The sequence below is a fragment of the Opitutus sp. ER46 genome, assembly GCF_003054705.1.
GTDB lineage: Bacteria > Verrucomicrobiota > Verrucomicrobiia > Opitutales > Opitutaceae > ER46.
This window is the reverse complement of record NZ_QAYX01000025.1, coordinates 1-57,671: the sequence shown is the minus strand read 5'-3', so window position 1 is coordinate 57,671 and position 57,671 is coordinate 1. Positions and strand designations below refer to the sequence as shown.

The window sequence follows — 57,671 nt, the reverse complement described above, 5'->3', positions numbered from 1 at the left end:
GAGGCACAGAAAGAAACAGCACCCGCTCAGGACGTCCTTTCGTTCCGCGATCCAGGCGACCGACTCGACCCGCAGCGGATGCCAGGCAAACAGCGCCGCCACCAGCGCGCTTCTCCAGTACGCGCCGGTGAGCCGTCGCAGCACGAGAAAGGCCAGCGCGGCATTCAGCGCATGCAGCAGCACGCTCGTCGCGTGGTGGCCGGCCGCGTTGCGCCCGAACAGCGTCACGTCGAGCTGGTGCGAGAGCACCGTGAGCGGGTGCCAGTTTGATACCACCTCGGCCGTCAGCGCCCATCGGACGCTCTCCGGCGTCAGCCCTGCGAGCACGTGCTCGTTGCCGGTCACGTAAAGATTGTCGTCGTAATTGACGAACCCGTTGCCGCAGGCGCGCGCGAAGAGCAGCGCCGTCAGCAGCGCGAGCCCAAGCGCCATCAGGGCGCTGGCGCGCCGGCGTAAGGGGACCGCCGGGGGACGGGACGTTCGTGCCTTGGCCATGGAGAACCAGCGAAAAAACCGAGAAGCCGGCACGAGACAAGCCGGCGTCGCCGCCCGCCGGCCCGCCCTATTTCTTTTCCGGCTGCGGCGTGGGCGCCGGTGGGGGGAAACGTACTTCCGGCAGTTCGCCCCGCGGCGCTTCCGCCGTCGCCGGCTTCGCCGGTGGGGTGCCGTTCGCAGGGGTGCTGGGCGCAGTGCCGTTGGCCGGGGCCGCCGGCGGCGTCGGTTCAGAATCGCCGGCCAGCGAACGCAGGAAATTCGTCGGCCCGCGCACAAAGGTCCAATCCGGCTTCTCGAGCGTACCCGTCAGCTTCACCTCGAAGATCATCGAGAATGGCGTGAGCACCACGCCCACCACGCTCTTCAGCACGTTGTCGCTTTCCTGGAACGGATAAACCTTGGCCCGGAAATCGAGTTGCTGCCGGTCGAAGGCGTACTCGCCATGCGCGTCGATGCCAGAGTTCGCGCCCCGGAACTTCACATCGGGGAACAGCAGCTTGGCCCCGTTCAGCTTCATCGTCGCGTGGCCGGTCGTGAAACGCAGGGCGGTGAACTTGAGCAGTTCCGACAGCGGGCCGAACAGCGCCACCTCGCCAATTTCGGGGCCACGCAGGACCGCGTTGCCCTCGCCCTGAAAGCTGAGCGGAGCGCTGTAGTCGCCCTCCACCGAGGCCACCAGGTCCACCCGGACGTTCGCCTTCTCCTGCACGAATTTTCCCGCCGGCGGGTTCGGCAACCCTTTCCGCTCGGCCGAGAAGTTCTGCAGCGCCGCCACGGCCGCGCCCAGGCTTGCGTCCGCCACGGTCCCTTGCACGGCCAGCCGGCGCTGGGTGCCCAAACCGGTGACCTTCGCCTTCCCGCGCGCCGTCCCGCCGGCAAACTTGGCCTCGACGCCCTCCACCGTGAGTTCGTCATCGCGCAGCACCGCCGTGAACACGGCGTCCTCGAAGCGCAGGTGGTGATACTTGAATTCGCCCGTACTCTGGGCCCGCAGATCCAGGCTCGAGTGACGCGGAGCCGGCGCGCCCGGGCCGTCAAAGCGTCCCCGGGCGGTGACGGTCGGCGCCTTCGCCACTTGGAACGGTCCCAGCACCGGGTCGCTCACCGGACCGATCATCCGCGCCGCCACCTCGAGCGGCACCGTCGACTTTCCGTCGAACTCAAACGCGCGCACCTCCGCGGATTCGACGTCCGTCGTCACGGCGAAAGTCCCCTGCACCCTCCCCCCGGTAGGATCGACGCCAAAGATTTCCAGCCCGTCGTAGAAGCCCGGGCGGATGAACAGGCGGGTTCTGACACGCTGCAGCGGCTGGCCCAGGATCACCGGCGAGGGGCTGTCGGCGAAGACGAAGACACTGGTCCGTCGTCCCTCCCGCCAGAAACCATGCACGTCGACACTCGCGGGCGGCGGGGCCACGGGAAAATCAAAACGCCGGAAGAAGCGCGGCCACCAGTCATGGAACCACCCGGAGATCGCCAGCGGCCGCAGCCGGCCATCGAGGAGAAAGCGATACTCGTGCGTCGCAAAAATGTGCTCGTAGCTGCCGTGGGCGTAGTTCTCGCCGATGCGGGCGTAGGCCACCGGGGCATAGAAGCGCTGCGGATCCAGCTCCACGACGGCATACCCGTCTTCCATCGTGATCCCGTAGGCGTGAATTCCCTGGAGCGCGACGCTCGCCGTCAGCCGCTGGAACCGCCATCCGGGCCCGATCGTCACGTCGGCCCGCCCCAATTGGAGCGCGTCAAAATCGAAGTACTTCCGCACGTCGACGCGCGTGTGCTGGTTCACGATGTCGAGCACCCGGGGCGAGATCTCACCCGCGGCCTGCAGCTGCGCCGTCTTCAGGTTGAGGTCGACTTCGCCCTTTACGCCAAGCCGCGAATCGAGGAGCCGCGCCGCCAGGTCCGCTTCCCAGGCCGAAAGTGACAACGGCCGGAAGGTCCCGGAGACATCCAGCACCGTCCCCTCCGGCGTCTGCACGGAGTCGGCCGAGGCCCGAAGTTCCACCGGTTCCAGCCGCCTGGCCTTGGGGTGCAGCCGGGCGCGCAGGTCCGCGTGCAAATTGCGCACCACCACCGAACCGGGCGCTCGCACCTCGTCGGCCTGCACATCGAGGTGGGTGGCCGACGTGTCCTCGCCCCAGAGCGGAAACAGGGTCGTCACGCGGAAGCGCTGCACCGACACGGGCACCGGTTTCTCCACCTGCAGCCCCCGCGCGGTCAGCTCCAGCGTCACGAGGGCCAGGCGGGTGGCCGACGGCTCCAGCGCGATGTCGAGCACCGGCTGTTCCAGCGCGCTGAGCTGCCGGGTCCACTCCAGCGCGTTCTTGCAGTACTCGGGAAAGCCGGTGCGCAGCCGGGCGCCGAGATCGCTCCGGGCACCGGCGGCGCCCCGCGGCAGGGCCACGGAACCGTGGAGGGAGACGACGAGACCGTTCACGCGCGCGCTGATCTGCCGGATGCGCAGTTCGCGATCGCTCGGCAGCAGCAGGGCATCGATATCGCGCACCAGCGGCTCGCTCCGACCGCTTGGCGAGAGCATGGCCGGCACCTGCAGCGCGCCCGCGATCAGGCGGATCTCGTCGGGTTCGAACTGGCCAACGGCGAGCCGCCAGGGATTGAGCCCCACGTAGGCGGCCTTCGCGGTCACCACCGGATCGGAATAGCCCGGCAGGAACAGCTTGGGCGACTCGACGAGGATGCGTCCGGTCGGGTCGAACACCGCGCGTTCGAACGACGCGCGCATCCCGGTCTCCTCCAGCCGCGCCTCGATGCGCCGCAGCAGGAAGCCGGGCAGCGCGAGCTCGTTGTGCGTGAGGATGTAGACCTGCGCGAACGCGACGACCGCGAGCGCCGTCCACAGCATGTAAAACAGAAAGGTCACGCCTGCCCCCGCCACCTGGCGCAGAGCCTCCTGCAGGAAGCGACGAAAGGGCTTCATGGCGGAGTTCAAGCGGGCGCGAACCCCCGGGCGGTCACGGTTTCTTCTCCTGTGGACCAGGATCCCGCGCGCCGTAGCCGACGCTCCAGAGACCGTCGAGGAACGGCTGCTCCACCTCGAACACGACGTCGAACTCACGCGACCCGGCGAGTTGCTGGGCGCCGCCCACCCGGTCAGTCAGGAAAAGCGTGCTCGTGCTCGTCTGTTCCGCGCCCCCCGCCGGCAGCGCCACGGTGAGGTCGAGCTGGTACCGCCAGGTGCGGTCGTCGCCGGCGAGCAGCATCTGGTCGACGAACCGGTCGCGCACGAAACGTTTCGCGCGCAAGGTCCGCAGTGCCGGCAGGAGCTTGCCAAGCGCGGTGGGATCGCGCGGTGCGACGGTCGGCGCGCCATCCGGGCCAAACGTGGTCTCGAAGACCACCTTCTGGGTGGTGAGATCGGTGAGTTTGAGGGCCGCGATGCGCGCGGTGGCCGGCAATTCGCGGATCGTGCGGTCGCGCCACGAGGCGATGTCGACGGGGAAGTCCCGCCCGAGATCGACATCCACCGCATACACCGACCGCCAGGGATCAGTCGGCCGCCCGACGCGGGCAAACACCGCCCCCGCTTTGTCGGTGCCCAACTGCAGGATGGTCGGCCGGTTCGCCGCCCCCGGCGCGGTGCTGGTCATGATGGTGATCTCACGCTCCGGACGGTTGAAGCCCCAGGCCTCGATCTGCGCGCTGGACGGAGCGTCGCTCTCGAAGCGGGTGGCGGAGAGCAGGCTCAGCCGGTCCAGCAACTGGCGTACCGCGACACTCTCGGCGGCGAGGGTCTGGGGCCGCCCGGCATTCTCTGATTCCCGCACCAGATGCCAGGTGCTGTTGGGCGCGTTGGGATCGAGGCGCTGCAGCGTGAGCGAAGGCTGGTTCGGGGCGGCGAGCGTGACCGAGGTGACCGCCAGCGGATCAAAATCCACGATGCGGCGCTCGCGCAACTCGGTCTGCGCCTGCTGCAACCGCTCGAGGAGACTGTTGGTTCCGCTCGGCACGACCACGGTGAACACCGGCGAGCGCACGCTGTTCCCGTTCATCAGCTGGGCGTAGTACTCGGTTTCCTTGGCCGCAGCCCCCGCGCCCTCGCCACCGGCGGGACGCACCGGCTCGCCGAGAAACAGCGTTTCGCTCCGGTTCGTCCCATCGAGCGTCACGCGCAGGGTCGGCGCCGACGAAGGCAGCACCGCGGGCGGATTGGGCGGAAACGACTTCGCCCGCAGCCGGTTCAGCTCCTTGATGGTGAGGTCCATCTCGATGCGGCTGGCCCGCGCGTTGACGATCGTGTCGAAGAGCCAGCTGCCGCTTTCGCGGCGAATGCGCACGCGGGCGCCGCTGGTCTGGACGCTGAGCGCCCGCGCCTCGAACACTTCGATCGTGAGGAGCGCATCGGCCCGAAGCTGGTCGAGCGGGACGGAGATGGCGTCGATGAGGGCGCGGCCGACGACGTGGACGCGGCTGCCGTCCGGTGAGAGCACGTAAAAGCGGTTCCCCATGTTGGTGGAGTCACCGATCTGGAGGACGGTACGTGGTCCCGCGGCGGGCGCCCCGGAGGCGGTGGCCGCCCCACCCGCGCTCGAGGTGAAGGCCACCGTGAGGCGCGGTTTGTCCAGGCCGTAGTCGGCCAGCGACCGGCCACTCTTGAGGATGTCGCTGACGGCAAAGCTGGTCTCGTTCTCCAGCAGCTGCAGCTGGGCGACGATGTTCTGCGCGGCGTACTGGTTGGCCGGCCAGTCGAGCGGATCGGTGAGCACCCAGACGTCGCGCTGGCGCACCATGGTGTAGGACGCGCCGGTCGCAGTCGTGCTGGTCACGGACAAGGTGCGGATCTCCGTCGTCTCGGCGCCGAGGACCCGACGGCGCGCCTCGCGCAACGCGTCCTCGGTGCGCCAGGCCCGTTCGAACCGGAAGATGAAGAAGAACAGGGCGACGTTGAGGAAGATGAGAACCAGCGTGACTTTGGTACGCACGGGAGGAAGGGGGGACGGGAGGTTATTTGCGCCGGGTCCAGTACACGATGAGACCGAGCAGTGCCATGGTGCCGGGAAGGGCGAACCACAGCGTGTAGTTGAGCCGGTTCAGGTCGGCCGCGCTCAACGAAAGCTGGAAGCGCTGGATCGGGCGCGCCGGGACGTTGAGCTGAGCGTCCCGCTCCACGGCCCAGTTCACCGCGCTCAGGAAGAGCGCTTCGTTGCCGGCGGTGTTGATGCGCTGGTTGGCCACGAAGTCACCCGAGCCGAACACGACCACGCGGCCGGCGCGCACGCTGAAGGCGAGGTTGCCACGGGGCGCGACGCGTTCCGAGGCGACGACGACGCCAAGCTGGCCCTCGGGCTTGAGCCCGGGGATCGGATGCGTGTTGCCGGGGTTCGTGGACTTGGGCTGGAGGCCCACGCGGTGCCCCACCTCGCCCCAGGCGGTCGGCGAGGCAGCCGCGATCGTCGTGGTGGTAAGCCCGCTGCCGGCGGCCTTGCTCGGGTCGGGATAGACGGTGCGGGTGTAGCCGAGCCGAAGGTAGAAGTTGTAGTTGATCAGCGGCTGCGAGATCGGGTGCTTCGGATCGTAGTGCTTCACGATCAGGTCGCCATCGTCCGTGCGATAGACCGGGTCGGTCTCGCAGATCACGTCGTCGTAAACCAACACTCCCCAGTCGAGCAGCAGGTCATCGAGCCCGAGCTGGGAGGCATTGATGCCCGGGGATAGCAGCAGGAGCAGCCGGCCCGCATTGGTGCTCAGGTACTGCCGGAGCTTCTCCTGCTCCGCCTTGCTGTAGCGGGACTGCGGTGCGACCGCGACCAGCAGCGCCGCCTCGTCGGGGATCTTCGAGATGGAGAGATCCACGGTATCGACCTTGAAATTACGGATCTGCAGCTCGTTGCGCAGGGAGGAAAGCCCTCGCGCCGGATTGGTGTCGTCCGGCTGCAGTTCGCCATGGCCGACGAGAAAGTAGATGTGCTGGCGTTCCGGGGAGGAGACGTCGAGCACGGCCGCCGTCAGCACCTGCTCGCCGATGAAGGCTTCCGGCACCGGCCGGCCGCCCTCGTTGCGCATGCGGTAGAGTTCATCGACCCGCACCGCGCGGGGGTTCTCGCCGCAGACCAGGAGGAGGACGTTCGGCTGCTCGAGCCCAAGCTGTTCCGCCCGGCGCCGGTCCTGGTACACGTTGACGATCTCGAACTTGATCTGGCCGCGCGAGGAATCCGCCGCGTGTACGAACTCGTCGAGCAGGCCGCGCACCTCGACGGGAATCTCGGTATCGTCGGTCACCGTCGCGTAGATGTGCACCGTCTGCTTGAGGTTCTTCAGGTAGGACAGCGTCTCGGGCGACAGGGAGTACCGGCGGTAGCGGGTGAGGTCGATGCGTGAGGCGTGGTTCCGCGCGAGGTAGTTGAGTCCGCCCACGAAGGTCAGGAACAACACGGCCTGCAGCACGAGGTTCATCGTGCGGAGCCAGCGGACGGCGCGGAAGCTTTCGAAGAAGGGCACGGCGATCGAAGGAAGGATGACGTTGGGGATCCGCCGGGATCAGGCGTGCAGCAGTTTGGCCTCCACGCCGAGGATGCTGAAGATCAGCGTCACCACGGTGCCGCTGAGGTAGAAGAGCAGTTGGCGCGTGTCGATGATGCCGCGGGTGAAATCATCCCGGTGCGTGAACACCCGTGCGTACTCCAGCCCGGTCTTCACCGGTTGGAACATGTCCTGTTCGAGCCAGGCCGACGTCGAGAGGACGCTGCCGCCCAGGATGAGCATGCCGAGCATCACGCAGGCGAGCACCGCCGCGACCGATTGGTTGCGCGTGAGCGAGCTCGCGAAGACTCCGATCGCCACAAAGAAGAGGCCCGAGACCGCCACGAAAACATAGCCACCCACGAGGGGTCCCGGATCCAGGAAGCGGGGATCGGCGGAGAACTTATGCAGGATGTAGAAGAAGCCGCCCGTGGTAGCCCAGAGGGCGAGATAGAGCAGGTAGGCCGCGCCGAACTTGCCGAGCACCACCTCGGTCGTGGTCACCGGCGTCGTCAATAGGGTCTCAATCGTCCCCAACCGGCGCTCCTCCGCGAAGCACTTCATCGTCAGCAGCGGCACCATCACGCACACCGGCAGCCAGAACAGGTGGAAGAAGACGTACGCCGGCGAGGTATCCTGCGCGGCCCCGCTGTATTGGTCGAGGATCTGGGAAAAGATCAGCCCCATGAACGCCAGGAACAGCGTCGCCGCGAAGTACGTGGCCGGGGAAACCAGCAGCATCCGGATCTCGTGACTGAGGAGCGTCGGGAAGTGCTTCATCGGAAAAGGGCGTCGAATCGGTGAGCGCGGCCGCGCATCATGCCTGCGGGGTTCGGGGGATCGGCGGGTTCGTCCGGCCGGCGGACGGCACCAGGACATCCCAGCTGCGACGGGTGGCTGCCAGGAAGACATCCTCGAGGGTCGGATGGGCGCGACTCAGGGCGCGCACGCGAAACTGGCGCGCCAACAGCGCCTGCAAAATCGGCTCGCCGATGTCCTCGTCGCGATCGGTGGTCACCCGCACCCGACGGAACCCGGGGGTGCCGGCCTCCTCGTCGGACTCGATCCGGAGGCTCGCGTCCGCCGCGGCCACCACCTGAGGCAGCGCGGCCAGGTCGCCCGCCACCTCGAGTTCGTAGGCGGTGCGGCCCAGGATCTCGCGGCGCAGTTCGGCCGGCGTGCCCTGGGCCACCACGCGGCCCTGGTTGATGATCAGCACGCGGTCGCAGGTCATCTCGATCTCGGGCAGGATGTGCGACGAGATGATCACCGTCATCCGGCCGCGCAGGCTCGAGATGAGGTCGCGGACGATGAGAATCTGGTGCGGATCGAGGCCGATGGTCGGCTCGTCCATGATGATCACCGGCGGTTCGGCCAGGATCGCCTCGGCAATGCCCACGCGCTGCCGGTAGCCCTTCGAGAGCTGGCCGATGATCTTGTGGCGAACGCGCTTCAGGTCGCAGATCTCGAGCACTTCATCGATCCGCGGGCCAAGCTTCCGCCGTGGCACCTCCTTCAGGCGGCCGCGAAAATAGAGATACTCCGAAACCCGCATGTCCTCGGGCAGCGGGTTGTTCTCCGGCATGTAGCCAATGCGGCGCTTGATCTCGTCCGGGTGCGTCGCCACCGGTACGCCGCAGATGCGGACCGAGCCGGAGGTGGCGGGCAGGTACCCGGTGAGGATACGCATCGTCGTCGACTTGCCGGCGCCGTTGGGCCCGAGGAACCCGATGATCTCGCCCTGCGCCACGGTGAAGCTGATGTCACTCACGGCCGAAACGCCGGCGTAAGTCTTCACCAGATGGGAGACTTCAATCGCGGGCGGTTGAGGATCGGACATGGACGAGAGCGGAGGTTTGGCTGAGGGAATGAGGGAGTGACGGGCGCGGCAAGCGCGGCGTGAGCCTCAGTCCCGGGCGGCAATCGCGAGAGCCAAGGCTTCGGCCGGCATGGTGATGCCAGAGAATGGCAGCGGAACGCAACTTGCCGGACGACGGCGTTGGACAAGGGCGCGCCGGCGTGGGTCCGGTATTTTCCCGAAGGTCGGGTCAGGAGGCCTTGTCGATCGTCACCTCGCCGGCGCGAAAACGTTGCACGCGGCCACGATCGTCGCGCAGGAGGAGCGCCCCGTCGTCGTCCACGCCGGCCGCAATGCCCTGATGGCGGCGCCCGGCTTCGTGGAGCGAGACCGGGGTGCCGCGCAGGACGTCGTAATGGTTCCAGAGGTCGGCGAACGTCTCGAGGTGATCGGCGTCGCTGAACTTGCGATACGCCAGGAGCACCCGCCCGACCAGCGCCGCGGCAAAACGATTGAGATCGAGGTCGCCACCGGTGAGCTGGGAAAGCGAGACGGCCCGACGGGAGAGCTCCTCCGGCCAGGCCGAGGACGCGCTGTTCACGTTGAGCCCGAGGCCAAAGACCAGATCGCGGATCTGATCCGCGTCGACCCGTGCCTCAGTCAGCATGCCGCCGGCCTTGCGCCCGTCGAAGACGATGTCGTTGGGCCACTTGATGCCGGGGTGCACCTTGGCGAAGTTCTCGAGGAAGGCGCAGATGTTCACCCCCATCCACAGGGTGAACGTCTGCATGCGGTCCGGAATCACGCGCGGACGAAAGGCGAAACTGGCGTAGACGTTGGCGCTGGAGTCACTGTGCCAGGTGCGGCCGAAACGGCCCCGGCCGCGCGTCTGTCGGCGAGCCAGCACGGCGAAGGGGGTCGGCCGTCCGCCCGCGAGTTGGCGGGCCGCCTCGTCGTTGGTGCTGTCGACCGTATCGAGCACGATCATGGAGAACCCCTTGGGGCGCACCTTGAGCTGCGTCTCGATCAACGTGGCGTGAAGCGTCCGCGGCTTCTCGGCGATCCGGTAGCCATGCGAACGCTGGGCCTCGAAGGCGAACCCCGCCGCCCGCAGCTTCTCCATGTGCTGCCAGACGGCGACACGGCTCACGCCAATCTTGGCGGCCAGCGTCGCGCCCGAAACCCAGTTGGGCTCGTGGGCCAGAAGTTCCCGCAGGATGACGTGTTCGGCAGTCGGCATGATTACGGCAGCAGGACGGCGCTGCCGGGGCGAAGATGCGAGCGGAAGTTGCGCCACGGCAGCGGTTTCGAGCCCACGCATTTCGGTGCCGAGGGCGACTCGAAAAACGGCCGGGCGTTCAACGCCGGCTCAGCGGTCGCCAGTCGAAATTGCCCTCCCGCACGAAGGTCTCCTGGACCTCGCGTTTCACATAGAGGCCAGCCGCCTTGTCGGTGGCGGTGACCATGCGGGCGAGATCGGACATGTCCGCCATGTTCCGGAGGCGCTCGTCCTCCTCATACATCGACATCGCGACCTGTTCCTTGCTCGCGCCAAACAGCGGAAGCGTGAACGCGTTCAGCGCCCGGTAGGTTTCGTTCAGGTAACGCTTCATCGCGATGTCGGCCAAGCCCTTGTCGGTCGTGATGGCGCGTTCGGAGAAAACCGGCGGCCGGGGCTGGGTCACGATGTATTTCGGCAGGCGGATGATGCCATTGCGCGGTTTGTCGGTCTCGCGCAGGTCCTCCTCTTCCGCGGACGGTGTCGCCGGCTTCGGCGCGGGCGGCGCATACTTCGGCGAGGCCGCCGCAAGCTGGGCTGCGACCTCCGGCGAAATGGCTCGGGCCCGACGCGGGCGCGGAGCGGGCGTGGTCGGGGTCGCCGGCGTGGCCAGCACCGGGTTCTCACCCGGGGCCAAAGGCGGAGTCGCGCTCACGGTCGCCGGAAGCGTGGCGGGTTGGGTCGGGACGGCGGGAACTGATTCCTGCGCCAGCGCCGATGCCGTCAGCGCCACGGAAGCCAGAACCGCGAAACAGGAGGGAAGCGCAGCGGGACGAGTCATGGACAGATGGAAACTTGGCCGGGCCGAGTGTTCCGTGCAATGCTGGCCACATCGCGGCAGCTAAACCGCCGCCACCCTGCAACTAGCACATCCGAAGGACGGCTGGCAGTGCCCGCGAACGGTCAGGTCGGGCCGAGAGAGCTCCTAGAGCGGCTCGATCCGCACGTTGCGCAGCTCAAACGCGGTGCCCTCGAGCTGGAAGCCGACCTTGCCCGCGCCCGGGGTGACTTCGGACACTTCGTTCTGAAGCACCCCGTTGATCGTCACGCTGATCCGGCCATCCTGGCACACGATGTCACATTGATTCCACTCCCCTGCCGGGTGCTCGCCGCGATCCGCCCGGCGGTTGAGCTGGGGCGTCTTGGCCTCGGCCGCAGTCGAAAGCTTCTCGGCAAACACCGCTCCGGCCATGGGCAGCAGATCACCCGCGCGGCCGATCTTCGTCTGGACCTGAATCGAAACGGGCCACGCGCGATCCTTCGGGCCGGACGCGATGTGCAGCAGCACGCCGCCGTTCGCGTTCTTCGGGGCATCAGCCGCCCACCGCCACTCGGCGTGCAGCCGGTAGTTGTCGTACGACTTCCTGGTGGCGAGATAACCGACCGGCTTGCCTGTCACGGAGATCACCCCGTCAGCCCCGGCGCGGCACACGGTCGCGATCGGCGCCGCTGGCACCGTCACGTACTCCCACGCGGACAGGTCCCCGCGGGGGAAAAGATCGACCGGCTCCGCGGCGCGAGCGGACGCGAGGAAGCCCAACGCGCCAGCGGCCAGGGCAACGAGAAACTTGGAGGGCATGCAGCGAAGCATGCCGGGCGACTCACGGACGCGAGTCAAAAGCCAGGCGACCCTCCGTCCGCCCGGACCGTGCGGTCCGAAGGGCGACCGGAAGCGGACCTAGATCAGGCCCAGCTTCATCTTCCCTTCCTCGGAAATCATCTGCTGATTCCAAGGCGGGTCCCACGTGATGCGCACATCCGCCTCGGAGACCCCAGGAACGAGGAGAATCTTGCTCCTGGCGTCCTCGGCGATTGCCGGACCCATGCCGCAGCCGGGCGCGGTGAGCGTCATGGCCACATTGACCTTGTACCCCGGCGCGCCGCCGTTCGCGAGGTCCCGGACCTCTTCGAGGTCCATCGAGTAAACGAGCCCCAGGTCGACGATGTTCACCGGGATCTCCGGGTCGAACACCTGCCGGAGCTGCCCCCAGATCGCCTCGGGATCCGGCGCGCCCCCCTCGAGCGTGGCGGCCTTGACGGTCGTGTCCTTCACCGCCTCGCCCAGGGCATCGGCATCGGCGCCGTCGACGCGGAAGAGCCCAAAGTCGGTCTGCACGGTGTAGCTGCCGCCCAGCGTCTGATGAATCAGGATACGCGTGCCGTTCGGCAGGGTCTGCTTGTCGCCAGAGGGAATCTGCGTGGCGGTGAGGTCGCGGGAGAGGGTGCGTTCGCGTTGCATGGGAGAAGCCGAGCCACGCAAAACGGCGCATCAGGTGCAACGCGCCGTTTGCGGCCCGAGATTACTTTTTGAACTGGGTCTGGATGAGCGCGCGGAGCGCGGTGTGCAGTTCCTCGCTCTCGAGGCGGTTCAGCACGTCCTCGAAGAAGCCGAAGGTCAGGAGTTCGTCGGCCATCGCCTGGTTGATGCCGCGGGACTGGAGGTAGAACTCCTGCTCGGGATCGATGCGGCTCGAGGTCGCGCCATGGGTGCAGCGCACGTCGTTGGCCTGGATTTCGAGCCCGGGCAGCGAGTTGGCCTCGGCCTCCTCGCTCAGCATCAGGTTGCGGTTGCTCTGGTACGCGTCGGTCTTCTGGGCGTCGGGATCGACGACGATCAGGCCGGAGAAGATGGTCTTCGCCTGGTGCCGGAGCGCGTTCTTGTAGAGCAGGTCCGACTTGGTGTTCGGCGCCTGGTGAATCTGCAGCGTGCGTTGGTCAAACTCCTGCGCGCCGTCGGCAACCGTGAGGGCCAGCATCTCGGAGAAGCCGCCGGGGGCCTGGAGTTGCGAGAGCGATTCGTGCCGGGCCTGCCGGCCGCCGAGATGAAGATTCAGCGACTGCACGCGGGCGTCGCGCCGCACCACGGTCGAATTGAACTGGAAGGACTCCGTGGCGCGCGACCAATGCTGCGCGCCGATGTAGGTGATCTGGGCGCCGTGGCCTGCGTAGAGATCGTTGGCCCCGCAGGCGAAGTGCGCGCCGTCATCGGCCGACACAAAATAGTCGACGACCGTGACCTTGGCGTTCTCCTCCGCGACCACGAGCGTGTGCGGGAAGACGGCCGCGCCGGCGCCGGCCGCGATGTGCGTGATGACGATCGGCGCGGAGAGTTCCACGCCGCGCGGGACGTAGATGAACGCACCATCCGAGACGAACGCGGTGTGCAGCGCCGCCAGCTTTTCGGACCCGAGCTTCTGCGGCTGCGCCATGAAGTGCTGGCGCAGAAGTTCGGAGTGCGTGCGCAGGGCCGACGAGATTGGCGCCACCACAACGCCCGTGGGGCGAGATGCATCGGGCAACGCCACCGCGAGTTGCTGGTTGACGAAGGTCAGCGCCGACGGGCCAAACGGAGAACCCACGGCAACGCCGGTCGGCGCCGCCAGGCCGGGGGCAAAGCCCTCGACGGTGAGCGTGGCAATGTTGCTGAAACGCCACGATTCGTCGGTGCGGCGCGGCATCGGCAGTTCGCCGAAACGGGCGTGTGCCGCCCGCTTGCGCTCAAGCCACCACGCGGGCGCGTTGGCCTGCGTCGCAAGATGGGCCGCGAACGCGTCCGCCGTGAACGCTCCCACCGGGGAGCGGGGCGCGACGTGAAGAGGAGCGGAGGAAGACATGGAGATGATGGAATCCGGGATGCGAGCGTGAGAGGAGCGGAACGGGGCGGCCCCCGCTCCAGGGCGTCAGCCGACGCTGCCCTCCATTTCGAGGTCGATCAGCCGCTTGAGCTCAACGGAGTACTCCATCGGGAACTGGCGGGCCAGGTCGTTGATGAAGCCGTTCACCGCGAGACTCATGGCCTGGCCTTCGGTCAGTCCGCGCTGCTGCATGTAGAAGATCATGTCTTCATTCACCTTCGAGACGCTCGCCTCGTGCTGCACGTAGTTGCGGTCGCCGCGCACGGTGATCGCGGGGTACGTGTCGGTGCGGCTGTTGGTGTTGATCAGCAGCGCGTCGCACTCGGTGTTGTTCTTGCAGCCCTTGAGATGCTTCGGGATGTGAATCTGGCCGCGATACGTCGCCCGCCCCTGCCCCACGCTGATCGACTTGGAGATGACGTTGGACGTCGTCTCGTCGGCCGCGTGAATCATCTTGGCGCCGGTGTCCTGGTGCTGGCCGTTGTTGGCGAGGGCGATCGAGATCACCTCACCGCGGGCCTTGCGGCCCTTCAGGACGACCCCGGGATACTTCATGGTGAGGCGCGAGCCGATGTTGCAATCGATCCACTTGATCTCGGCCTCCTCGTGCGCGACGCCGCGCTTGGTGACGAGGTTGAAGACGTTGGCGGCCCAGTTCTGGACGGTGATGTACTGGATCTTGGCGCCCTTCAGCGCGACGAGTTCGACGACGGCGCTGTGGAGCGTCGAGGTGCTGAACTTCGGCGCCGTGCAGCCTTCCATGTAGGTCACCTCGGCGCCTTCGTCGGCGATGATGAGCGTGCGCTCGAACTGCCCGAAGTTCTCCGCGTTGATGCGGAAGTAGGCCTGCAGCGGATGCGAGACCTTCACGCCCGGCGGCACGTAGATGAAGGAGCCACCGGAGAACACCGCGCTGTTAAGCGCCGAGAACTTGTTGTCACCCGTCGGGATCACCTTGCCGAACCACTTGCGGAAGAGCTCGGGATGCTCCCGCAGGCCCTCGGTCGAATTGACGAAGATGACGCCCTGCTTCGCGACGGCCTCCTTCACGTTGGAGTACGCCGCCTCGGAGTCGAACTGCGCCTCGACGCCGGCGAGGTACTTGCGCTCCTGCTCGGGAATGCCGAGCCGTTCGAACGTCTTCTTGATGTCGTCCGGCACTTCTTCCCACGTGCGCTTCGGCTTCTGCCCGCTCGCGAGATAGTACCGGATCTTGTCGAAGTTGATGCTCTCGAGATCCTTCGTCGCCCAGTGCGTCGGGAGCGGTTTGGCGAGGAAGGTCTTCAGCGCGTTGAGGCGGAAATCGAGGAGCCACGAGGCCTCCTTCTTCACGCCGCTGATGTAGCGAACGGTTTCTTCCGTCAGGCCGGTGCCGGCATCGAAGTCGTATTTGACGTCGTATCTGAAGTCGCCGACCGACTGGTCAATTCCGGCGACCGGGTTGGCGTTGAGCTCGTCGGTCTCAGGACTGGAAAGCGTTTCGGTCTCGGGTGGTTTCATGGTGGTCCTCCGATTGGCATTGCCGGGCCCGATCGCGCCGGAAACGGCCGCGTCGCGGGTGGCAGGTGCAGGTGGTGTTTCGTCGTGCGGGCGGATCAGGCGGTCGCGGCGGCCAGCTCCTGTTTGACCCAGTCATAGCCCTTCGCCTCGAGTTCGAGCGCCAGGGTCTTGTCGCCGCTCTTCACAATGCGACCGTCGTACATGACGTGCACGAAATCCGGCACGATGTAGTTCAGGAGGCGCTGATAGTGGGTGATCAGCAGCACGCCCAGGTTGGGTCCACGCAGCTGATTCACGCCATCGGCCACGATGCGCAGCGCATCGATGTCGAGGCCGGAATCGGTCTCGTCCATCAGGGCGAACTTCGGCTCGAGCATCGCCATCTGCAGGATCTCACAGCGCTTCTTCTCGCCGCCGGAGAACCCCTCGTTGACGGCCCGCGAGGTGAACTTCCGGTCGATCTTCAGGAGGTCCATGCGGGAATAGAGCCGCTTGTAGTACGCGGTCGCATCGAGTTCCTCGCCTTCGGCCATGCGGGCCTGCTGGGCCGCACGGAGGAAGTTGGCGATCGAGACGCCCGGGATCTCGCTCGGGTATTGAAACGCCAGAAAGACACCGGCCCGGGCGCGCTCGTCCGGCTCCAGTTCAAGGAGCGAGCGACCATCAATGAGCACCTCGCCCGAGGTGATCGTGTAATCGGGATGCCCGGCGATCGCCTTGGACAGCGTCGACTTGCCCGTGCCGTTCGGCCCCATGATGGCGTGGACTTCACCGCTGTTGATCGTGAGCGTGAGCCCCTTGACGATCGGCTTTTCGCCAATGGCGACGTGGAGGTTCTTAATTTCGAGCGAGGACATGGTGTGTGCTGAAAAGGACTGGGAGGGGAAGGCAGAGCTGGAAGATCAGGAGGCCAACTTGGTCTCGTCGTGCGGCAGGAGTTCAGGCTGCGGTGCGGACGCGGCGACTTCGCCCCGGAAGATCACGTCGACCGACGTCGCGGCATATCCGGGCGGCAGGATCGCCTTGAGCTGACCCATGAGGGACTCGGGCAGGTCGATGTCGTACGCTCGCCCGGACTTCTCGTCGTGAAAATGAGCATGGGGCTTCAGATTCGGGCAATACCGCGTGGGAGCCCGTTCGAAGTTCACCGCCCGAACCACCTGGCACTGCACCAGCGCCTCGAGGCAGTTATAGACCGTCGCCAGGGAGATCGTCGGCATCTCAGTGCGCACGCGGGCATACACCTCGTCCGCCGTTGGATGGTCCCGCCGCTCCAATAGCACGCTATAGACCAGCTCACGCTGCGGCGTGGACCGAAGCCCGCTGTTGGCGAGCTTCTGGGAGAGCGCATCAGGTGTGAGATTGGGACGCATTCGGATCAGGAGCGCCCAACCAATTGGAATGGTTCTAAGGCGCAAGTAAGAATTAGACCTATTCTAACCGGTAATGGCGCCCCGCAGACCCAGCCAAAAACCCTAATCGTCGCGGCGCCCAGCCTTCACCCTGGCCGCGAGCTCCGTCGCGTAAATTTCTGGACACAAAGGAATATCGACTGTCCGTTTTTGCCACGCGGAGAGCAAAATCGCGTTCGCCAACTCCACCGACGCCACGCCTTCGGGCGCGGGCGCGATCAGCGGGGTACCGTCCAGAATGGCATCGACAAAATTTTGCAGAAGCTCGACGTGCTGACCACCATGCCCGGCGATTTGGAAATCGACCGTTTCCACCTTTGGCCGGCCAAAACGTTCGGGCGACGAGCGACTGAATTCGCTCATCGGCATGTCGTTGCGCTGCCACGTAAGCCGCTCTGCCTCATACACAAGCCGGCCCCGTTCCGCCGCAATCTCCAGTCGATTGGTCCCCGGCGCCTCGCCCGTGGACGTGATGAACGTGGCCTGGGCGCCCCCCGGCAGCTCAAAGTAAGCAGTGACGTCGTCCTCCACTTCGATGGGATGGTAACGCCCATAGTTACAGAACCCACTCACCCGATTAGGCATACCAAAGACCCATTGGAAGATATCCAAGTTGTGCGGGCATTGGTTGAGCAGCACGCCCCCGCCCTCCCCGGCCCACGTTGCCCGCCAACTGTCGCCCGCGTAGTAGGCATGCGTGCGAAACCAGTCTGTGATCGTCCACTGCACGCGACGGACTTCGCCCAGTTCGCCGGTCCTCACCAAGCGGCGGATCGTCTGAAAAAAGGGGTCGGTCCTTTGGTTGAACATCGCCGCGAAGACCTGGCGCGACCGGCCCTCGTGTGCCGCCAGCAGGCGCCGGGCATCCCCCACGTGGACCGAAATCGGCTTTTCCACCATCACGTGCACGCCGGCATTCAGCGCCGCGATGCCCATCGTCGTGTGGGCATAGTGCGGCGTCGCCACCAGCACGGCATCCACCTCACCGCTCCCGAGCAACTCAGCTTCCGACGCATAGGCGCGCACCTGGGGAAACTGCGCGAAATTGGCCGGCACGGGATCGCACGCTGCGACCAGTTCACAGCGCGCGACTTTGCCGCTCAGCACGTTTCCCGCATGAAACTGCCCCATGCCACCGAAGCCAATGATGCCGAGACGGACCTTGTTCATGGCTGTTCCCTAACCCGGGTCGCGGCCGCGATGCGAGTCCGGTCATCGGCCCGGGGAATCGGCTGCCCGAACACGCCCAAGAACACCGGGCGGAAAAAGCACTTGCCTCGGGTTATCCCGTGAGTCTTTGTGACCCCTCACTTGTTCGGGCTGTAGCGTAGCCTGGTAGCGCGCTTGCATGGGGTGCAAGAGGTCGTGAGTTCGAATCTCACCAGCCCGACCATTTTTGACCACGAAGCGGACCTCCCCGATGAGTCCGCTTTTCTGTTGGCCTCGCGCGACGTGACTCGCCCCCCGCCCCGGCGGCCAGGCGCCCCACGCGCGGGTCTGCCCCGCGAGCATCTTGGTCGGCTGCGTCGCCGGCGTGACACTGCGTAGCAGCACGTATCCGCCAGAGTACACTCCGGCGAAAAGCTCATTGCCCCGTCTTCCCGTGCCCGATGTAGTAGCCCGATACCTCTGATGAGTTCGTTGCCCACATTGCCGAAGCGCACGTGGCTGGAGCGGGCGTCGCTTGCGGTTCAAGGCGCGCTCATCCTCTGCGGCGGGTTGACCGTCGTGGGCTGGCTGTTCCGCGTCGACGCGCTGCTGCAGCCGCCACACACCGGCACGGCGACGATGAAGATGAACACGGCCGTCGCGTTCGTCATCCTTGGCATCGTCCTCATCGCCCTCGAATTCGGCCGGCGACGCGTCGCCTGGCTCGCCCTCGCGCCCGCCGCGATTGGTGGCCTGAGCCTCGTCGAGCATACGCTGCGGTTGAACCTCCGCATCGATGAACTGCTCACGCGCGACTATCTGGCGGCCAACGCCGGCAACGCCGGGCGCATGGGCCTCGTGGTTTCGATCTGCCTTCTCCTCGGCGGCGGCGCCTTGGCCTGGAGCGCCCTCGAGCGCCACGCGCGCCAACGCCTCGCAGTCCTGGCCACCGCGGGTTCGCTGATCGGCGCCGCGGGTTTTTCAACCCTCGTCGGCTATGCCGTCGGGCTCCAGGTCATCTATTCGTCCGGCGCCGGGCTGCCCACCTCGACCATGGCCGCCGCGGGCCTCCTCCTGCTCGGTACGGCGCTGATCAGCACCGCCTGGCGCGAGAGCACCCGCCTCAATGGCGAGGCGCCCTCCTGGTCGCCCCTGCCGGTGGTTGTCAGCTGCCTCGCGATGTCGCTCATCCTTTGGATCGGGCTCGGCCAGCGCGAGAATGCCTACATCGGCGCCAACACCGCGACGGCAATGGAACGGCTGGTCACCAACGTGCAGGCCGAGATCGACCGCCAGGTAAACCAGTTCGAACGCATGGCGGCCCGCGCGGCGAACAACGTCTCCAGCACCCCTTCGCTGTGGGAGGCGGACGCCCGCCCCCAGTGGAACAACTCCGTCGATCGCGGCTGCCGCTCCATCCAATACATCGAGGCCACCGGCCACACGCGCTGGGTCTTCCCCCAGGAAAACAACGAGGGCGCGATCGGCTTCGACCACAATACCGTCCCCGAACGGCATGACGCGATGGTCGAGGCCAGCGAGAGCAACACCGCCGTGCCTTCCCGCACCACGCGGATCCGCACCGCACACAGCACCGAGCCCGGCCTCGTCATCTACGCGCCCATCGTGCGCGACCGCATGCTCATCGGCTTCATCGCCGCCGAATTCGCCTACCAGCCGCTGTTCGATCGCATTGCCACCCGCGAGGGCATCACCACCCAGTACCACGCCATCGCCTCGATCGCCCGGAACCCCGTCTACGTTTCCGGCGTCGCCGAAGCGGCCGCCGACGAGCGCTACACCAGCACGATGACGTTCCGGATCTCGGACCGCTACGTGCAGGTCAGCCTCACGCCCCGTCCCGCCGCCCTCGCGCGCGACCATCGCTATCTCCCCGAGCTGTCCCTCCTCGCCGGTTTCGGCATCACGACCTTGTTCGGCCTCAGCGTCCACCTCGCCCGCCGCGCCCGAGCCGGCCAGCGCGCCGCCGAGTTGTCCAACAAGCGGCTCTTCGCCGAGAACGAGGAACGCCGCCGCGTCGAGGCCCGCCTCAAGGTCTCCGACGAGCGCCTGCGACTCGCCTTGGATTCCACCCAGATCGGCATCTTCGAGTGGAGCGTCACCGCCGGCCACGTCTACTACAGCCCCGGCCTGTGGGCCATGCTTGGATACGATCACACCCGCATGCCCTCCACCGTCGATGCGTGGCAGTCGCTCATCCACCCCGACGATGTTCCGGTCTACCGCCGTCGCGTTGAGGCCCAGCTCAACGGCGTCGTCACGTTCATCGAACCGGAATGCCGCGTCCGCGCCCGCAATGGCGACTGGCGCTGGGTTTACACGCGCTCCAAGTCCGTCGCCATGGGCGCTGACGGTCGGCCCATCCGGATCGTCGGCACCATCCAGGACATCACCGCCCGCCGCGAGGCCGAGCTCGCGCTGCGCGAGAGCCAGGCCGAGGCCCGCAAGCTCTCCCTCGTCGCCGCCAAGACCGACAACCCCGTGCTCATCACGTCCCGCGAGGGCCACATCGAGTGGGCCAATGAGGCGTTCTGCCGGGTCATGGAGTACTCGCTCGAGGAAGTCGTCGGCAAGAACCCGGCGTACTACATGGTCGGCCCGGAAACCAGTCAGCAGACGATGGCGGAAATCCAGGCCGCGATCAGCAATGGTGAGGGCATCAGCACCGATATCGTCAACTACTCGAAGTCGGGCCGGAAATTCCATCTGCACATCGAGATCCAGCCGGTCCGCAGTGCCACCGGTCAGCTCGAGAACTTCATCGTGGTCGAGACCGACATCACCGCCCGCGTTGAAACCGAGCACCAACTGCGCCGCGCCAAGGCCGAGGCCGACGACGCGTCCCGCGCCAAGAGCGAGTTTCTCGCCTCCATGTCGCACGAGATCCGCACGCCGATGAACGGCGTGATTGGCATGACGAGCCTGCTGATGGAAACCGTCCTGACGACCGAGCAGCGCGACTACGTCAGCACCATCCGCACCTCCGGCGAGGCGCTGCTCACCATCATCAACGACATTCTCGACTTCTCGAAGATCGAGTCCGGCAAGATGGAACTCGAGCGCGCCCGATTCGAGCTCTCCGCCTGCGTCGAGGAAGCGCTCGACCTCTTCGCCCTCCAGGCCGCCGCCAAGCGGCTCGAGATCGGTTACCACATGGCGGCCGACGTCCCGACCTGGATCGTCGGCGACGTCACGCGCCTGCGCCAGGTGCTCGTCAACCTCGTCAACAACGCGGTGAAATTCACCCCGAGCGGCAGCATCTCGCTCGAGATCCGCCGTGCTAAACGCGACCCCGTGCCCCACAATTTCGAGTTCGGCGCGGCCCCCGACCCGAAACGCATCGTTCTCGAGTTCACCGTCCGCGACACCGGCATCGGCATCCCCCGCGAGCGCGCGGACCGGCTCTTCAAGGCGTTCAGCCAGGTCGATTCCTCCACCACCCGCAAGTACGGCGGCACCGGCCTCGGCCTCGCCATCTGCCAGCGCCTCACCCACCTCATGGGCGGCGACATCCGCGTCGAAAGCACCCCGGGCCAGGGTTCCTCCTTCGCGTTCACCATCCAGACCGTGGCGGCCGTCAGCGGCACCGATTCCGGACTGCCGGTCACGCCCCCGCCGCTGCGCGAGGGGCTGGTCCTCTGCATCGAGGATCATCCCGTCACTCAGGCGCGCCTCAGCACCTTGTTCGAGCGGATGGCGGTGCGCTGCGTGGTCGTCGCCGATCTGAAGGCCGCCGCCACGACCCTCACTACGCTGCCCAAGCCGCCCGCCCTGTTCGTGATCGACGGCGGGGGGACGGATGCAGCCGCCTCCGCCGCGTCCGCGCTCGGCCTCTCCTGCCCCCGGCTCGTCCTGTTTCCCTTTGGCCAGACGCCTCCCACCGCCCCGGTCGGCAGCGCCCCGGTCGCCACCGTCTCAAAGCCCATCCGCACCGGCGCCTTCCAGCACGCAATCAAGGCCCTCTTCCAGCCGTTGCCGCTCGGCCGGCTACCTGTCGCGAAACCCGCCGATCGCAAGCTCGGCGAGGACATCCCGCTCGAGGTGCTCCTGGCCGAGGACAACCCGGTGAACCAGAAGGTCGCGCTACGCTTCCTCGAACGGCTCGGCTATCGCGCCGAGGCCGTGGCCAACGGCATCGAGGCCGTCACCGCCGTCCGCAACCGCCGCTACGATCTCGTGCTGATGGATCTGCAGATGCCGGAGATGGACGGCTTCGAGGCCACCCGACAGATCCGCGCCCGCGTGGGGGCGGATCACCAGCCGAAGATCGTCGCCCTCACCGCCAACGCCATGCAGGGCGACCGGGAGATGTGCGTCGCCGCCGGCATGGACGATTACATCTCAAAGCCGGTGAAGATGCATGAGATCTCCGCCGCGATTCGCCGCCATTTTTCCCCGGCGCCGACGGTAGCCAGTTCGCCCGCGGCCGGTTCTCACCCCAACTCCTGAAATCCCCACCGCGCGGATCAGCATCTCCGCCATGTAGTTGAGCTGCCGGTGCGGCAGGGTCCGTGACCATATCGGGCATTGACGCGCTTTTTTCCGGTTCGTTTGCTCCTTTTTATGCGCGACTCCAAGCCCGCCACTCCTCGCAACCGGTATAAACGCGTCGTTCTTAAGCTGTCCGGAGAAGTCCTCCGCGGCGGCAAAGCCGGCGACCCGATCGACGGTCCGACGCTGGAGAAGATCTGCATTCAGGTGAAAGAAATCCACGACCTGGGCGTCCAGGTCTGCGTCGTCATCGGCGGCGGAAACATTTTCCGCGGCCTCAACGGCGAGAAGCGCGGGGTCGACCGCACCACCGGCGACTACATGGGCATGCTCGCGACCGTCATCAACGGCCTCGCCCTCATGGATTGCCTGGAGAAACTCGGTGTGAACACGCGGGTGCAGAGCGCCATCCCGATGAACCAGATCGCCGAGCCGTTCATTCTCCGCCGTGCGATGCGCCACCTCGAAAAGGGCCGCGTCGTCATCTTCGTTGCGGGCACCGGCAATCCGTATTTCTCAACCGACACCACCGCCGCCCTCCGCGCCAGCGAACTGCACGCCGAGATCATCCTCAAGGCCACCAAGGTCGACGGCGTGTACGACAAGGACCCGAAGAAATACCCCGACGCCGTGCGCTTCGAGCAGCTCACGTTCATCGATGCGTTGAAGCAGCGCCTCAACGTCATGGATTCGACGGCGTTCTCCCTCTGCATGGACAACAGCGTGCCCATCCTCGTGTTTGATCTCGGTAACGAGCACGCCATCCGCAAGGCCGTGCTGGGCGAGAAGATTGGCACCCTCGTCCACAACTGATCCCCCTTCGGGCGCGGTCGGTTCCCGGCCGCGCCTCCGCTTCCTCCCCCGCCTCAATTCTCAACCCAGTAATCTCCCCCCCCGATGAGCCATCCCATCCTGATCGACGCCCAGTCCCGCATGAAGAAGGCCGTGGATCACACCCTCCACGAATTCAGCACCATCCACACCGGCAAGGCCACGCCGTCCATGGTCGAGAGCGTCATGGTCGATGCCTACGGTTCGCAGATGCGACTCAAGGAGTGCGCGGCCATCTCCACGCCCGACGCCCGGATGATCCAGATCCAGCCGTGGGACGCCACCCTCGTGAAGCCGATCGCCAAGGCGATCATTGACGCCAATCTTGGTTTCAACCCGCTCATCGACTCCAAGCTGATCCGCGTACCGCTCCCCGAGATGAGCCGCGAGCGCCGCCAGGAGTTCGTGAAAACCGCCCACCGTCTCGCCGAGGAAGGCCGCGTGCAGGTGCGCAACATCCGCCGCGACATGATCGAGGTGACCAAGAAGGCCAAGCTGCCCGAGGACGAGGCCAAGCGGCTCGAGAAAGATATCCAGACGTCCACCGACAAGGCCATCGCCGACATCAACGCGAACCTCGCCGCCAAGGAGAAGGATCTCCTCTCGGTCTGAGCCGAGCCCATCGCTTCCCTGCCGCCCCGGCCACCGCCGGGGCTTTTTTTGTGCCCCTTTTCGGCCCGGCGATGACGCACCCGGGCCCGGTCGCCGGTGGTTTTCGGCTTTAAGCGCCACCCTTCCGCCGCTGTTCTAGTGCCGCCCATGCCTCTCAGCTCCTTCTTCAACGCGACCACCAAGCGACCCCACCGGGTCGTCGTGAAGCTCGGCACCGGCGTCCTCACTTCCGGAGTCGGCCAGCTCAACGAGCCGAGAGTCGCGGCCATCTGCGCCCAGATCGCGGCGCTCCGCGCCCAAGGCACCGAGGTGATCGTCGTCTCCTCCGGCGCCATCGGTCTCGGACTGGGCGCCCTGCGGCTGCTCCGCCGTCCAAAGGAAACGGCGAAAAAGCAGGCGTGCGCCGCCATCGGCCAGAGCATGCTCATGCAGGTCTGGCAGCGCGCGTTCGCGCCTCTTGGCATCGTCGCCGCCCAGGTCCTGCTCACCCACGAGGACATCCGCTCGCGCGACCGCTACCTGAGCGTGAAAGCCTGCCTGGAGCAGATTCTCGCCTACGGCGCCGTCCCCGTCATCAACGAGAACGACACCGTGAGCTCCGCCGAAATCCAGGAGATCCGGTTCGGCGACAACGACACCCTTTCCGCCCTCGTCGCGAGCCTCGCCGAAGCCCAATACCTGTTTATCCTCTCCACCGCCCCCGGCCTGATCGACATGCAGGGCACCGGGCAAATCGTGCCCGTCGTTTCTCGCATCACCCCGGACATCGAAGCCATGGCCGGCGGTACCACGAGCGCCACGGCCGTCGGCGGCATGATCACCAAGATCTCGGCCGCGAAACTCGCCACCCGCGCCGGTTGCGGCGTCTTCATCGCGAGCGGCGCCGAAGCCGACATTCTCCCCCGCATCCTTCAGGGCACCGGCCCCGGCACGTTCTTCGTCCCCAGCGGCCTGCCCCTCGAGGCCAAGAAGCGCTGGCTCGCGTTTTTCCAGCGGCCGACCGGCACCATCCGCATCAACTCCTGCGCCATCCCCGTGCTGCGCGACCAGGGCCGCAGTCTCCTCGCTGTTGGTGTGACCGGCGCCGAGGGTTCCTTCGTCGATGGCGATGTCGTCAACGTCGCAGGTCCCGACGGCACCGTCCTCGCCCGCGGCCGCACCCGCTTCGGCAGCAGTGAGATCGCGAACCTCGCGGGCAAACACGGCGACGCCATGCGCCAGCTCTTCCCGTCGCGGAAACACCTGGAAGTGATCCATCGCGACGATCTCGTGCTCCTCTGAGTCGCCGCCATCCGGCGCGCACCACCCCTCGCATTGTTGCCATCCGCTGGCGGCCAAACGGGCGCCGCCCAACCCGCCCATCCCAGCCTGGGCTTGCGCGCCAAGGGCCGGCTGGCGCATGTTCGCGGACACGAGTCCCAGTTTGAGCCCCATGAAACCTTCCCTCCCCTTCCTGGCCGCGGCTTCCCTCCTCTTCGGCCTCTGGACCCATGCGGCCGAGACCGCCGCTCCGTCGTGGACCACCGCGACGGAAATCCTGCAGCGGATCAAGGCGCCGCAGTTCCCGGATCGGAAATTCTCGATCACCGATTTCGGCGCGGTCGCCGACGGCAAGACCGATGCCACCGCCGCCATCCGCCAGGCCATCGATGCCTGCCACCAGGCCGGCGGCGGCATGGTCGTCGTCCCCGCCGGCGAGTTCTTCACCGGCGCGATTCACCTGCGCAGCAACGTCAATCTCCACGTGAGCGAGGGCGCCACGCTGCGCTTCAGCACCGATCCGCAGGCCTATCTTCCCGTCGTACGCTCCCGCTGGGAGGGCATCGAGTGCATGAACTACTCCGCGCTCATCTACGCCTTCGAACAGGAAAACATCGCCGTCACCGGCCGTGGCACACTCGATGGCGCCGCGTCGCTCGACAACTGGTGGGGCTGGGCGCAGAAGCGGCCCGACGGCTCCTCCCGCGCCTCGTCGGACGTCCGCCAGCTCAATGAGTACGGCGACCAGGGCGTGCCCGTCGAACAGCGCCTCTTCGGCGAAGGCCACCTCCTCCGCCCAAACTTCTTCCAGCCGTATCGCTGCCGCAACGTCCTGATCGAGGGAGTGAAGATCCGCCGCTCCCCCATGTGGGAAATCAACCCGGTGCTCTGCACCAATGTCATCGTCCGCAATCTCGACATCGTCACCCACGGCCCGAACAACGACGGCTGCGACCCCGACTCCTGCCGCGACGTGCTCATCGAGGGCTGCGTGTTCGACACCGGTGACGACTGCATCGCCATCAAGTCCGGCCGCAACGACGACGGTCGTCGCGTTGGCGTCCCCTCCGAAAACCTGATCATCCGCGACTGCACGATGAAGGACGGCCATGGCGGCGTCGTCATCGGCAGCGAAATCGCCGGCGGCTGTCGCAACGTCTTCGTCGAGAACTGCCGGATGGACAGCCCGAATCTCGAGCGCGCCCTCCGCTTTAAATCCAACGCCCGTCGCGGCGGCCTCCTGGAAAACATCTTCATGCGCAACGTGACCATCGGCCAGGTCGCCGAGGCGATCATCACGGTGGATTTTCTCTATGAGGAGGGCGCCAAAGGCGCGCACCGGCCTGTCCTCCGCAATGTGCAACTCGAGAACGTCGTCAGCCAGTCCTCGCCCCGCGTGCTCTACATCGCCAGCTTCCCCGGCGCCACCGTCGACGGCATCACGATCAAGGACAGCAGATTTGCCGGGGTGGAGACCGCCGAGTACGTCCAGCACGCCGGGCGGATCACCTTCGAGGGCGTCACGATTCTGCCGGCCAAGCTGCCCCGCAGCCTGAGCTCCCGCCCGCCCCAGGGAGACTAGTCATCCCACCTTTCCCGCTCTCTGTGCCTCGCGCGGCCGGTGCTTCCGGCCGCGCCTTTTTTTGCCCCGCCGTCGCCCTGTCCCCCACCCGTCGGTTGCCACCTGCGCCCCCCACTCCCTTTGTCCGACCCGCGCCAAAGTGCTGGGACTCCGCCGTCAAGCCTTGATCGTATCATAAGTCCACCTACTCCGCGGCACGCGCAGCAGCAACAGAAGCGATGGGTTCGCCAACGAACGCACAGCCGGTTCCGCCGTTCTCTGTAATTATGGTACACGCCGGCAATTCGTTAAACCCCCGCTCCAAAACCCAGCGTCCAATGAAGTGCGTGCGTTCGCTGCGTGCCCTTTTCGCCCCGGAAGCGCCCTCGCTCCGGTGAGCCCCCGTCTTTTTCTCCCTGTGAACCCGATCAAACTGATCCGACATCCCCGTGTGGTGAGGTACTATCCTGGAATTTGCGCGGCCGGTTTTCTGGCCGCGTTTTTTGCGCGCCCCTTGTTCGCGCAGAGTTCGGAAGGAGGTACTCCCCCGGGATCGCATGAAAGCGGTTTCCACTACTTCGCGCTCTTCTCCGACCCGAAGTACACGCCGCTCGAAATCTGGTCGCTCCTGGTCGTGCTCGGCATCGCCGTGGCCGGCCTGGTGTATGCCTGGCTGCTCGCGCGCCAGGTGACCAAGGCCGACGCCGGCACGTCGCGCATGCAGGCGATCGCCAACGCCGTCCGCGAGGGCGCCAACGCCTACCTCGGCGCCCAGTTTCGCAAGATCGGGCCGTTGATCGTCGTCATCACGCTGATCCTTTTCGTCACGACCCAGAGCGATGAGGCCGCGTTCAAGTTCGGCCGCGCCGGCGCCTTCCTCGTCGGCTCGCTCTTCAGTTGGGCCGTCGGCTTCGTCGGCATGCGCCTGGCGACCACCGGCAACCTCCGCGTCGCCGCCGCCGCCACCCGCTCCTACGGCGAGGCCATGCAGCTCGGCTACCGCACCGGCACCGTCACCGGCATGCTCACCGACGGCCTCGGCCTCCTCGGCGGCACCCTCATCTTCCTCGCCTACGGCGAACAGGCCTACGAGGCGCTCCTCGGCTTCGGCTTCGGCGGCACCCTCCTCGCACTCTTCATGCGCGTCGGCGGCGGCATCTACACCAAGGCGGCTGACGTCGGCGCCGACCTCGTCGGCAAGATCGAGAAGAACATCCCCGAGGACGATCCGCGCAACGCCGCGACCATCGCCGACAACGTGGGCGACAACGTCGGCGACTGCGCCGGCATGGCGGCCGATATCTTCGAGAGCTACGAGGTCACCATGGTCGCGGCCATGATTCTCGGCCTCGCCACCTTCGGCCACAAGGGCGTCATCTTCCCGCTCCTCGTGCGCGGCATCGGCGTGCTCGGCTCCATCATCAGCACCTACACCGTGAAGGCCGGCGCCAACGACACCTCGGACACCGCCCTCAAGAGCGTGCACCGCGGCTTCTGGATCGGTTCCTTCATCTCCGTCGCCGGCTTCTTCGCCCTCGGCGCCATGTACCTGAAGTTCGACGCGACCTACCTCGGGCTCAACCCGATGGCCAAGGCCGGCTTCCCCGGCGGCGATCCAACCGCCCTGCCGTTCTGGGCCAACTTCGGCCTCGCCAACACCGACCTCCGCCCGGTCATCACCTGCTTCATCGGCGTCATCCTCGCGATCGCCCTGAACAAGGTCACCAGCTACTTCACGCATACGACGCACGCCCCGGTGCGCGGCCTCGCGCGCAGCTGCCAGACCGGCCACGCCACCAACATCATCCAGGGCTTCGCCGTGGGTTATGAGAGCACCGTCGCCACCGTCATGGTGATCGGCGGCGCGATCCTCCTTTCCTTCCTCTGCTACACCGGCACCCCGCCGCTGTTCGTCGCGTACGGCGTCGCCATGACCGGCATCGGCATGCTCACGCTCACCGGCAACACCATCTCCATGGATGTCTTCGGGCCGGTCGCCGACAACGCCAACGGCATCGGCGAAATGGGTTACGACAAGGCCGCCATGGAAAAGCAGGAGAAGGGCTCCTACCAGCGTGCCCGCCAGATTCTCGCCGACCTCGACGCCGTGGGTAACACCACCAAGGCCGAGACCAAGGGCATCGCCATCGGATCCGCCGTCATCGCCGCCGTCTCGCTCTTCTCAAGCTTCATCGCCGTCATCGCCGTCGGCAGCGAGGACAAGATCAGCCAGATGACCACCGAGCAGTACCTCGCCGAAGCCGGCAAACTCACCGTCGCCCACCCGATGGTGTTCATCGGCTTCCTCATCGGCGGCGCCGTGCCGTTCCTGTTCAGCTCGATGCTCATCCGCGCCGTCGGCCGCGCCGCCTTCCTCATCGTGAAGGAATGCCGCGTCCAGTTCCGCGATAAGGAAATCTGGGCCGGCACCAAGAAGCCCGACTACGGCCGCGTCGTCGATATCTGCACCTCCATGGCGCAGAAGGAACTCATCGGCCCCGGCTTCCTCGCCATCCTCACGCCCATCCTCGTGGGCTTCCTCCTCGGCACGCAGGCCCTCGGTGGTTTCCTCGCCGGCATGATCCTCGTCGGCCAGCTCCTCGCCGTCTTCATGGCGAACGCCGGCGGCGCGTGGGACAACGCCAAGAAGCTCATCGAGGACGGCCACCACGGCGGCAAGGGCTCCGAAGCCCACAAGGCCGCCGTCACCGGCGACACCGTCGGCGACCCGCTCAAGGACACCGCCGGTCCCGCCATCAACCCGCTGATCAAGGTCATGAACATGGTCAGCCTCCTCACCCTCGGTCTCGTCATCAAATACAACCTCCTCACCCCGCAGGCCTCCTATGGTCGGCTCGTCGCGGTGCTCGTCTCCCTCATCTGCGCCGGCGCCATCGGCTGGTCGCTGTGGCAGAGCAAGCGCGAGACGAAGGAAATGAAGGAGATGTCCGAGATGGGCGACGGCAAGGACCAGAGCGGTTCCGACGACAAGGACGCCCAGCAGGCGGCCTGACCCACGCTCATCTCTTCGGTTCACCGCCGGCGCCATCCTCGGGTGGCGCCGGCTTTCTTTTGCTTTGCCTCCGCCACGCCATGCATGAGCGTTGCGAGCTTCATGGATTTTGCCCTCGACAACCAGCGCCTGCCGGACGGCATCCCGCCGATCGACTTTCGCGCCCAGCTCAACGACGAGCAGTACGCCGCCGTTACCGCTGAGCCCGGCCCGCTCCTGGTTCTCGCCGGCGCCGGCTCCGGCAAGACCCGCACCCTCACCTACCGCGTCGCCTACCTGCTTTCCCAGGGCGTGCGCCCCGGCGACATCCTCCTGCTCACCTTCACCAACAAGGCCGCGAAGGAGATGCTCCACCGCGTGCAGGAACTCACCGGCGTCGAACCCTCCCGCTTCTGGGGCGGCACCTTTCACAGCATCGGCCACCGCACGCTGCGCATGTACGGCGAGACGATCGGCCTGGGCCGCGGCTTCACCATCCTCGATGCCGATGAGTCCGAGGGCATCCTGCGCGACGCCGTCGAGCAGACCGCCAAGGGCTTCTTCAAGGACAAGACCCACCCGCGCCCCGGCCCGCTCCACGACATCATCTCGATGGCGCGCAACACGCAGGCCTCGTTCAGCGAAACGGTCAGCCGCTTCTTTCCCCAACACGAGGGCATCCTCGACCGCCTCCCCGCGTTCGCCCAGAAATACGCCGAGCGGAAACGCGAGGCCAACGTCGTCGACTACGACGACCTGCTCGAGTTCTGGCTCGACCTCCTGAAGAAGTCCCCGGAGGTCGCCAATTACTTCAGCCAGCGCTTCCGCCACGTGCTCGTCGACGAGTACCAGGACACCAACACGCTCCAGTCCCAGATCGTCGACACCATCGCCTCGCACCACCGGGTGATGGCCGTTGGCGACGACGCCCAGTGCATCTACTCTTGGCGCGGCGCGAACTTCGAAAACATCCTCACCTTCCCCGACCGGCACCCCGGCACCGTCGTCCACCGGATCGAGACCAATTACCGCTCCACGCCGCAGATCCTCGCCCTCGCCAACGGCGTCCTCCTCGCCCAACCCAAGGGCCGTCACTTCGACAAGGAGCTCCGCCCCGCCCGCGCCAACTCCGAGAAGCCCTTCCTCGTCCAGGCGATGGACGGTCGGGAACAGGCGCAATTCATCGTGCAGCGCGTCCGCGGCCTCCTCGACGAGGGCTGCTCGTTGAGCGACATCGCCATCCTTTATCGCGCGCACTTCCAGGCCCTCGACATCCAGCTCGAGCTCGCGCGCCTGCAGATCCCCTACCAGATCACCAGCGGCGTCCGCTTCTTCGAGCAGGCGCACATCCGGGACCTCGTAGCCCTCCTACGCTTCGTGTACAACCCGAGCGATGTCGCGGCCTGGAACCGCATCGCGATCCTGCTGCCCAAGGTCGGCGACAAGAACGCCCAGAAGCTCCACTCCGCCGCCCTCGACCACGCCCGCCTGCTGCAGCAGAACTTCGTCGACGCGCTCAGCAGCGACGACGTCGCCAGCCGCGTGCCGAAGGATGCTCGCGAGGAGTGGCCCAAGTTCGTCGCCTCGCTCCAGCAGGTCAGCGAGATCATGCGCACGATGCGCCCGCACAACGCCGTCGAGACCGCCATCGACGGCTGGTACGGCGACTACCTCCGCGGCGCGTTCTCCAACTACGCCTCGCGCCTCGACGACCTGAAGTCGCTCATCGGCTTCGCCAGCCGCTATGAGGACATGCAGGAGCTGCTCGCCCAGATCATGCTCCTCAACAGCGAGACGAGCGACCGCTCCGCCGATCCCAACGCCGACGCCCTCCGTCTCACGACCGTCCACCAAGCCAAGGGCCTCGAGTACGCCGCCGTGTTCCTCATCGGCCTCGCCGAGGGCATGTTCCCCCTCCGCCGCGCCATCGAGGCCAACGACGTCGAGGAGGAACGCCGCCTCTTCTACGTCGCCGTCACCCGCGCCCGCGACGAGCTCTACCTCTGCTTCCCCAAGCTGAACACGAAGGGCGGCCCCTCCATGCTGCTTTCCCCCAGCCGCTTCCTCCAGGAGCTCCCCCCCGACCTCTACCAGCCCCTCCGCATCAAGCGTAACTACGGCTGGTAACGTCGGCGATCCGGTCTGACCGGGAGTCTTTCTCTTACTCTTCCTCTTTCTCTTACTCTCCAACGCTCCCGCCGCCGGCCTCGAATCCTTCGAGAGAAAGAGAACGAGTAAGAGGAAGAGAACGATCGTGACCTGCGGCTCGGCCCGCCGGCCGTCACCTGGATCAAACTTCTTGCACGAGCGTGCCGTAGCTGCTTTCACCGCCAGCTCCCACACTCCCACATGAAGGTTCTTAAATTCCTCGGCTATGCCGCGGGGACGTTGGCTGCTGCCATCGCCCTCGGCGCCACCGGCATCTACTTCGCGAGCAACGCCAAGCTCTCCCGCCACTTCGCCGTCAACGCCCGTCCGGTGGTCATTCCCTCCTCCCCCGAGGCCATCGCCCGCGGCGAACACCTCGCCCGCACTCGCGGCTGCGTCGACTGCCACGGCGCCAATCTCGCCGGCGCCAAGGTCATGGACGACGGCGCCATGGGCCGGATCCACGGCACCAATCTCACCCGCGGGCGCGGCAGCCGCACCGCCGTCTTCACCGACTCCGACTGGGTTCGCGCCATCCGCCACGGCGTCGCGCCCGACGGCCGCGCGCTCTTCCTCATGCCGTCGGAGGAGTATTCGCATTTCAGCGACGAGGATCTCGGCAGCCTCATCGCCTACCTGAAGACCGTCCCCGCCGTGGACCAGGCGAACGTCCCGCTGGCCTTCGGCCCCGTCACCCGCGCTCTGCTCGCGTTCGGCAAGATGAAGCTCGCCGCCACCACCATCGACCACGCCCGCATCCATCCGGCCACCGTCGCCAAGGCCGTGACCGTCGACTACGGCCGCTACCTGGCCAATGGCTGCACCGGCTGCCACGGCGCCAACTTCTCCGGCGGCAAGATCGAGATCGGGCCGCCCGACTGGCCGCCCGCGCGCAACCTCACTCCCCACCCCACCGGCGACCTCGCCCGCTGGACCGAGGCCGACTTCGTCCGCGCCCTGCGCGAGGCGCGCCGTCCGGACGGCGCCGAGATCAGCCCGGTCATGCCGCGCGCCTTCGCCGGCCTCGACGACATCGAACTCCGCGCGCTCTTCGCCTACTTCCGCAGCCTGCCCCCCGCCGCCACCGGCACCCGCTGACGTCGCCCGCCCCCCCTCGCTCCTGCCTCCGTTCAGGACGCCCCGGCCGGGGACCCCGTTTCAGGAGGGGCAAGACGTGCGCATCCGAGCTTCGACAACGTCGCCCCTCGCCCCCTGAGGAAAACGCGTCCGCGATTTCTTATCGGCGTTTCTTCCCGAACCACGGCTTGTCGGGCTGGGGCGCCGGGCGGCGTCCACCGCAGCCTTGCTGCTGCCGCTGAAATCCTGGATCGCTGCCGGCGATCATCTCCGCCTTCGCGCCGCCGCCGCCCAGCAGCCGGCCGGCAATCTCGTCCAGCCCCAGCCGGTGCAGCGTCGACCGCAGGGGTCCCCGCATCTCCGGCTTATACCAGAAGAAGAAGCTGCGCTGCTCCTGCTTCTCCTCCGGCGTCTTGGCCACGTTCACCGGCTGCTGGTTGTACGGGTGCACGCCCGTCGCGTAGATCTCCGTCGCCACCGTCATCGGCGTCGGCGTGAAATCCTGCACCTGCTCCAGCTTGAACCCGAGTTCCTTCGTCTTCAGCGCCACGTCCGCCATGTCCTCGGGTTTCGAACCCGGGTGCGAGCTGATGAAGTACGGCACGATCTGCATCTGCGGCTTGCCCTGCTTCTCCTTCGCCGCGTCGAACTTCTCCTTGAACTTGTAGAAGTATCCGAAGGACGGCTTGCGCATTACCTTCAGCACGTCGTCGGAGGTGTGTTCAGGCGCCACCTTGAGCCGCCCCGAGACGTGGTGCGCCACGAGTTCGTCGATGAACGTCTCGTGGCTCTGCTTCGCCTGCGGCGAGGCATGGTCGTGCAGGAAGAGATCGTAGCGCAGCCCGCTCGTGACGAAGGCGTGCTTCACGCCCGGCGTCTCGCGCACGGATTTGTAGATGTCGAGCAGGGCGGTGTGATCCGTATCCAGGTTGCGGCATACACTCGGCCAGATGCAGCTCGGCCGCGTGCACTCGTCGCAGATCCACTGCTCCTTGCCCTTCATCCGGTACATGTTCGCCGACGGGCCGCCGAGGTCGGTGATCGTGCCGCGGAAGTCCGGCATCAGTTTGATCGCCTCCACCTCGCGCAGGATGCTCTCCTTGCTCCGGCTCGCGACGAACTTCCCCTGGTGCGCCGAGATCGTGCAGAAGCTGCAGCCGCCAAAGCACCCGCGGTGCATGTTGATCGAGTGCTTGATCATCTCGTACGCCGGAATCGGCCCGCGCTTGCGGTAGCGCGGATGCGGCAGCCGCGTGTACGGCAGGTCGAAACTGGCATCGATCTGCTGCTCGGTCATCGTCGGGAAAGGCGGGTTTACCACCAGCAGCCGGTCGCCGATCAGCTGGAGCAGCCGCCGCGCCTTCACCCGGTTCGACTCGGTTTCGATCTGCTTGAAGTTCGTCGCGTACAGCGTGCGGTCCGCCAGGCACTCCTCGTGCGAGTGCAGCGCGAAATCCTCCCAGTTCTGGTTCTTCGGCGGCACCGCGCCCGGCGCCAGCAGCACCGCCGTCTGCGCAATCGTCTTCAGCGACGAAAACGGCACGCCCTGCTTCAGCAGCCGCAGCAACTCCCGGAGGGGCTGCTCGCCCATCCCGTAAACCAGCATGTCCGCGCCGCTGTCGGCCAGGATGCTCGGCTTGGTCGAGTCGGACCAGTAGTCGTAATGCGTCACCCGCCGCAGGCTCGCCTCGATGCCGCCGATCAGCACGGGAACGTCCGGATACAACTGCTTCAGGATCCGCGTGTAGCCCGTCACCGCATAGTCGGGACGAAAACCGTGCTCGCCGCCCGGCGTGTACGCGTCCTCCGACCGCAGCCGCTTCGCCGCCGTGTAGCGGTTCACCATCGAATCCATGCAACCCGCCGTCACGCCAAAGAACAGCCGGGGCGTTCCGAGCTTCTTGAAATCGCGCAGGTCGTCCCGCCAGTTTGGCTGCGGCACGATTGCGATCCGAAATCCCTCGCGCTCGATCAGCCGTCCCACCACCGCCGTGCCGAAGGCCGGGTGATCCACATAGGCATCCCCGGAAATGAGAATCACATCCACATAATCCCAGCCGCGCGCCTCCAGCTCGTCGCGCGTGGTCGGCAGCCAGCGCGCGGGATCCCAAGTGGTGTCACGCGGCGTGGATTTGGCGGGTGCAGTCGGTGTGGGCATCGGGAACGGCCAGACCGTCAGGGCGAATTTTCCCCGGCGCAAGCCCGCCTAGACCGGATTTCGGAGGCCGGAAGCCTGAAGCCGGAGGCCGGACGTCAGTCAGATCGGAGTCAAACGCAGCCAGGGTTCGGAAGGGGCCAGTTTCCGCCGTCTGGCGTGCCTCCACCTCGATGTCGGACCTTCTGCATTCTTCCTTCACCTTTCGGCATTAGCGCGGCGTAAGCATTCTGCATTCTTCATTCTCAATTCTACATTAGGCCGCTTCGCCAAGCGGCCGCGTTTCAGCAGTTGCGCTGTGTGCTACGTTCCCCTCTTTTCGAAGCTCCTCTTCCCATGTCCACTTCCCCCGTCGAAAACGTCGTGATCGTTGGCACTGGCTGCGCTGGACTCACCGCCGCCATCTATACCGGTCGCGCCAACCTCAAACCCCTGGTCATCGAGGGCTCGCTCCCCGGCGGGCAGCTCACCACGACGAGCGAGGTGGAGAACTTCCCCGGATTTCCCCAGGGCATCGACGGCTTCCAGCTGATGACCAACCTGCGCGAGCAGGCCACGAAGTTCGGCACCCGCTTCGAGCAGGCGTTCGTCACGTCGGTCGATTTCACCGCGATGCCCCGCCGGATCGTCTGCAGCGACCGCACGATCCTCGCCAAGAGCGTCATCATCGCCACGGGCGCCTCCCCGCGCATGACCGGCATCCCCGGCGAAAAGGAGCTCTACGGCGGCAAGGGCGTCACCACCTGCGCAACCTGCGACGGCGCGTTCTACCGCAAGATGGACGTCGCCGTGATCGGCGGCGGCGATAGCGCCGCGGAAGAGGCGCTCTTCCTCACCCGTTTTGCCAGCCGTGTCTACCTGGTGCACCGCCGCGACGCCCTGCGCGCCTCCAAGATCATGGCGGAGCGCGCCACCACCCACGAAAAGATCACCTGCGTCTGGGACAGCGTCCCCGTCGCCGTCGAGGGCGTGGACGCCGGCGCGGTGAGCGGGCTGCGCATCAAGAACGTCAAGACCGGCGTCGAATCGACCCTCGCGGTGAAGGGCGTGTTCGTCGCCATCGGCCACATGCCCAACACCGCCCCGTTCGCCGCCGCCCTGGACGTGGACGAAAACGGCTACTTCAAACCCGCGGCCGGTTCCCAGGTGCGGACCAAGGTCCCGGGCGTGTACGTCGCCGGTGACTGCGCCGATCACGTGTACCGCCAGGCGATCACCGCAGCCGGCATGGGCTGCGCCGCCGCCATCGAGGCCGAGCGCTGGCTCGCCGAACACGGCGCATGACCCCAGCGACCGGGCAGATCACCCCGGTCCGCCTGAGGCCTCCTCCTCATTTCCACGCGGCTGCGCGTGGAATTTACGAATGTTTGCGCGCGGCTCCTGCGGGCGGGCGTGCTAGGAAGATGCCGTCGGCCACGGCAGTCGTCGCCGGCGCTTCATCTCGATGTCACGCAATCAGCAGGATCGCAGTTTTCAGGATTCCCCCATGCCGAAGGGAATGGGCGTACTCGCCCTTCTCCTCCTGGTTTTCGCCGCAGGCGTTCTCCTCATCATCCTGGGGCTCAAATAGCCGCCGCCCCCCGGGCGCACCAAGGCGGCGTGACCGCCTTTCCCTGCTTCATTCCGCTCGGCGCGCGTGCCGGCGTCAGTCCAGTTGGTCCACGTCGTACAACTCGGCCAGCGCCACGCCGGGTTTGTCGTCCGACGGCGAGATGATCGTCGTGTACTGCCCCGGCTCCAACCGCACCAGCATCACCGAATCGGTCGAGTAGTCGGTCAGTCCAAAGGCCCCCACCCGCTGCGCCAGCGACACGATCTGCTGCGCCTGGGCGGAGTACCACCAGTCGTCATTCGTCGCGATCACCGTCTGGGTCCCGTCCTTGTAGCGGTACAAGACCTCCGACGGATTCGCCAAGGCCCGCGTGATCTGCAGCAGCCGCAACGTCGGACCGACGCCGCGCACCAGCACCCGCAGTTGTCCTGCACCGCTCATCACGGCGCCGACAATCATCTGGCGGAGTCCGGTCTCGACGCGGCCGCGCGACGAAATGTTCACCAGCCGCGAACCGCTGCCCGGTTGCACGTCATAGATCTCGATCAACCCGATGCCGTCCTCGTTGGCACTCGTCGCCGCCGGTTCGACCATGACCGTGTAGGCGCCCGGCTCGAGCGTCATCACCAGCGCCGCATCACCGTGCGCCGGATCCGCCGAGGGCTCGGGCATCGGGGCATACACCTGCTTCGCCAACGGGGCCACTTCCGGTCCGGCCCGTTGCCAGTCGCTGTTCTCCGTGACGTAGCGATCCACCCCGTCCACGCGGTGGTACAACGTGATCTTGGGCCGGCCGATTTCACCGGTGACGCCCAAGCGCCGCAAATTCCACCCGGAGCCGAGGATCAAGACCTTCTTGTTCGCGCTGCCGGAAATCACGAAGCCCGCGATGAGCACGTCCTCGCCTTTGGCCACGATGCCGCGGGTCGACAGATTGACGATCTGCGCCGTCCCGGTGCCCTTCGCGACCTTCACCTGCGCGGGTGGCGCGGGAAACGCCAGGACCCCTGCCGTGCTCGTGACGCTTCCGACGCTGTTCACGACCTTCACCGTGTAGGAGCCAAGGTCCGCCGCCGCGGCACTCGCCACGGTGTACGTCCGCGTCGTCGCGCCCGCCAGCGCCGTGCCGTTCTTCATCCATTGATACGTCGGCGCCGGCGTGCCGCTCGCCGTGACCGAGAAGGTGACGCTGGCTCCGGGCATCACCGTCTGGCTTTGCGGATGCGCGGTGATTGTCGGCATCACGTTCACCACGGGATACGCCACGGCGCTGCCCCAGACCGCCACGCCACCCGCGGAAATCGCCGAGAAAGCCCGCACCCACACCTGGTTGTCGTCGTCCCACTGCGGCGTGAACACGCCGCGGTAAGTTGTCCCGCCCAGCACGATCGTCGCAAAGGCGTCGCCGCTGACCGCCCACGTCCCCGTTGCCGCGCCCGTGACGCTGCCATCCGCCTTGAGCGTGATGATCGTCGAGGTCTTCACCGTGGCCGTGATGTCCTTGCCGTGGTTCAACAGCTTGTACTCGCCGGGGACCTGGCTCGGGTCGGTGGTCGTGAGCGTCTCCTGCGCGTAACGGTGCGGCGCCAGGACAAACCAGCCGTCCTCGTTCAGGTACATCTGATGCACGCGCACCTCGTGGGTTTCGCCCCGTCCCACGAACCGGGTGTGGAAAACGATCACGTACTTCCCGCTCTCCGGCTGGCGGTAGCAGGACACGCCGCCCGGCGAAACATAGCCGCGGCTCAGCGTCCCCACCTCGCCCGCCACATGGAGAAACTGCCAGTTCCCCATCAGCTTCACGCCGTACGGCGCGATCGACGTATTGTCGAAGTAGGTCCCCGGCGCGCCTTTCACCTCGGTCAGCACATTGCCCTCGGCATCCACGTACGGCCCATCCGGTGCCCGTGAGCGCCCCATGCGCACGTTGTAGCCACCGTCGGCCGCCAGCCCGCCAAAGGTGAAGAACAGGTAGTAGTATTGGGTCTCGGGGCTGTAGAGGATGTACGGGCCCTCGATCGTGCTGTTGTTCCCGCCAATGAGTTTCTTCCCATAGCCCTGCCCTTCGGGCGGCAGGCCCGTCGCCGGATCCATCGCCATGATGAACAGACCGCCCGAGTACGAACCGTACACCATCCAAAGCTTGCCGGTCGCATCGAAGAACACCGCCGGATCCACGACGTTGGGATGGATCGCGTTGTCGTAGATCCGGCCGTCGGGACTCACCTGGTTCCACATGCCCGAGCGGAGCAGGATCGCCTGGTTCGAGTACGGCCCGGTGATCGCGTTCGCCGTCGCAATGCCCAGCGCGCTTCGCGGCGAGTCGCCCTTGCAGGCGCAGTAGTAGAAGCGGAAGCGCCCATCCGCCAACTTGATCACATCCGGCGCCCAGAAGGTGTTCGTCTCCGCCCAGGTCAGCGCCTCCGCGAACTCGGTCTGCGGATACGGGACCAGCGCGTTGCCCGTCGTCGGCGACGTCGAGATCTGCGTCCAGTTCATCAGGTCGGTCGTACGCGCCGACGCCAGGTGCGAGCCGAAGACGTAGTACGCATCGCCTTCCCGCACCACCGAGGGATCGTGGACGGTCGCGTTGAGCGTGAACGCCGGGGTCGTCGCCTGCGCCGACGCGCCAGCGGCCACTGCCAGCACGCCTGCAGCGGCGAGCAGATGGCGGAGTGACTTCGGATGCGCGAAAGTACGAAAGCTCACGGCAGGGGTGATTCTAGCCGCTGCCGCTCATCGCGCGACCGGCAGCCGCAGGACCGTAAACGACTGCGCCGGCAGGGTAAGCTCGAAGGTCGGCGCGTCCGGCCTAAACTCGAAAGTCCGCGGCTCGACCCGCTGCGGCTGGCCAAAGGTGTTTACCGCGTCCAGCGACTCCGCCTGCAGCACGGTTCGCATCCCGCGCCCCACCCGCGCCGCTCCCGCCAGGGCTACGGTGGTCGTCGACGCCTTCGTCGTCGCATTCACCAGCTTCAGGATCACCTCGCCCGTCGCGGCCTCGAAGGTCGACGAAGCATAGAACCGGGTGGATTCCTCCTTGCTCGGCTCGCTGATCTGCACGGGCAGCACGCGGTCGCCCCGGTTCACCGCGAACATGCGCTGCACATGGTAGTTCGGCGTGAGCACCACCCGCAGGCCATCCACCCAGATCAGGTCCGGTGTCCACTGCCACGCCTCCGCATTTGAGAAGAGGGGCGCGTACGAGGCGATGCGCACGACGTCGGCATTGCGCTCCATCCCCGTCATGAAGGCCGCCTCCGCCAACGCGCACTCAAAGGTGTTGCGATTTTTCACACTCACCATCTCGACGCTCTGCGCCGCGTACTCGCCCATGAAGACCTTCGGGCCTTTGCGGTCGTACGTGTCGTAGCGGTTCGCGCTGTCGAAGAACCACGCCGGCGGCGCGTAGCAGTGCTCGTCAATGATGTCCGCCTTCATCCCCGGCAGCCTGGCCCACGCCAGCTTGAAGCGCTCGTCGGCCGGGAGCGGGCCGGCGGCCGCGATCAACTGCACCTCCGGGTACTTCGCCTTCAGGGCCGCCGCGAATTTCGCGAACCGCTCGAGGTAAGCCTCCCCCCATTGCTCGTTGCCCACGCCGAGCATCTTCACGCCAAAGGGCTTCGGGTGTCCCAGCGCCGCGCGTTTCGCGCCCCACGTGCTGCCCACCGGGCCGTTGGCGAACTCGATCAGGTCCAGCGCGTCCTGGATGTACGCGTCTAGCTCCTCCGGCCGGCAGAGCTCGCCCGAGTTGAACTGGCACGCCATGCCGCAATTCAGGATCGGCATCGGCTCGGCCCCGATGTCCTCGCAGAGCTGGAAGTACTCCAGAAAACCAAGCCCGAAGGTCTGGTAGTAGTCCGGCGTGGGCCGGTGCAGGAACTCGTAGTTCCAGCGGTTGATCAGCAGGGGCCGCTCCTCGATCGGCCCGAGCGTCTGCTTCCACTGGTAACGCTTCGACAGATCGCTGCCCTCGACGATACAGCCGCCCGGGAAACGCAGGAAACCCGGCCGGAGATCGGCCAGCGCCTGCACCATGTCCGCCCGCAATCCGCCCGTCCTGCCCTTCCAGGTCTCGGCCGGGAAGAGCGAAACAAAATCCACATCGACCACGCCTTTCGCCGGCAGCAGCAGCGCGAGCCGCGCATCCGGATCCGTGGCATTGGGCCGCAGCGTCGCGGTCACCTTGCCCCAGTCCACCGGGAGTGTCTTCAACTCCACCGTCTCCAGCACGGCCCCGTCCCCGCCATAGAGCTGCACCCGCAGCGGCGTGTCGCCCCCGGCCCGCCGCGCCCGGAGGCTGAGCTGGTACGCCTCGCCTTTGCGCACCGCCATGCCGCGAAAGCCTTCATTGGAGAGCCCAAACGGGGCGGTCCCTTCGGACGCCAGTCGCACATAGTGCGGGTTCTTCGCGTTGAAGGGCGCGTCGGTCCGCACCGTCAGTTCACCCCGTGCGAGCGAAGGGCTCAGCTTGGTCCAGCCCATCAGCGGCTCGGGAAACTCGAAACCCCGGTTCTTCACCAACTCCGCGTACAGGCCGCCATCCGCCCCGAAGTTGATGTCCTCGAAGAAGACGCCCCACATCGCCGGGTTCAAATCCGCACCTGGCCGATCCACGGCCACGCTGACTTTGGCGGCACGGGCCGACCCGAGGCTTGCCACAAACAGGAGGCCCAGCACGAGGACGCGGGAGAAGGAGGTCATGTTGGTAATGCGCCATTCGGGGGCCGAAATCCGACAGCCCCGCGCCGGCAAAAACCGTCGTCACTCCTGCGCCTGCGGCCCCACTTTCGCCGCCGCCTCGCGATAGATCAGCCGGGCGAACTGCCAGTCGAACCAAAACCCCTGCACCGGCGTGCCTCGGTTGGCCGCGCCTTTGTCTCGAGCCTCAATCAGTTCCCGCGCCGTCGCCAACTGGCTCCGCGCCTCCTCCACCCGCCCGAGTTGCCGCAACGCCATCGCCAGGATCGCCCGCGCCGTCGCCTGCCGGGGCTCGTTCGCGTTCTCGTAGTTCAGGCACCGGTTGGCCCAGTCGGCCGCGCGGGCGAGGTCCCCGCGCCGGTACTCCCAGAGCGCGAGCGACATCGAGCGCCACGCGGCGCCAAACCCGTCGCCATTCGAATCCGCCATCGCCAGCGACTTGGCCGTGCCCTCCGCGTAGGGCTTCAGCGACGCCAACAGTCGTTCGTTCGCCGGGCGCAGGAGACTGATCTTCACGATGCGATCCCCCGCCGACACCGCGGCCGCCACATGGTGCAGGATCGCGGCCTCGCAAAACCGCTCGTAACCGGCCACGTCCCCGCTCTCGATCAGCGCCGGCCCTAGCCGCAGCAGATCGAGCGTGGTCACGTCCCAGCCGTCCAACTGGTCGATGCGCACCAGCATCTGGAAACGTTTCACCGCTTCGGCCCAGCGATTCTCCACCGCATGCCATTCGCCGAGCGATCGCAGCACCGCCGCGCCTTCCACCGTCGGCTGGTTCACCGGAATCCCCGCCAATAGCGCATCCGCCTTCGCAAACTTGTCCTGGCTCACCAGCAGCGCGGCCTGCGTCAGCTTCTGCCGCAACTCCGCCCCTTGCCGCAACCGCGCCTCCTCCTGCTCCGCCGCGACCGCCCGCCGGCGCGCGTCCCGCTCGCGCAGGAACAGCCAGGTCGAGGTCGCCGTGCCGAGGATGAGCGAAAGTCCCACCGCCCCGGTCGCCACGAACACGCCCCGGTTGCGCCGCACCAGCTTCTGAAAGCGGTAGATCCGGCTCGGCGGCCGCGCCACCACCGCGTCGTTGCTGAGGTGACGCTGGATGTCCACCGCCAGGCCGTTAGCCGTCTCGTAACGGCGGCGCCGATCCTTCTCGAGGGCCTTCATCACCACCCAATCCAGGTCGCCCCGATACAGCGCCCAAAGGCGCGCGGGCTCCGAGCGCCGCGCCGTCGCCACGCGCAGCAGTTCCTCCGGCGCCAGCATCTTCAGCCGCACCGACGGCCGCGGCGGCTCCTTCTCGCGCAGGATCCGGCGCATCCCGTCGTACCCGGCCGACCCGAGTTCCTGGGGATCGAAGGGCGTCTTGCCCGTCAGCAATTCGTACAACAGCACCCCGAGGCTGTAGATGTCGCTGCGGGTATCGATGTCCATCGCCCCCAGCTCCGCCTGCTCGGGACTCATGTACGCCGGCGTGCCGATCAGTTGACCGTCGGCCGTGACGAGCACCTTGTCGGCAAGCCTGACTTCGGTGGCCTTGGAGATGCCAAAATCGATGACCTTCGGCACCGGCACCCCGTCATGGAGGGTCACCATGATGTTCGAGGGTTTGATGTCGCCGTGGATGATGCCCTTCTGGTGCGCGTGCTGGATCGCGTGGCAGATCTGCACGAACAGATCCAACCGCTCGCGCGTCGGCAGCCGGTGCTGGTCGCAGTACTCGGTGATCTTCACGCCCCGCACGAGCTCCATCACGAAGTACGGCGACCCGCGCTGGGTCGCGCCGGCATCGAACACGTGCGCGATGTTGGGGTGATCCATCATCGCCAGCGCCTGCCGCTCCGCCTCGAAACGCGCGATCACGCTCCGGGTTTCCATCCCAAGCTTGATGATCTTGAGCGCCACCGCGCGGCGCACCGGCTCCTCCTGCTCCGCCTCGTACACCACGCCGCAGCCGCCTTCCCCGATCTTCCGGCGCAGCTTGTACCGTCCGATCCGGCTCCCGATCGGCTCCTCGCCCGGCAGGTACGCGCTCATCGCCTCCGCCAGCCCCTCGGCCCCGTGCTGCGCGTGGAGCGTCGTGATCGCGCGATCCACCGCGGACGTCGTCTCCGCAAAGAACTCCTCCGCGTCGTCCGCCGCCCGCAGCAGCGCCTCCACCCGGCGGCGCAGGGTCAGGTCGCCCCCGCAGGCTCCCTCCAGGAACGCGCGGCGCGCCGGACCGTCGGCCAGGTGGCGCGCAGTCTCGAAGATTCCAGAGGGATCACGCACGATCCGGGCATCCATCGCGTCGCTCATGTCATGCGAGATTCGACCGCGAAAGCCGACACGTGAACCTCAGCCCTTCTGGGCCCGGATGCTCTCAAACAGCCATGCCTTCGCGTAGGCCCAGTGCCGTTCCACCGTTCTTTCGGTCACGTCCAGCATCTCGGCGACTTCCTGATTGGTCCGCCCGCCGAAGAACTTCAGGAGCACGACCCGCGCCTTCTCCGGATCCTCCAGTTGCAGCCGCTCCAGCGCCTCGTCGATCAGCAGGATCTTCTCGTCCGGCGTGGTATCGGCCAGCTCGACGTCGTCGAAATTCACGCGCTGCCGGTCGCCACCCCGCTTGAGGCGCGACTTGCGCCGGGCGTTCTCGATCAGGATCCGGCGCATGGCCTCCGCCGCCGCTCCGAAGAAGTGCGCGCGGTTCTGCCAGACCTGGGCATCGTCCCGGTTCAGCCGCAGCCAGGCTTCGTGCACCAGCGCGGTGGGCTGGAGCGTCTGCCCGGCGGGTTCGCTCGCCATACGCACCGCCGCATGGCGCCGCAGTTCGTCGTAGACCAGCGGCAGGAGTTCCGCCGAAGCCTGGCGCTCGCCCCGGCCGCACGCCTGCAGCAACCGGGTGATCTCGGAGGTCGCGGCCAGGATCTCAGCCACGATGCGCCTCCTTGGGGAACGGCTCGCGCTCCGCGGGACCGCTCGGGCCGGGGGGATTGGAATGGGCGTGCGCAGTCACAGCGGTGGGCCGGCGCGTGGGGTGGTTCATACTTGGGGAAATTCGAGCCGCGTGGGGCCGCGGATCGATCGCAGGGGTTGGGTCGGCGGTGGTTTATGGCCGCCGAAGTTCGTGGCGCAAGGTCAGTCCGCTTGACCGTTAGGCGCAGCGTCACGGGTCCGCCCCAAGGCAGTTTTCCCGGCCGCCCGACCCGGGAAAGTTCTCGGGCCGCCCCCGCGTCGTCGACGCGCGGCGCTGCCCTCGTAGTCTCCACCCGCATTGCGGTTGGCCGCGCCAAAATAGGGCTTCCTTGTTGGGGAGCGCGGCCCCATGGTCGCGACGCGCGTCCGATTGCGAGGGCTTTCGGCTCCCACGCGCCGGTGTCCACGCCGGTCTCGGAGCCCCGATACGTCATCCGCCTCCCGGCGACACCAGCGAAAGCTCGCGCGATCCATATGTCATCTCCCGTCATCATTCAGGGCGGCATGGGCGTCGCCGTTTCCAACTGGCAGCTGGCCCGCACCGTCTCGCGCCTCGGCGAACTGGGCGTCATCTCCGGCACCCTCCTCGCCGTCATCCTTGCCCGCCGTCTCGCCGACGGCGACGCCAGCGGCGACATGCGCCGCGGCCTCGAGGCATTTCCCATCCCCGCGGTCGCCGAGCGTATCATCGACACGTACTTTGTCCCCGGCGGCCAGGCTCCCGGCACGCCTTTCCGCGGCGTGCCCATGCCGACGCTTGAGCCCAGCCGCGCCTTCACCGAGCTCACCGTCGCCGCCAACTTCGTCGAGGTGCATCTCGCCAAGGAGGGGCACTCCGGCCAGGTCGGCATCAACCTGCTGGAAAAGATCCAGCTCGCCACCCTGCCGTCGCTCTACGGCGCCATGCTCGCCGGCGTCGATTACGTCCTGATGGGCGCGGGCATTCCCCGCGCGATCCCCGGCGCGCTCGACCGCCTGAGCACCGGCGCCGCCGCCGAACTCAAGGTCGACGTCGCCGGCGCCCAGGACGCCGAGGCGTACTTTTCGCGTTTCGATCCCGCCGCGTTCTTCGGCCGTCCCGCCCCGGTCGTACCGCGGCCGCAGTTTCTGGCCATCGTCTCCTCGGCGACGCTCGCCCTCACCCTGGCAAAAAAGTCCAACGGTCGCGTCGACGGCTTCGTCGTCGAGGGCGCACTCGCCGGCGGCCACAACGCCCCGCCGCGCGGCCCGCTGCAGCTGGACGCGCAAGGCGAACCGATCTATGGCGTGCGCGACACCCCCGATCTCGCGAAGATCAAGGAAATCGGCCTGCCGTTCTGGCTCGCCGGCGCGCAGGCCTCGCCCGCCCACCTCGCCGCCGCCCAGGCCCAGGGCGCCGTCGGCATCCAAATCGGCACCGCGTTCGCTTTCTGCGACGAAGCTGGCGTCGACCGCTCGCTCAAGGACGAGATGATCGCTGCCAGCCGCGCCGGCAAAGCCCGCGTCTTCACCGATCCCCTCGCGTCGCCCACCGGCTTTCCATTCAAGGTCGCGCAGCTCTCCGGCACGTTGTCCGAGGCCGGCGTCTACGCCGCCCGCGAGCGCGTCTGCGACCTCGGTTACCTGCGGCAGCCCTATCGCCGTGACGACGGTTCGCTCGGCTACCGCTGCTCCGCCGAGCCCGTCGACGCCTTCGTCGCCAAGGGCGGCGCTACCGCCGAGTGCAACGGACGAAAGTGCCTCTGCAACGGACTCGTCGCCACGGTGGGACTCGGGCAGCGGCGCCACGGCGCGAGCGAGACGCCGATCATCACCGCGGGCAACGAACTCGCCACGCTCGCGCGGCTGGTTCCGCCCGGCGCTGACCGCTACAGCGCGGCCGATGTCATCGCACATGTGCGCGGCACGAGCTGACGCCGCGCCACACGTCGCGCGATTCGCGTGACGCACGCGCACAAACTTCGCGCTCGCGTGGAAAAATGTTCGACGTTTTCCACCGCGGGCGCATTAGTCAGGTGCGCCACCGCGGTATTTTCCGCGCGTGGTGAGTGTATCCGAAAGGGTACGTCGCCGGGCACTCCGCCCGTCGAAAGCAACCTCAACCAGGGAAAGACATGCCTAAAGCAAAGGCCGTGAAGAAAGCTAAGAAAGCTCCGGCAAAGAAGGTGAAGAAGGTCGCGAAGAAGAAGTAAGCTTCGGCGATTCTTCCGCACCACCCAGCCACGATGAACGCGGGAGATCACCTTCCTCATCAGGCCGGCCGAGCTGTTCAACCAGCGACCGGCCGCAGTGAAGCTGATCTCACTTACCACCGCGTTGCATCGTGTTTCTGGCGGACGACCAAGGCCGCGAGCCAGTGAATCACCGGTCTACCTGGACCTGTCACTGAGTTCGCACCGACAGCCGCCTCCGCAATCCACAGTCGAAGACCGGCGCCTCGCGCGCTGGTCTTCGACTTGTTGTTTTCGGCCCCTGACACGACCGCGCGCGCGCGCGGAGGGGATGCCAAACCGCCCGCGTCGCAATTCAACGCTCAGCATTCGGCCGGCCTTCAACGTCGATGCAGAAGAACTGCCGGCTAAGCGGTGCCGTCACTGCCTCCGGCATTCTGCATTCTTCATTCTCAATTCTCCATTAGGCCGGCCGCCCGTGGCTGAACCTGAAAACCAGAGCGTCGGTTCAGCTTTCAGTCTTTCAGCTTTCAGCATTCGGCCGGCCGCGGCCGGCCGTAGCCCGGCGGCCGTCAGGGCACATCCGGCGTCTCGTTGTCGAACTCCGGATCAAACACGCCGATCTGTCCGTCCTCCACGCGCTGGAGCAGGATACCGTAACGATAGCAGCGGTGCTCGCCCGGACCCTGGTCGCACATGTCGGTCACGGTGAGTTCGCTCGCGTGGGTGTCGCGGTTCATGGCGATCAGCGGAAACTCACTCTGTCCCACCTCGCGGCCTTGGTCGTAGGGCGTGAACGCCAGCCCGAGAATCACGTAGCTCTCCGCTTTCGGGTCGGTGGGCATCGGCAGCTGAAACGTGATCTGCACGCCATTCTTGTACCCCTCCGGGATTCGAATGTGCAGCACCTGCTCCTCGCCTCGCTTCGGTTCGTCGAGGACGAACACGGGTTTTCCATCCGGACGTGGTCTCGCGGAGACGTCCTTCAGGTCGTTCAGGTAGGCGTCGATGTCGCGAACGCCATACTCGCCGACCTTCTCTGTGAACAACTGCACATTCACCTTAACCGTGGCTTTATACATGTTGGCTGGATCTCATTGTTTGCGGTAATCGCCGGTAGCCGGCGCGACGGAACCCAGGGTGGGCTCCGCCAAAGGGTCCGTGGAGTGATAGCCGGTCTCGCGGAGGCGGCTGAGCAAGGGTCGGGCCTCCGGCGTCCGCCCGAGCAGGACGAGCGCCTGCGCCGCCGGGTCGAGCACGCGCCCATCGCGCGAGGCATCCAACCTGGACTCCAAAACCGCCAGCACGCGTTCCCAATGCCGCCGCGCGCCGTCGCGATCTCCCACCGCCGCCGCGATTCTGCCGGCGAGCAGGTGGGACTGGGCCGCCTCGGCCAGGATGCGGGTGTTGGCGCGCTGCTGGTCGATCTGCCCGTCGCCGATCTCCGTCGCGCGCGCCACCGCCACCGCCGCCGCGCCCGCGTCGCCAGCAGCGAACTGCAGCGCCGCCTCGAGTTGCCACGCCACGCCCAGGCACCGCGCGATCGTGCGTGAACTCGGCTCCGCGGTGGCGAGTTCCTGCAATTGCGTGCGGGTCTTCACCAGCGTCGCGAGCACCGCCGCGTCGCCGCGCGCCCGCTGCACCGCCGCCTGCTCCAGGCGCAGGTTGAGGAGATACGTCTGCCAGCGCCGGTTCTTCGGGTCCTTCGTCACCAGTTCCTGCAGCGTTCGCTCTGATTGCGCAAACGCCTCCACGGCCGCGTCACGCCGCTCGAGGATCGCGAGCGCGATCCCGCCAAAGGTCATGCTCTCCGCCAGGCGAATCTGCCAGCGCGCCACGCCGGGCTCCGCCCGCGCCAGCGCCGCGTACCCGGTCTGCATCTCGCGATACGAGGCCAGCGCGTCCTGGTAGCGGCCTTCGCGCTCCGCCACGCTGCCCAGCCACGACGACACCTCGGCCAGCCGCGCGCGCAGCGCGCGATCGTCCGGCGTCTCCGCCAGCAACGCCTCGGTCTCGGTCTTCTCGCTCTCGAACCCGCGCCGCGCCTCCTCCAGCTTCCCCAGCTCAAACGCCAGCACCGCCAGGTTGTCGTGCGCGTAGGACAACTCGAGCCGCGCGCGCCGGCTCCGTCCTTCCACGGCCATGAGCGCCGTCGCGGTATCGCGATAGCGGCCGATCCACTCCAGCGCCACCGGTAGCGCGCCGCGCTTGCGGGCCACCGCCGCGATCCAGAACTCCGCCTGCCCGCGTTCGAAGATCATGTCCGCGTTCTGCGGATGCCGCCCGGCCAGGGCGGCGGCACGCGCCTGCGCCGCCGCAAATGCCGCCTCCGCCTCCGCGAGGCGGTTCTCATCCAGACGCACTTCCCCGATCTGCGTCAGCGCCTTGGCCTGCCGCGTCAGCGCCGTGTCCGTCAGGTCCTGCGGTTTCAGTCCGGCGAAATAGGTCATCGCCTTCTCCCCCACCGCATCGAGGAGCTGCAACCGGCCCACTTTCTTCAGCTCGGCGTGAAAGTCCCCCAGCATGAAGGTCAGCAGGTCCTCCGCCTGCTCCTGCCGGCGCTGCGCGTCCCGGCGCGCCTGGGCCTCCGTCTGCCGCGCCGCCACCGCCACGCCCTCCGCGCGCGTCGCCCGCACCGCCTGCCACACGCTCACGCCCGTACCCGCCAGGAGCGCCGCCAGCACCGCCGCCGCGCTCGCGCACGCGAGCCGGTTGCGCGCCACGAATCGCTCGACGCGGTACAGCGCGCCGGGCGGCCGCGCCTCCACCGGCTCCCGGCGCACATGCCGCAGCACGTCGGCCGCCAGCTCCCGCGCGGTGCCGTACCGGCGGTCCGGGTCCTTCTCCAGGCAGCGCGCCGTGATCCAATCCAGGTCCCCGCGCAACGCCGCCACCAGCGCGCGCGGCGTCGTGCTCCGCCCTCGCGCCACGTCCGCCTGCTCCGCCGCCGCCAGCGCCGCCACCTTGGCCGAGGGTCGCACGACCGCGCCTTCCCGCGCCAGTCGGCGAAAGCTGTCCAGCCCGCCCTGCGTCAGCGTGCCCGGCTCCAGCGGCAGCCGCCCCGCCAGCAGCTCGTACAGGAGCACGCCCAGCGCGTACACGTCGCTGCGAATGTCCACGTCGACGTCCCGCTGGTCCACCTGCTCCGGACTCATGTACGCCGGCGTGCCGATGAACTGTCCCACCGCCGTGACGAGCGTGCGGTCCGTCAGCCGATCCTGCGTCGCCTTCGCGATGCCAAAATCGATCACCTTCGGCGCCGGCACCCCGTCGACGAGCGCCACGAGGATGTTCGAGGGCTTCACGTCGCGGTGAATGACGCCCTTCTGATGCGCATGCTGCAGCGCCAGGCACACGCGCGCGAAAAGCTCCAGCCGGGCCCGCACCGGCAGCGCGTGTTCATCGCAGAAGCGCGTGATCGGAATGCCCTCCACGTACTCCATCACGAAATACGGCCGCCCGGCGTCGGTCGCGCCGGCATCGAACACCCGCGCGATGTCGGGATGGTCCATCAGCGCGAGCGCCTGCCGCTCCGCCTCGAAACGCGCGATGACCGCGCGGGTGTCCATCCCCAGTTTGATCACCTTCAGCGCCACGCGCCGCCGCACCGGCGCCTGCTGCTCCGCGAGGTACACCGCCCCGCAGCCGCCTTCGCCCAGTTTCTGCTCGAGCCGGTACCGCCCGAGCACGTCGCCGATGCGTTCCTCGATCCGCCGCGGCACGCCCGCGGGGCCCTCCTCCAGAAAGCCGCCCGCCCCCGCATGCGCCGCCAGCAGCGCCTCGAGCCGCGCCCGCCGCGCCGGGTCGCCCGCGCACACGCGGTCGAGCAGCTCCGTGCGCGCCCCCACCGGCAGCTCCAGCGCATCGGCAAAGAGTTCGTCGTCGCGCAGGCCTGGCGTTGAGGGGTTGGGGTCGTCCATGGGGTCGAGACGGAAAACGCGGGAGCGCGAACGCGTCACGCGCGGAGGCGCTGCATTTCGTTGAACAGCCAGGCCCGCGCGTATGCCCAGTCGCGCTTCGCGGTCCGCGGCGAGATGCCCAGCACCTCCCCCGCCTCCTCGAGCGTAAGCCCGGCGAAATACCGCTGCTTCACCAGTTCGGCCTTGCGCGGGTCGTGGGCGGCGAGCGCGTCGAGCGCCTCGTTGAGCCGGAGCAGCTCCTCGTCGTCCTCCGCCAGCGCCGCGACATCAAAACCGGTTTCGCTGGCGCTCAACTTCGCCAGCCCGCCGCCGTGGCGCGCCGCCTGTTTCCGTCGCGCGGCATCGACGAGGATCCGCCGCATGCCCTCCGCCGCGGCGGCAAAGAAGTGCGCCCGATTCGCCCACGCCGGCTGCGCATCGCCGCCCAGCCGCAGCCACGCCTCGTGCACCAGCGCCGTCGGCTGCAAGGTCTGCCCGGGCCGCTCCCGCGCCATGCGCGCCGCCGCCAGCCGCCGCAGCTCGTCGTACACCAGGGGTAACAACTGCTCGGCTGCGTGGGGGTCGCCCTGCTCGATCCGCTGGAGGATCAGCGTGATGTCTCCGTCATTCACCAGCCAACGAGCCTGCGAAGCCGCCCCGCGCGATACAAAGCCAAAAGATGACACTCCGCCTCCGCTACGTGTCATCTTGGGTCAGAGGCCGGAGGCCTGATGGCCAGATGTCGGATGTCAGACGTCAGAGGTCAGAAGCCGGAGGCCGGAGGCCGGAAGCCGGAGGCCAGATGTCGGATGTCAGACGTCAGAGGTCAGAGGTCAGAGGCCGGAAGCCGGAGGCCTGAAGCCGGAGGTCAGAGGCCGGAGGCCAGAACCTTCAGCTTTTCAGCCCTTCGGCCCTTCAGCCTTTCCGCCATTTGCCGCCGGCTTCGCCGGCGGCAAATGGCGGCGGTGGCCCCTTTCTCCCCGGAATCTCGCTTTGGAGGGAGTATGACCTCCACTCACCCGCATCCGCACCTCAACGAAGCCAGGCAGGGATCCCGGACCGGCGCGTCCACGTCCTCCACCCTGGTGTTCGCCGCGAACCTGCGCCGCGGGACGCGCGGGGTGGCCATCCCCTTCTTCCGCCGGTGGCGGCTCTTTGCCGAAGCAACCGCCGCCCAGGACCCGGTCGACGAGCTCGAGCGGCAGCTCCACGCCCGCATCGCCGAGCTGGAGCGGCGCAACGGCCTGCTGCGCGAGGAGCTCGACCGCCAGGTGCTCATTGCCCAGGAACTGCGCCGCGAGAAGGCCATCGTGGAAGCCGCCGGCACCGCCCGCCGCGATTTTCTCGCCCAGGTCAGCCACGAGATCCGCACCGCGCTCAACGGCTTGCTCGGCGTCGGCAATCTCCTGCGCGGGACCGCCCTCACCCAGGAGCAGGCCGATCTCGTCCAGGCGCTCACCCGGGAGGGACATTCCCTTCGCACCATGCTCAACGACGTGCTCGACCTTTCCAAGATCGAGGCCGGCGGCCTCACCCTTGAGCACATCGATTTCGACCTCCGGGAACAGCTCCAGCTCGCGGTGCTGCTCTGCTCCGACGACGCCTCCGCCAAGGGGCTCCAGCTCTTCCTCGAGCTCGATCCCGCCGTGCCGACCGCGGTCTCCGGCGACCCGGTGCGGCTCCGGCAGATTGTGCTCAACCTGATGAGCAACGCGGTGAAGTTCACCCCGCGCGGCGGCAATGTCGTCCTCAAGGTGCGCCTCGACGAACGCGCCTCCGCCCGCTTCCGGCTGCGGTTTGAGGTGATGGACACTGGCATCGGCATCCCCGCCCACGTGCAGGCCCTGCTCTTCCGGCCCTACGTCCAGGCGGAACCCTCGACCAGCCGGCGCCACGGCGGCACCGGGCTGGGGCTCGCGATCTGCAAGCGGCTGATCGAGCTGATGCACGGCGAGATCGGGGTGAAGAGTGTGCCCGGCAGCGGCTCGCGCTTCTGGTTCACGCTGGAACTCGATGCCGCCCAACCCGCAGCTCACCCCGCCGCCGCGCAGTCGTCGCCGGTGGTCTGCGGAGATGCCCGGCCGACCCCAACCGGAGCCTGAACGAGCCGCAGGCGCCGCGTCGGGCCTCGCGCCCGAGTGGAAACAGTAAGGGCGCCGAGGTTAACCCCGGCGCCCTTGCCGACTTGAACTGCAAACTATGAACTTCCCAAAAAGAACGGGGAACTAACACCGGGAGAGACGCCGCGTCCTGGAGGGACGTTCAATCTTCCGGCCCGCAAAATTGCATGGACACGGTTCCCCGCCCACCTAGGTTCCGCGAACTCCTGGCCCGGATGGCGGAATTGGCAGACGCAACGGACTCAAAATCCGTCGCCCTCTAAAGGCATGTGGGTTCGACCCCCACTCCGGGCACCATCAACGCGGCGAAGGCAGGACCGCGCCGGTGAAAGGCGCCAACAACATGACGGGCGAGTCCCTCGTCGACGTGGATGAGCTGCCCCGACATCGCACGCCTCGCCTCGAACCACGAAAGAGTGGCCTTGCGGCGGCCTAGCGACAGACTTCCGAAGCGTCGGCCGCCGCCTCGACATGAATCACGTCCACTCCTCCAGTCTTGCCGCCACGCTTGATTCGGTCGCCGACGCTCTCTTCTTCCGGCGTCCGATCTCTACCGCGGAACGATCCCGGGCCGCCGGCTGGATCGCCGGACGTCAGGGACTACCCGGCGCCTACGCCGATATGTTCGCGCCCACCCGCTCCGACTGGCGTGGCATCCGGCTCTTCACCGGTGAAGTTGTCCGCACGGGCGCGGGGGTCGGTCATCAGCTCGGCGAAGAGGGCTGCCGGATCCTCACGGTCCTCAAGGTCAGGAACCAAACGGTATCAGGTGCCCTGCGACGCGCCGTGGCCGGCATGTCCGCCCAGCTCGCCGCCACGGAGCAGCGCGGCCACTCGACCTCGTGCTATTGCTGCGGCACCTGCAGCGCGGCCTATTGGCGCAACCTCGCCACCGGCCTGTTTCCGGAGGCAGAGGAGCGATTGCGGCGCGGGCTGCAGGAGCTGAGCCGACTGCGCACGGAGGACGGCGGCTGGTCCCGGTTTCCGTTCTACTTCACCTCGCTCGCGCTCCTGGAAATCCCAGACGAGCTTGCGCGGCGCGAGCTGAAGTATGCCGCGCCGCGTTGGGAACGGATTCTCCCGCGCCTCTCGCGCTCCGACCGTCAGTTCGACCGCCGCCGCGTCGAACTCGGCCGCCGGCTCCTCGCGCGTTGCGCGGAGTAGCTTCGCCTTGGCCTGCTTATCCGTTCCGATCCGCCAATGAGCTGGGAATCGCACCAACGTTACCTCGAACGGCAAGCGCTGCGCGCCGCGCAGAAGGCGATCGACCGCGGTGCGCTCACGGCGGAGCGGCGGGCGGACGCCTCCCGGTTGCGTATCCAGACGGTGGAGCCGTGGAAACGCGCGCTGCTGGCGCTCGCCAGCGTCGCGCTCGGGATCACCGCCTACCTCACGTTGGACGCTCTGCCCGTCGCGGTTTCAGGCGGCCTGTTCGTCGGCAGCGGACTCCTCCTCGCCTTCGCCGCCCTCGGCATCCGGCGCACCGCCGAAGCGGTTCTCGACAGCGTCGACCTCGTCAGCTTGCTCGACGCGCTCTTCTAGCCATTCGCCCTGAAGGCGAAGGAAACGGGCGCCCGCTGCGGTCCGTTGGGGACACCGACGCGACTCTCCCCGCCGGTCGACCTCACGATCCGCCGCCGAAGCGCGCTCCGACCGCCGGGGCCGCACCCGCGCCCCGTCATTCTCCATTCCGCATTCTCCATTCTCCATTAGGCCGCCGCCGCGCCGCGGCGGCGGCCGTGATAACTCGCCAATTTTGGCGTATTATCCGCGATAACTCGTCAGATTTGGCGTGTTATCTCAGTTTGGGCTGCTAGCATCGGCGCAGCATCATGAGCACTTCGCTTGCCTCGGCACTCGCCAGCCGGGTTCGTCAGGAGCGCCTGCGGCTGGGCTGGACCCAGGCCGAGGTCGTCGCCCGTTCCGGCATTCCCAGCCGTTCGTACCAGCGTTTCGAAGCCACGGGCGTCATCACCTTGCACGCCCTCGAGCGCGTCCTGGCGGCGCTCGGACTCAGCTTCGGGCTGACCTCGTCCGACGCATCCGCTGCCCCCGCCCCCGACCCGCGGCTCGCGCGCGCCCGCCAGCGAGGATTGCGTCGGGCCCAGCCTGCGCCTGCGCCGTCCCCGACCCCGACGCCCTCCACCGGCACCGCTTCACCCGCTCCGCGCGCGCCCCGCCCGTTGCCCGCATCACGCCCCAGTCCCGCCCAGGTCGCCGCCATGGCCGAGCAGCACCGCCAGCGGATCATGCTGCTCGTCCGCGCCATCGTCTTCAATCGCCTCAACAACTACACCGCCCACCAAGTCGTGGTGAACACGATGAACAGCGCCCACCTCGCCGAGGCCGAGCGCCCCGCGTTCATCGGCGCCGTGACTGCTCAGCTCAACGGCCTCAACGCGCAAACCATCCAGGCCTTTTCGATCAGCCCCGCCGACTTCGAACGCTGGGCCCGCGACTGGGACCCCACCCTCGGCATCGTCGACGCCTACGCCGACGCCGCCCGCAGCGGCTGAGCAGCGGAACCCAAGCGTCCTGGCAGCGCGCTGGGCGAAAACGGCACGCCCGGAAGGGGCGCCCTCCATCGCTCGGCGCTTAGGATCCGACCCGTAGCCATGGGGGCGTCGGTTCAGCGCTGAACATTCTTCGTCCGTGCTCGAACTCCGCGACCTTCCGGAACGGACAACTCAAGTCACTGTTGTCGTACGCGTGCCCCGACGGGATGGCGTGAGCCAGATTCTAGCGGACCATAAGTGGTCATCCCTTACCCTTTGCCTTTCTCAGCTGGAGCAGGAACACGCCGGCCGGGTGATCGGCCTTCCGCGCGAGCCCGACGTGCTTGCTGACGTAGAACGCTGAACCCATGTCGAGGTGCTCCGCCAGCCAGCCATTCGGCACGCCCATGGTCTGCCGCAGATGCGTCGCGATCGCGACCTTCCACGCCGCTGACTTCGAATCGCCGGCCGCACATTTGCATCCGATTAATCCGAGACAGCGATCCAGTGCGGCCCGCCAGCGCAGGCTCCGCTCCTCCCGGCAGTCGGCCCCGGTCCACGCATGATGGTCCTCCGGCACCAACTGCTCGCGAAGGACGGTTGCCTTGAACTCTTCGGTTCCCAACGCCCAACCCCGCGTCAGATTCACATAGGCTTTGTTGCGTCCGGCGGGTCCTTCCGCCGCCTGCCACGCCATGTAGTCGGCGTAGCATTCCCAGCCGGCCGGTGTGTCCGCCAAACCTCCGGCCTGCGTCAGGAAGCCTGCCACGTCCAGAAAGGCCGGCCGCGCCTTCGGGCGGGCTAGGAACCGATAGCTCCCGTGGCCGTAGTTCCCAAGTGTCTCCACCGTGATCATGCGGGCGCGCACGGGATTCAGATGAATATAATCACACACCTGCCCCAAGGCGGTCCCCTTCTCCACCAGCAGCGCCTTGTATCGTCCCTGGAACAACTGCCCGTTCTCTCCGCGGTACCGGTTGAACCGATTCGCGTACACGCTTTGCAGCCACTGCATCCCCGCCACCAGATTCCCCGCCGGCGTTTCGAGCGCCAAATGGAAGTGATTGCTCATGACCACCCACGCATGCAGCACCCACCCGTACCGCTCCGCCGCCTCCGCCAGGCACGCCTCGAACGCGTCCCGCGCCCCCTCTTCACGAAACACCCACGCCCGATAGTTCCCGCGATTGATCACGTGGTACACCGCCCCGGGGTACTCCACTCGCCACTTGCGCGCCATGCCTCCTCCCCATGTCACTCCGCCCTCCCCTCCTCAAGGTAAAAGGTAAGGGATGACCCCTTTTGACCGGTTTGACAGAACCCCATCGGTCCCTTGTCCAAGCTGCACCTCCTTAGGCGCAGTGTATCATAATCGTCCAGATATTAGGCACTTCTGCTCACCCACGGCCGCGCTCGTCAGGAAGAAATGTGGGTAATTGAAAGGCCGGCCGGACGCTTACCACGCTGGAAGCGCGCCTGATCGTAGGTCTCGTACGTACGAGACTCCCAATCGCACGCCAGCCGTAACTCTCGTACTTACAAGGCACCCAAAGCTACGCTTACAGCGCATCGAGGTGCTCGCCCGGCGGGCACCGGTGCATTACGTGAAGGCGTACGAGCGGACGGTGTTCGTCAGCCCGGCCAAGACCGCCCCAGTGTACTCGGCGTGGCCGGCTGCTGAAAGCCCCTTCGGACCGGTACCGTAACGGCCTGCTACTCTGACTCAGTGTCTTCAGCGTCACGCCCATGTAGTCGAACGGTCGGCGCGATAGTACCAGCTGGAATCACAGTTTCGGTCCTCACCTCGGCGATTGAAAAGGGAGTAATATCACCGCGGGCCATTTTGGACGCCACGCCCCCCTCCTCATCGGTAACGTAGTAGGTCCAAATCCACCTATTTCCATCAACCTCGAGTCTGGGAGCATGGAACTGCTGTAGAATCGAGTACGATCGGGCGACCAAATCGGCACTTGGGCGAGTCGGCCACATCTTCTGCCTAGATCTGCTCCGCATGTAGGTATCATCAATGGTATTTTCAGTCGGATTTGGAAATACCACGGAAAGAACGCCAAGCAGTTTTGACCTAATGAAACTGAGCCGTTCCGAAACGGGCACCTCGGCATTAACAATTGCCGCTACACCGAGAATATTTCGGGTAATCATCACGAACTCTCCACGGCGATCCCGATACAGCAGACATCCGTCCCCTAACGGATCCCGCACAATCACCATCGTTCCAAGCGTCACCCAATCAAAAGACTCCGCTCGATACGGGCCTATCTCCACCCGCAACTGCGAACCGGCCCCGGCAACGCGACAATCAAGCAATACGCTGATCACAACGAGCACACAGATACAGCCAATGGTTTTCATTTTACATCGCCTCATTATTTCGGTCTAGCTACTATCACGTACTCACCACTTCGGTGCATAACGATACGCGCTCTCGGCCGGTCCTCGTCAGCCCGAAAGTATCCACGAAGGTCGGACGGTGTAAATGAATCTATTCCTCCTTTACCGTACAAATTTGTTATCCGGAACATCGGTTCATCTCCATCCGCTCTTCGGATTGTGACTTGGTGATAGACCCCCTTCCCCTCCGATTCATTGTCAAGACGAAATACTTGAATCGACATTGGCACATCATTCACTGTATCAAGCAGGTCAGAAACTGAAGACACGTATTTTTGCTCCAGCGTCACGCCTCTCGTTGACGCGACAGCTGCAGCCGCATCGAAGTCCACTTTCGCCACCTTCATGTCATAGTCCAAGCCGGGGATGAACTAAAGGGGACGGACATGTTCGATGCGAGGCTGCGCGGGGACCGCTGGTTGGTCCACTGTAAGCGTTCAACTTGGGCGTGGTGACGGGGCGATTCGTACCGGCTAGACTCGGGGGATGGC

General features: G+C 66.7%; 39 protein-coding genes and 2 tRNA genes (1 of these 41 running past the window's edge). 16 read left to right on the top strand and 25 right to left on the bottom strand.

What is annotated here, in order from left to right:
* From DB354_RS18540 to DB354_RS18470, 15 genes are all read right to left on the bottom strand, one after another.
* On the bottom strand, window positions 1-495 hold the start of the coding sequence (locus DB354_RS18540) for a tetratricopeptide repeat protein (protein ID WP_107837140.1). 1,623 nt of this gene lie to the left of the window's left edge; 495 of the gene's 2,118 nt are visible here — the first part of the coding sequence; it begins with the start codon at window positions 493-495; the stop codon falls past the left edge of the window.
* Window positions 496-562: 67 nt separating this feature from the next.
* Window positions 563-3,436, bottom strand: coding sequence for an AsmA-like C-terminal region-containing protein (locus DB354_RS18535; protein ID WP_107837139.1), 2,874 nt, complete (start codon window positions 3,434-3,436; stop codon window positions 563-565).
* A 34-nt stretch (window positions 3,437-3,470) separates the two neighbouring features.
* Window positions 3,471-5,438 carry a DUF4340 domain-containing protein gene (locus DB354_RS18530; RefSeq protein WP_107837138.1) on the bottom strand — a complete coding sequence of 656 codons (1,968 nt, stop codon included), beginning with the start codon at window positions 5,436-5,438 and terminating at the stop codon, window positions 3,471-3,473.
* 22 nt (window positions 5,439-5,460) lie between these two features.
* The gene (locus tag DB354_RS18525; RefSeq protein ID WP_107837137.1) at window positions 5,461-6,954 is read right to left on the bottom strand and encodes a DUF4350 domain-containing protein; all 1,494 of its coding nucleotides are present in this window, start codon (window positions 6,952-6,954) and stop codon (window positions 5,461-5,463) included.
* 39 nt (window positions 6,955-6,993) lie between these two features.
* Window positions 6,994-7,755 (bottom strand): ABC transporter permease subunit, encoded by a 762-nt coding sequence (locus DB354_RS18520; protein WP_107837136.1) that lies wholly within the window; start codon window positions 7,753-7,755, stop codon window positions 6,994-6,996.
* 37 nt (window positions 7,756-7,792) lie between these two features.
* Window positions 7,793-8,815: an ABC transporter ATP-binding protein gene (locus DB354_RS18515; RefSeq protein ID WP_107837135.1), complete on the bottom strand. Its 1,023-nt coding sequence runs from the start codon at window positions 8,813-8,815 to the stop codon at window positions 7,793-7,795.
* A 208-nt stretch (window positions 8,816-9,023) separates the two neighbouring features.
* Window positions 9,024-10,013 (bottom strand): biotin--[acetyl-CoA-carboxylase] ligase, encoded by a 990-nt coding sequence (locus DB354_RS18510; protein WP_107837134.1) that lies wholly within the window; start codon window positions 10,011-10,013, stop codon window positions 9,024-9,026.
* A 118-nt stretch (window positions 10,014-10,131) separates the two neighbouring features.
* On the bottom strand, window positions 10,132-10,833 hold the full coding sequence (locus DB354_RS18505) for a hypothetical protein (protein ID WP_146180322.1): 702 nt from the start codon (window positions 10,831-10,833) through the stop codon (window positions 10,132-10,134).
* A 144-nt stretch (window positions 10,834-10,977) separates the two neighbouring features.
* Window positions 10,978-11,631, bottom strand: a complete 654-nt coding sequence (locus tag DB354_RS18500) for a DUF1080 domain-containing protein (protein ID WP_158277605.1) — start codon at window positions 11,629-11,631, stop codon at window positions 10,978-10,980.
* Between the two features lie 99 nt (window positions 11,632-11,730).
* The gene (locus tag DB354_RS18495; RefSeq protein WP_107837131.1) at window positions 11,731-12,291 is read right to left on the bottom strand and encodes an iron-sulfur cluster assembly protein; all 561 of its coding nucleotides are present in this window, start codon (window positions 12,289-12,291) and stop codon (window positions 11,731-11,733) included.
* A 61-nt stretch (window positions 12,292-12,352) separates the two neighbouring features.
* A complete protein-coding gene (gene sufD, locus DB354_RS18490; protein ID WP_107837130.1) occupies window positions 12,353-13,666 on the bottom strand; it encodes a Fe-S cluster assembly protein SufD in 1,314 nt (437 codons plus the stop codon).
* A gap of 66 nt (window positions 13,667-13,732) precedes the next feature.
* Window positions 13,733-15,187, bottom strand: a complete 1,455-nt coding sequence (gene sufB, locus DB354_RS18485; RefSeq protein WP_107837129.1) for a Fe-S cluster assembly protein SufB — start codon at window positions 15,185-15,187, stop codon at window positions 13,733-13,735.
* A gap of 95 nt (window positions 15,188-15,282) precedes the next feature.
* Entirely contained in the window at window positions 15,283-16,044 is a 762-nt protein-coding gene (gene sufC, locus DB354_RS18480) for a Fe-S cluster assembly ATPase SufC (RefSeq protein ID WP_107837128.1), read from the bottom strand.
* A 45-nt stretch (window positions 16,045-16,089) separates the two neighbouring features.
* Complete coding sequence (locus DB354_RS18475; protein WP_107837127.1) at window positions 16,090-16,560, bottom strand: transcriptional repressor; 471 nt, start codon at window positions 16,558-16,560, stop codon at window positions 16,090-16,092.
* A 102-nt stretch (window positions 16,561-16,662) separates the two neighbouring features.
* Window positions 16,663-17,769, bottom strand: coding sequence for a Gfo/Idh/MocA family oxidoreductase (locus DB354_RS18470; protein WP_107837126.1), 1,107 nt, complete (start codon window positions 17,767-17,769; stop codon window positions 16,663-16,665).
* A 146-nt stretch (window positions 17,770-17,915) separates the two neighbouring features.
* Between DB354_RS18470 and DB354_RS18465 the strand changes: the two genes are divergently transcribed.
* The 9 genes from DB354_RS18465 (at window position 17,916) to DB354_RS18425 (ending at window position 32,762) form a co-directional block, all read left to right on the top strand.
* A tRNA-Pro gene (locus DB354_RS18465) sits at window positions 17,916-17,992 on the top strand.
* Window positions 17,993-18,231: 239 nt separating this feature from the next.
* Window positions 18,232-22,218, top strand: coding sequence for a response regulator (locus tag DB354_RS18460; RefSeq protein WP_107837125.1), 3,987 nt, complete (start codon window positions 18,232-18,234; stop codon window positions 22,216-22,218).
* Window positions 22,219-22,332: 114 nt separating this feature from the next.
* Complete coding sequence (gene pyrH, locus DB354_RS18455; RefSeq protein WP_107837124.1) at window positions 22,333-23,073, top strand: UMP kinase; 741 nt, start codon at window positions 22,333-22,335, stop codon at window positions 23,071-23,073.
* Window positions 23,074-23,157: 84 nt separating this feature from the next.
* Window positions 23,158-23,703 carry a ribosome recycling factor gene (frr, locus tag DB354_RS18450; RefSeq protein ID WP_107837123.1) on the top strand — a complete coding sequence of 182 codons (546 nt, stop codon included), beginning with the start codon at window positions 23,158-23,160 and terminating at the stop codon, window positions 23,701-23,703.
* 147 nt (window positions 23,704-23,850) lie between these two features.
* A complete protein-coding gene (proB, locus tag DB354_RS18445; protein WP_107837122.1) occupies window positions 23,851-24,984 on the top strand; it encodes a glutamate 5-kinase in 1,134 nt (377 codons plus the stop codon).
* A gap of 151 nt (window positions 24,985-25,135) precedes the next feature.
* Entirely contained in the window at window positions 25,136-26,545 is a 1,410-nt protein-coding gene (locus tag DB354_RS18440; RefSeq protein WP_107837121.1) for a glycoside hydrolase family 28 protein, read from the top strand.
* Between the two features lie 397 nt (window positions 26,546-26,942).
* Window positions 26,943-29,537 (top strand): sodium-translocating pyrophosphatase, encoded by a 2,595-nt coding sequence (locus tag DB354_RS18435; RefSeq protein WP_107837120.1) that lies wholly within the window; start codon window positions 26,943-26,945, stop codon window positions 29,535-29,537.
* 84 nt (window positions 29,538-29,621) lie between these two features.
* Window positions 29,622-31,643 (top strand): ATP-dependent helicase, encoded by a 2,022-nt coding sequence (locus DB354_RS18430; protein WP_233256696.1) that lies wholly within the window; start codon window positions 29,622-29,624, stop codon window positions 31,641-31,643.
* Between the two features lie 222 nt (window positions 31,644-31,865).
* The gene (locus tag DB354_RS18425) at window positions 31,866-32,762 is read left to right on the top strand and encodes a c-type cytochrome (RefSeq protein ID WP_107837119.1); all 897 of its coding nucleotides are present in this window, start codon (window positions 31,866-31,868) and stop codon (window positions 32,760-32,762) included.
* A gap of 139 nt (window positions 32,763-32,901) precedes the next feature.
* On the opposite strand, the gene DB354_RS18420 is transcribed toward DB354_RS18425, so the two are convergent.
* Window positions 32,902-34,899: a YgiQ family radical SAM protein gene (locus DB354_RS18420; RefSeq protein ID WP_107837751.1), complete on the bottom strand. Its 1,998-nt coding sequence runs from the start codon at window positions 34,897-34,899 to the stop codon at window positions 32,902-32,904.
* Between the two features lie 333 nt (window positions 34,900-35,232).
* Between DB354_RS18420 and trxB the strand changes: the two genes are divergently transcribed.
* Window positions 35,233-36,180, top strand: coding sequence for a thioredoxin-disulfide reductase (gene trxB / locus DB354_RS18415; protein ID WP_107837118.1), 948 nt, complete (start codon window positions 35,233-35,235; stop codon window positions 36,178-36,180).
* A gap of 361 nt (window positions 36,181-36,541) precedes the next feature.
* On the opposite strand, the gene DB354_RS18410 is transcribed toward trxB, so the two are convergent.
* From DB354_RS18410 to DB354_RS18395, 4 genes are read right to left on the bottom strand one after another with little or no spacing between them, the layout of a single operon-like run.
* A complete protein-coding gene (locus DB354_RS18410; RefSeq protein WP_107837117.1) occupies window positions 36,542-39,157 on the bottom strand; it encodes a family 43 glycosylhydrolase in 2,616 nt (871 codons plus the stop codon).
* Between the two features lie 27 nt (window positions 39,158-39,184).
* Window positions 39,185-41,152, bottom strand: coding sequence for an alpha-L-arabinofuranosidase C-terminal domain-containing protein (locus tag DB354_RS18405; RefSeq protein ID WP_107837116.1), 1,968 nt, complete (start codon window positions 41,150-41,152; stop codon window positions 39,185-39,187).
* 60 nt (window positions 41,153-41,212) lie between these two features.
* Window positions 41,213-43,444 carry a serine/threonine-protein kinase gene (locus DB354_RS18400; RefSeq protein WP_199226888.1) on the bottom strand — a complete coding sequence of 744 codons (2,232 nt, stop codon included), beginning with the start codon at window positions 43,442-43,444 and terminating at the stop codon, window positions 41,213-41,215.
* 39 nt (window positions 43,445-43,483) lie between these two features.
* Window positions 43,484-44,065 (bottom strand): sigma-70 family RNA polymerase sigma factor, encoded by a 582-nt coding sequence (locus tag DB354_RS18395; protein WP_233256695.1) that lies wholly within the window; start codon window positions 44,063-44,065, stop codon window positions 43,484-43,486.
* Between the two features lie 513 nt (window positions 44,066-44,578).
* Here DB354_RS18395 and DB354_RS18390 point away from each other — a divergent pair.
* The gene (locus tag DB354_RS18390; protein ID WP_107837115.1) at window positions 44,579-45,997 is read left to right on the top strand and encodes a nitronate monooxygenase; all 1,419 of its coding nucleotides are present in this window, start codon (window positions 44,579-44,581) and stop codon (window positions 45,995-45,997) included.
* A gap of 829 nt (window positions 45,998-46,826) precedes the next feature.
* Here DB354_RS18390 and DB354_RS18385 read toward each other — a convergent pair.
* Genes DB354_RS18385 through DB354_RS18375 form a run of 3 tightly spaced genes read right to left on the bottom strand, consistent with a single transcriptional unit; the run spans window position 46,827 to window position 50,785 of the window.
* The gene (locus DB354_RS18385) at window positions 46,827-47,336 is read right to left on the bottom strand and encodes a hypothetical protein (RefSeq protein ID WP_107837114.1); all 510 of its coding nucleotides are present in this window, start codon (window positions 47,334-47,336) and stop codon (window positions 46,827-46,829) included.
* A gap of 12 nt (window positions 47,337-47,348) precedes the next feature.
* Window positions 47,349-50,174 carry a serine/threonine-protein kinase gene (locus DB354_RS18380; protein WP_107837113.1) on the bottom strand — a complete coding sequence of 942 codons (2,826 nt, stop codon included), beginning with the start codon at window positions 50,172-50,174 and terminating at the stop codon, window positions 47,349-47,351.
* 35 nt (window positions 50,175-50,209) lie between these two features.
* Window positions 50,210-50,785: a sigma-70 family RNA polymerase sigma factor gene (locus DB354_RS18375; RefSeq protein ID WP_199226887.1), complete on the bottom strand. Its 576-nt coding sequence runs from the start codon at window positions 50,783-50,785 to the stop codon at window positions 50,210-50,212.
* Window positions 50,786-51,157: 372 nt separating this feature from the next.
* On the opposite strand from DB354_RS18375, the gene DB354_RS18370 reads away from it, so the two are divergent.
* From DB354_RS18370 to DB354_RS22940, 5 genes are all read left to right on the top strand, one after another.
* Window positions 51,158-52,255 carry an ATP-binding protein gene (locus tag DB354_RS18370; protein ID WP_158277604.1) on the top strand — a complete coding sequence of 366 codons (1,098 nt, stop codon included), beginning with the start codon at window positions 51,158-51,160 and terminating at the stop codon, window positions 52,253-52,255.
* 227 nt (window positions 52,256-52,482) lie between these two features.
* Window positions 52,483-52,570 (top strand) — tRNA-Leu (locus tag DB354_RS18365).
* 174 nt (window positions 52,571-52,744) lie between these two features.
* Entirely contained in the window at window positions 52,745-53,437 is a 693-nt protein-coding gene (locus DB354_RS18360) for a hypothetical protein (RefSeq protein WP_107837110.1), read from the top strand.
* A gap of 36 nt (window positions 53,438-53,473) precedes the next feature.
* Complete coding sequence (locus DB354_RS18355; RefSeq protein WP_107837109.1) at window positions 53,474-53,815, top strand: hypothetical protein; 342 nt, start codon at window positions 53,474-53,476, stop codon at window positions 53,813-53,815.
* Between the two features lie 290 nt (window positions 53,816-54,105).
* Window positions 54,106-54,789 (top strand): helix-turn-helix transcriptional regulator, encoded by a 684-nt coding sequence (locus DB354_RS22940; protein WP_107837108.1) that lies wholly within the window; start codon window positions 54,106-54,108, stop codon window positions 54,787-54,789.
* Window positions 54,790-55,030: 241 nt separating this feature from the next.
* Here DB354_RS22940 and DB354_RS18345 read toward each other — a convergent pair whose 3' ends face one another.
* Together DB354_RS18345 and DB354_RS22100 are read right to left on the bottom strand one after the other, a co-directional pair.
* Window positions 55,031-56,008: a transposase gene (locus DB354_RS18345; protein WP_107837107.1), complete on the bottom strand. Its 978-nt coding sequence runs from the start codon at window positions 56,006-56,008 to the stop codon at window positions 55,031-55,033.
* 473 nt (window positions 56,009-56,481) lie between these two features.
* Entirely contained in the window at window positions 56,482-57,141 is a 660-nt protein-coding gene (locus DB354_RS22100; protein WP_146180321.1) for a hypothetical protein, read from the bottom strand.
* Between the last annotated feature and the right edge of the window lie 530 nt (window positions 57,142-57,671).

Coding starts and splice junctions, on each gene's coding strand:
- DB354_RS18535 (WP_107837139.1), bottom strand. CDS start 3,436: ATGAAGCCCTTTCGTCGCTTCCTGCAGGAGGCTCTGCGCCAGGTGGCG.
- DB354_RS18520 (WP_107837136.1), bottom strand. CDS start 7,755: ATGAAGCACTTCCCGACGCTCCTCAGTCACGAGATCCGGATGCTGCTG.
- DB354_RS18515 (WP_107837135.1), bottom strand. CDS start 8,815: ATGTCCGATCCTCAACCGCCCGCGATTGAAGTCTCCCATCTGGTGAAG.
- DB354_RS18510 (WP_107837134.1), bottom strand. CDS start 10,013: ATGCCGACTGCCGAACACGTCATCCTGCGGGAACTTCTGGCCCACGAG.
- DB354_RS18505 (WP_146180322.1), bottom strand. CDS start 10,833: ATGACTCGTCCCGCTGCGCTTCCCTCCTGTTTCGCGGTTCTGGCTTCC.
- DB354_RS18500 (WP_158277605.1), bottom strand. CDS start 11,631: ATGCCCTCCAAGTTTCTCGTTGCCCTGGCCGCTGGCGCGTTGGGCTTC.
- DB354_RS18495 (WP_107837131.1), bottom strand. CDS start 12,291: ATGCAACGCGAACGCACCCTCTCCCGCGACCTCACCGCCACGCAGATT.
- sufD (WP_107837130.1), bottom strand. CDS start 13,666: ATGTCTTCCTCCGCTCCTCTTCACGTCGCGCCCCGCTCCCCGGTGGGA.
- sufB (WP_107837129.1), bottom strand. CDS start 15,187: ATGAAACCACCCGAGACCGAAACGCTTTCCAGTCCTGAGACCGACGAG.
- sufC (WP_107837128.1), bottom strand. CDS start 16,044: ATGTCCTCGCTCGAAATTAAGAACCTCCACGTCGCCATTGGCGAAAAG.
- DB354_RS18475 (WP_107837127.1), bottom strand. CDS start 16,560: ATGCGTCCCAATCTCACACCTGATGCGCTCTCCCAGAAGCTCGCCAAC.
- DB354_RS18470 (WP_107837126.1), bottom strand. CDS start 17,769: ATGAACAAGGTCCGTCTCGGCATCATTGGCTTCGGTGGCATGGGGCAG.
- DB354_RS18460 (WP_107837125.1), top strand. CDS start 18,232: ATGAGTTCGTTGCCCACATTGCCGAAGCGCACGTGGCTGGAGCGGGCG.
- pyrH (WP_107837124.1), top strand. CDS start 22,333: ATGCGCGACTCCAAGCCCGCCACTCCTCGCAACCGGTATAAACGCGTC.
- frr (WP_107837123.1), top strand. CDS start 23,158: ATGAGCCATCCCATCCTGATCGACGCCCAGTCCCGCATGAAGAAGGCC.
- proB (WP_107837122.1), top strand. CDS start 23,851: ATGCCTCTCAGCTCCTTCTTCAACGCGACCACCAAGCGACCCCACCGG.
- DB354_RS18440 (WP_107837121.1), top strand. CDS start 25,136: ATGAAACCTTCCCTCCCCTTCCTGGCCGCGGCTTCCCTCCTCTTCGGC.
- DB354_RS18430 (WP_233256696.1), top strand. CDS start 29,622: ATGAGCGTTGCGAGCTTCATGGATTTTGCCCTCGACAACCAGCGCCTG.
- DB354_RS18425 (WP_107837119.1), top strand. CDS start 31,866: ATGAAGGTTCTTAAATTCCTCGGCTATGCCGCGGGGACGTTGGCTGCT.
- DB354_RS18420 (WP_107837751.1), bottom strand. CDS start 34,899: ATGCCCACACCGACTGCACCCGCCAAATCCACGCCGCGTGACACCACT.
- trxB (WP_107837118.1), top strand. CDS start 35,233: ATGTCCACTTCCCCCGTCGAAAACGTCGTGATCGTTGGCACTGGCTGC.
- DB354_RS18405 (WP_107837116.1), bottom strand. CDS start 41,152: ATGACCTCCTTCTCCCGCGTCCTCGTGCTGGGCCTCCTGTTTGTGGCA.
- DB354_RS18400 (WP_199226888.1), bottom strand. CDS start 43,444: ATGAGCGACGCGATGGATGCCCGGATCGTGCGTGATCCCTCTGGAATC.
- DB354_RS18390 (WP_107837115.1), top strand. CDS start 44,579: ATGTCATCTCCCGTCATCATTCAGGGCGGCATGGGCGTCGCCGTTTCC.
- DB354_RS18385 (WP_107837114.1), bottom strand. CDS start 47,336: ATGTATAAAGCCACGGTTAAGGTGAATGTGCAGTTGTTCACAGAGAAG.
- DB354_RS18380 (WP_107837113.1), bottom strand. CDS start 50,174: ATGGACGACCCCAACCCCTCAACGCCAGGCCTGCGCGACGACGAACTC.
- DB354_RS18370 (WP_158277604.1), top strand. CDS start 51,158: ATGACCTCCACTCACCCGCATCCGCACCTCAACGAAGCCAGGCAGGGA.
- DB354_RS18360 (WP_107837110.1), top strand. CDS start 52,745: ATGAATCACGTCCACTCCTCCAGTCTTGCCGCCACGCTTGATTCGGTC.
- DB354_RS18355 (WP_107837109.1), top strand. CDS start 53,474: ATGAGCTGGGAATCGCACCAACGTTACCTCGAACGGCAAGCGCTGCGC.
- DB354_RS22940 (WP_107837108.1), top strand. CDS start 54,106: ATGAGCACTTCGCTTGCCTCGGCACTCGCCAGCCGGGTTCGTCAGGAG.
- DB354_RS18345 (WP_107837107.1), bottom strand. CDS start 56,008: ATGGCGCGCAAGTGGCGAGTGGAGTACCCCGGGGCGGTGTACCACGTG.
- DB354_RS22100 (WP_146180321.1), bottom strand. CDS start 57,141: ATGAAAACCATTGGCTGTATCTGTGTGCTCGTTGTGATCAGCGTATTG.